Origin of the sequence: Streptomyces sp. NPDC001270 (assembly GCF_042896695.1) — a bacterium.
Lineage (GTDB): Bacteria > Actinomycetota > Actinomycetes > Streptomycetales > Streptomycetaceae > Streptomyces.
In genome coordinates this window covers 164872-221360 of record NZ_JBIAXM010000008.1, presented here as the reverse complement: position 1 = coordinate 221360, position 56489 = coordinate 164872, and the positions used below count along the sequence as shown (strand labels likewise).

The 56489-nt window shown below is 71.4% G+C and carries 52 protein-coding genes; 11 read left to right on the top strand and 41 right to left on the bottom strand.

All coding sequences use genetic code 11. The features are described 5' to 3' along the window. Positions 1–193: 193 nt before the first annotated feature. Entirely contained in the window at positions 194–844 is a 651-nt protein-coding gene (gene infC / locus ACFY2B_RS16070) for a translation initiation factor IF-3 (protein WP_390763739.1), read from the bottom strand. A 359-nt stretch (positions 845–1203) separates the two neighbouring features. Here infC and ACFY2B_RS16065 point away from each other — a divergent pair, with 359 nt between their 5' ends. After that, a complete protein-coding gene (locus tag ACFY2B_RS16065) occupies positions 1204–1572 on the top strand; it encodes a DUF1844 domain-containing protein (protein WP_390763738.1) in 369 nt (122 codons plus the stop codon). An 82-nt stretch (positions 1573–1654) separates the two neighbouring features. Here the strand turns inward: ACFY2B_RS16065 and ACFY2B_RS16060 are convergent, their stop codons facing one another. Further along, positions 1655–2386 (bottom strand): SseB family protein, encoded by a 732-nt coding sequence (locus tag ACFY2B_RS16060; protein WP_390763737.1) that lies wholly within the window; start codon positions 2384–2386, stop codon positions 1655–1657. A 149-nt stretch (positions 2387–2535) separates the two neighbouring features. On the opposite strand from ACFY2B_RS16060, the gene ACFY2B_RS16055 reads away from it, so the two are divergent. Then, entirely contained in the window at positions 2536–3618 is a 1083-nt protein-coding gene (locus ACFY2B_RS16055) for a serine hydrolase (protein WP_390763736.1), read from the top strand. A gap of 169 nt (positions 3619–3787) precedes the next feature. Here ACFY2B_RS16055 and mycP read toward each other — a convergent pair whose 3' ends face one another. Together mycP and ACFY2B_RS16045 are read right to left on the bottom strand one after the other, a co-directional pair. Further along, on the bottom strand, positions 3788–4978 hold the full coding sequence (gene mycP, locus ACFY2B_RS16050; RefSeq protein ID WP_390763735.1) for a type VII secretion-associated serine protease mycosin: 1191 nt from the start codon (positions 4976–4978) through the stop codon (positions 3788–3790). Beyond that, on the bottom strand, positions 4975–5787 hold the full coding sequence (locus ACFY2B_RS16045; RefSeq protein WP_390763734.1) for a hypothetical protein: 813 nt from the start codon (positions 5785–5787) through the stop codon (positions 4975–4977). Before ACFY2B_RS16045 ends, mycP begins: the two co-directional genes overlap by 4 nt. A gap of 1348 nt (positions 5788–7135) precedes the next feature. Between ACFY2B_RS16045 and ACFY2B_RS16040 the strand changes: the two genes are divergently transcribed. Further along, positions 7136–8338, top strand: coding sequence for an amino acid deaminase/aldolase (locus tag ACFY2B_RS16040; RefSeq protein ID WP_390763733.1), 1203 nt, complete (start codon positions 7136–7138; stop codon positions 8336–8338). Positions 8339–8496: 158 nt separating this feature from the next. Here ACFY2B_RS16040 and ACFY2B_RS16035 read toward each other — a convergent pair whose 3' ends face one another. From ACFY2B_RS16035 to ACFY2B_RS16020, 4 genes are all read right to left on the bottom strand, one after another. Continuing rightward, entirely contained in the window at positions 8497–8886 is a 390-nt protein-coding gene (locus tag ACFY2B_RS16035) for a DUF2510 domain-containing protein (RefSeq protein ID WP_390763732.1), read from the bottom strand. A 133-nt stretch (positions 8887–9019) separates the two neighbouring features. Further along, positions 9020–9820: a 3-oxoacyl-ACP reductase gene (locus ACFY2B_RS16030; protein ID WP_390763731.1), complete on the bottom strand. Its 801-nt coding sequence runs from the start codon at positions 9818–9820 to the stop codon at positions 9020–9022. Continuing rightward, entirely contained in the window at positions 9817–11166 is a 1350-nt protein-coding gene (locus ACFY2B_RS16025) for an aldehyde dehydrogenase family protein (protein WP_390763829.1), read from the bottom strand. The genes ACFY2B_RS16030 and ACFY2B_RS16025 overlap by 4 nt, the downstream gene beginning before the upstream one ends. Positions 11167–11246: 80 nt before the next feature. Next, positions 11247–12605: a glutamine synthetase family protein gene (locus ACFY2B_RS16020; RefSeq protein WP_390763730.1), complete on the bottom strand. Its 1359-nt coding sequence runs from the start codon at positions 12603–12605 to the stop codon at positions 11247–11249. Between the two features lie 85 nt (positions 12606–12690). On the opposite strand from ACFY2B_RS16020, the gene ACFY2B_RS16015 reads away from it, so the two are divergent. Then, positions 12691–13428 carry a FadR/GntR family transcriptional regulator gene (locus tag ACFY2B_RS16015; RefSeq protein ID WP_390763729.1) on the top strand — a complete coding sequence of 246 codons (738 nt, stop codon included), beginning with the start codon at positions 12691–12693 and terminating at the stop codon, positions 13426–13428. Between the two features lie 106 nt (positions 13429–13534). Further along, positions 13535–14251: a gamma-glutamyl-gamma-aminobutyrate hydrolase family protein gene (locus tag ACFY2B_RS16010; protein ID WP_390763728.1), complete on the top strand. Its 717-nt coding sequence runs from the start codon at positions 13535–13537 to the stop codon at positions 14249–14251. 55 nt (positions 14252–14306) lie between these two features. Here the strand turns inward: ACFY2B_RS16010 and ACFY2B_RS16005 are convergent, their stop codons facing one another. Beyond that, positions 14307–15227, bottom strand: a complete 921-nt coding sequence (locus ACFY2B_RS16005; protein ID WP_390763727.1) for a LysR family transcriptional regulator — start codon at positions 15225–15227, stop codon at positions 14307–14309. A 70-nt stretch (positions 15228–15297) separates the two neighbouring features. On the opposite strand from ACFY2B_RS16005, the gene ACFY2B_RS16000 reads away from it, so the two are divergent. Further along, positions 15298–16455 (top strand): TDT family transporter, encoded by a 1158-nt coding sequence (locus ACFY2B_RS16000; protein WP_390763726.1) that lies wholly within the window; start codon positions 15298–15300, stop codon positions 16453–16455. On the opposite strand, the gene ACFY2B_RS15995 is transcribed toward ACFY2B_RS16000, so the two are convergent. From ACFY2B_RS15995 to ACFY2B_RS15980, 4 genes are all read right to left on the bottom strand, one after another. After that, the gene (locus ACFY2B_RS15995) at positions 16367–17086 is read right to left on the bottom strand and encodes a helical backbone metal receptor (RefSeq protein WP_390763725.1); all 720 of its coding nucleotides are present in this window, start codon (positions 17084–17086) and stop codon (positions 16367–16369) included. The two genes, ACFY2B_RS16000 and ACFY2B_RS15995, sit on opposite strands and share 89 nt — an antisense overlap. Then, positions 17086–17655: a helix-turn-helix domain-containing protein gene (locus tag ACFY2B_RS15990; protein WP_390763724.1), complete on the bottom strand. Its 570-nt coding sequence runs from the start codon at positions 17653–17655 to the stop codon at positions 17086–17088. The genes ACFY2B_RS15995 and ACFY2B_RS15990 overlap by 1 nt, the downstream gene beginning before the upstream one ends. 675 nt (positions 17656–18330) lie before the next feature. Beyond that, positions 18331–20133 (bottom strand): ABC transporter permease/substrate binding protein, encoded by a 1803-nt coding sequence (locus tag ACFY2B_RS15985; protein ID WP_390763723.1) that lies wholly within the window; start codon positions 20131–20133, stop codon positions 18331–18333. After that, on the bottom strand, positions 20126–21205 hold the full coding sequence (locus ACFY2B_RS15980) for a glycine betaine/L-proline ABC transporter ATP-binding protein (protein WP_390763722.1): 1080 nt from the start codon (positions 21203–21205) through the stop codon (positions 20126–20128). The genes ACFY2B_RS15985 and ACFY2B_RS15980 overlap by 8 nt, the downstream gene beginning before the upstream one ends. Before the next feature lie 167 nt (positions 21206–21372). Between ACFY2B_RS15980 and ACFY2B_RS15975 the strand changes: the two genes are divergently transcribed. Both ACFY2B_RS15975 and ACFY2B_RS15970 read left to right on the top strand, forming a co-directional pair. Next, positions 21373–22302 carry a 5'-3' exonuclease H3TH domain-containing protein gene (locus tag ACFY2B_RS15975; protein WP_390763828.1) on the top strand — a complete coding sequence of 310 codons (930 nt, stop codon included), beginning with the start codon at positions 21373–21375 and terminating at the stop codon, positions 22300–22302. Between the two features lie 350 nt (positions 22303–22652). Further along, the gene (locus ACFY2B_RS15970) at positions 22653–23495 is read left to right on the top strand and encodes a siderophore-interacting protein (RefSeq protein WP_390763721.1); all 843 of its coding nucleotides are present in this window, start codon (positions 22653–22655) and stop codon (positions 23493–23495) included. A 188-nt stretch (positions 23496–23683) separates the two neighbouring features. Here ACFY2B_RS15970 and ACFY2B_RS15965 read toward each other — a convergent pair whose 3' ends face one another. From ACFY2B_RS15965 to ACFY2B_RS15955, 3 genes are all read right to left on the bottom strand, one after another. Then, positions 23684–24460: an ABC transporter permease gene (locus ACFY2B_RS15965; RefSeq protein WP_390763720.1), complete on the bottom strand. Its 777-nt coding sequence runs from the start codon at positions 24458–24460 to the stop codon at positions 23684–23686. After that, positions 24457–25473, bottom strand: a complete 1017-nt coding sequence (locus ACFY2B_RS15960) for an ABC transporter ATP-binding protein (RefSeq protein ID WP_390763719.1) — start codon at positions 25471–25473, stop codon at positions 24457–24459. The genes ACFY2B_RS15965 and ACFY2B_RS15960 overlap by 4 nt, the downstream gene beginning before the upstream one ends. A 179-nt stretch (positions 25474–25652) precedes the next feature. Next, a complete protein-coding gene (locus ACFY2B_RS15955; RefSeq protein ID WP_390763718.1) occupies positions 25653–26309 on the bottom strand; it encodes a PadR family transcriptional regulator in 657 nt (218 codons plus the stop codon). A 169-nt stretch (positions 26310–26478) separates the two neighbouring features. Between ACFY2B_RS15955 and ACFY2B_RS15950 the strand changes: the two genes are divergently transcribed. Next, positions 26479–27447 carry an RluA family pseudouridine synthase gene (locus ACFY2B_RS15950; protein WP_390763717.1) on the top strand — a complete coding sequence of 323 codons (969 nt, stop codon included), beginning with the start codon at positions 26479–26481 and terminating at the stop codon, positions 27445–27447. Between the two features lie 192 nt (positions 27448–27639). Here ACFY2B_RS15950 and ACFY2B_RS15945 read toward each other — a convergent pair whose 3' ends face one another. From ACFY2B_RS15945 to ACFY2B_RS15870, 16 genes are all read right to left on the bottom strand, one after another. Then, on the bottom strand, positions 27640–29124 hold the full coding sequence (locus tag ACFY2B_RS15945) for a cytochrome P450 (RefSeq protein ID WP_390763716.1): 1485 nt from the start codon (positions 29122–29124) through the stop codon (positions 27640–27642). 125 nt (positions 29125–29249) lie between these two features. Next, positions 29250–29870 (bottom strand): ATP/GTP-binding protein, encoded by a 621-nt coding sequence (locus tag ACFY2B_RS15940; RefSeq protein WP_390763715.1) that lies wholly within the window; start codon positions 29868–29870, stop codon positions 29250–29252. Then, positions 29851–30273 (bottom strand): DUF742 domain-containing protein, encoded by a 423-nt coding sequence (locus ACFY2B_RS15935; RefSeq protein ID WP_390763714.1) that lies wholly within the window; start codon positions 30271–30273, stop codon positions 29851–29853. The genes ACFY2B_RS15940 and ACFY2B_RS15935 overlap by 20 nt, the downstream gene beginning before the upstream one ends. Beyond that, positions 30270–30677 (bottom strand): roadblock/LC7 domain-containing protein, encoded by a 408-nt coding sequence (locus ACFY2B_RS15930; protein WP_390763713.1) that lies wholly within the window; start codon positions 30675–30677, stop codon positions 30270–30272. Before ACFY2B_RS15930 ends, ACFY2B_RS15935 begins: the two co-directional genes overlap by 4 nt. Then, positions 30674–32311 carry an ATP-binding protein gene (locus ACFY2B_RS15925; RefSeq protein ID WP_390763712.1) on the bottom strand — a complete coding sequence of 546 codons (1638 nt, stop codon included), beginning with the start codon at positions 32309–32311 and terminating at the stop codon, positions 30674–30676. The genes ACFY2B_RS15930 and ACFY2B_RS15925 overlap by 4 nt, the downstream gene beginning before the upstream one ends. Positions 32312–32718: 407 nt before the next feature. Further along, a complete protein-coding gene (locus ACFY2B_RS15920) occupies positions 32719–35571 on the bottom strand; it encodes a DEAD/DEAH box helicase (RefSeq protein WP_390763711.1) in 2853 nt (950 codons plus the stop codon). Positions 35572–35675: 104 nt separating this feature from the next. Continuing rightward, positions 35676–36626: a twin-arginine translocase subunit TatC gene (gene tatC / locus ACFY2B_RS15915; RefSeq protein WP_390763710.1), complete on the bottom strand. Its 951-nt coding sequence runs from the start codon at positions 36624–36626 to the stop codon at positions 35676–35678. A gap of 47 nt (positions 36627–36673) precedes the next feature. Continuing rightward, positions 36674–36958, bottom strand: a complete 285-nt coding sequence (gene tatA / locus ACFY2B_RS15910; protein ID WP_376525256.1) for a Sec-independent protein translocase subunit TatA — start codon at positions 36956–36958, stop codon at positions 36674–36676. A gap of 258 nt (positions 36959–37216) precedes the next feature. Further along, entirely contained in the window at positions 37217–37411 is a 195-nt protein-coding gene (locus ACFY2B_RS15905) for a hypothetical protein (protein WP_390763709.1), read from the bottom strand. Positions 37412–37421: 10 nt separating this feature from the next. After that, on the bottom strand, positions 37422–37715 hold the full coding sequence (locus tag ACFY2B_RS15900; protein WP_390763708.1) for a hypothetical protein: 294 nt from the start codon (positions 37713–37715) through the stop codon (positions 37422–37424). A gap of 140 nt (positions 37716–37855) precedes the next feature. Then, the gene (locus ACFY2B_RS15895) at positions 37856–38905 is read right to left on the bottom strand and encodes a helix-turn-helix transcriptional regulator (RefSeq protein ID WP_390763707.1); all 1050 of its coding nucleotides are present in this window, start codon (positions 38903–38905) and stop codon (positions 37856–37858) included. A gap of 19 nt (positions 38906–38924) precedes the next feature. Further along, positions 38925–39899, bottom strand: a complete 975-nt coding sequence (locus ACFY2B_RS15890; RefSeq protein ID WP_390763706.1) for a helix-turn-helix transcriptional regulator — start codon at positions 39897–39899, stop codon at positions 38925–38927. A gap of 119 nt (positions 39900–40018) precedes the next feature. After that, positions 40019–40393 (bottom strand): FKBP-type peptidyl-prolyl cis-trans isomerase, encoded by a 375-nt coding sequence (locus ACFY2B_RS15885; protein ID WP_390763705.1) that lies wholly within the window; start codon positions 40391–40393, stop codon positions 40019–40021. 92 nt (positions 40394–40485) lie between these two features. Then, positions 40486–41496: an FKBP-type peptidyl-prolyl cis-trans isomerase gene (locus ACFY2B_RS15880; protein ID WP_390763704.1), complete on the bottom strand. Its 1011-nt coding sequence runs from the start codon at positions 41494–41496 to the stop codon at positions 40486–40488. A gap of 159 nt (positions 41497–41655) precedes the next feature. Further along, positions 41656–43017 (bottom strand): Pup--protein ligase, encoded by a 1362-nt coding sequence (gene pafA / locus ACFY2B_RS15875; RefSeq protein WP_376525264.1) that lies wholly within the window; start codon positions 43015–43017, stop codon positions 41656–41658. Between the two features lie 9 nt (positions 43018–43026). After that, positions 43027–44286 (bottom strand): MFS transporter, encoded by a 1260-nt coding sequence (locus ACFY2B_RS15870; protein WP_390763703.1) that lies wholly within the window; start codon positions 44284–44286, stop codon positions 43027–43029. Positions 44287–44416: 130 nt separating this feature from the next. On the opposite strand from ACFY2B_RS15870, the gene ACFY2B_RS15865 reads away from it, so the two are divergent. After that, a complete protein-coding gene (locus tag ACFY2B_RS15865) occupies positions 44417–45433 on the top strand; it encodes a LacI family DNA-binding transcriptional regulator (protein ID WP_390763702.1) in 1017 nt (338 codons plus the stop codon). Between the two features lie 110 nt (positions 45434–45543). Here the strand turns inward: ACFY2B_RS15865 and prcA are convergent, their stop codons facing one another. From prcA to arc, 6 genes are all read right to left on the bottom strand, one after another. Further along, positions 45544–46299, bottom strand: a complete 756-nt coding sequence (gene prcA / locus ACFY2B_RS15860; protein ID WP_376525269.1) for a proteasome subunit alpha — start codon at positions 46297–46299, stop codon at positions 45544–45546. Between the two features lie 54 nt (positions 46300–46353). Then, the gene (prcB, locus tag ACFY2B_RS15855) at positions 46354–47199 is read right to left on the bottom strand and encodes a proteasome subunit beta (protein ID WP_390763701.1); all 846 of its coding nucleotides are present in this window, start codon (positions 47197–47199) and stop codon (positions 46354–46356) included. Further along, complete coding sequence (locus ACFY2B_RS15850) at positions 47151–47663, bottom strand: endonuclease VII domain-containing protein (protein WP_390763700.1); 513 nt, start codon at positions 47661–47663, stop codon at positions 47151–47153. Before ACFY2B_RS15850 ends, prcB begins: the two co-directional genes overlap by 49 nt. Before the next feature lie 121 nt (positions 47664–47784). After that, a complete protein-coding gene (locus ACFY2B_RS15845) occupies positions 47785–48003 on the bottom strand; it encodes a ubiquitin-like protein Pup (protein ID WP_376525275.1) in 219 nt (72 codons plus the stop codon). Positions 48004–48191: 188 nt separating this feature from the next. After that, positions 48192–49703, bottom strand: coding sequence for a depupylase/deamidase Dop (gene dop, locus ACFY2B_RS15840; protein WP_390763699.1), 1512 nt, complete (start codon positions 49701–49703; stop codon positions 48192–48194). A 229-nt stretch (positions 49704–49932) separates the two neighbouring features. Beyond that, the gene (gene arc / locus ACFY2B_RS15835; RefSeq protein WP_376525278.1) at positions 49933–51699 is read right to left on the bottom strand and encodes a proteasome ATPase; all 1767 of its coding nucleotides are present in this window, start codon (positions 51697–51699) and stop codon (positions 49933–49935) included. Positions 51700–51941: 242 nt separating this feature from the next. Between arc and ACFY2B_RS15830 the strand changes: the two genes are divergently transcribed. Next, positions 51942–52247: a ferredoxin gene (locus ACFY2B_RS15830; RefSeq protein WP_390763698.1), complete on the top strand. Its 306-nt coding sequence runs from the start codon at positions 51942–51944 to the stop codon at positions 52245–52247. A 62-nt stretch (positions 52248–52309) separates the two neighbouring features. Here ACFY2B_RS15830 and ACFY2B_RS15825 read toward each other — a convergent pair whose 3' ends face one another. From ACFY2B_RS15825 to ACFY2B_RS15815, 3 genes are all read right to left on the bottom strand, one after another. Then, complete coding sequence (locus ACFY2B_RS15825; RefSeq protein WP_390763697.1) at positions 52310–52879, bottom strand: hypothetical protein; 570 nt, start codon at positions 52877–52879, stop codon at positions 52310–52312. Between the two features lie 397 nt (positions 52880–53276). Beyond that, the gene (locus ACFY2B_RS15820; protein ID WP_390763696.1) at positions 53277–54179 is read right to left on the bottom strand and encodes a tRNA (adenine-N1)-methyltransferase; all 903 of its coding nucleotides are present in this window, start codon (positions 54177–54179) and stop codon (positions 53277–53279) included. A gap of 133 nt (positions 54180–54312) precedes the next feature. Continuing rightward, positions 54313–55986 carry a site-2 protease family protein gene (locus ACFY2B_RS15815; protein ID WP_390763695.1) on the bottom strand — a complete coding sequence of 558 codons (1674 nt, stop codon included), beginning with the start codon at positions 55984–55986 and terminating at the stop codon, positions 54313–54315. Between the last annotated feature and the right edge of the window lie 503 nt (positions 55987–56489).

The following is a 56489-nucleotide window of genomic DNA, read 5'->3' as shown; positions in this document are numbered from 1 at the left end:
CGTTCTCTCCTCGTCGGTGGCGCTCCGGTGCCCGGTCACGAAAACCGGGCACGGTGGAGCGTCGCTCTTGTTTCGGTTGTGTCCTGGGACTCGCGTCCCGGGTGTGGCTCCGGGGTTCCGGAGTTCCGTACGCCCCCAGGGGGCCGTACCTCCGGACCGCCGGGTGTCGCCCCCGGGCCGGTGGCCCCGGGGATCACGCCTCGGCAGGCTCCTCGGCGGGCGCCTCCTGCGGGGAGGCCGCCGTGCGGCCCTGACGCTCGGCCTTGCGGGCCTCCTGCGCCTGGCGGGCCTCGGCCATCGCCTCGGTCTTCTTCTTGTGCGGACCGAGAACCATGATCATGTTGCGGCCGTCCTGCTTCGGGTTCGACTCCACGAAACCGAGGTCCTGGACGTCCTCCGCGAGACGCTGCAGCAGTCGGTAGCCCAGCTCGGGCCGGGACTGCTCGCGACCACGGAACATGATCGTGATCTTGACCTTGTCGCCCTGCTTGAGGAACCGGACGACGTGACCCTTCTTGGTGTCGTAGTCGTGCGGGTCGATCTTCGGCCGGAGCTTCATTTCCTTGATGACCGTGTGCGCCTGGTTCTTGCGCGCCTCACGGGCCTTCATGGCCGACTCGTACTTGAACTTGCCGTAGTCCATGAGCTTGCAGACCGGCGGACGTGCGCTCGCCGCCACCTCGACCAGGTCGAGGTCGTACTCCTGGGCAAGCTCCAGCGCCTTGGCAAGCGGAACAATCCCGACCTGCTCGCCGCTGGGACCGACAAGTCGCACCTCGGGAACGCGAATCCGGTCGTTGATGCGGGGCTCGGTGCTGATGGATCCTCCTCGGTAGCACCACACGACGGTCTGGCGGACAGCCGCGTAACGTCTGTATTCGTGAGACCTAACCGCACCGAAGCAGAAAAAATGCCCCGGACGATCACATGCGGGGCTCCTTGCACTACCGGAGCACCTTCGCGATGACCGCGGGGCGCTATCGGGCGACTCCGTTCGTACGCAACGACGTCGGTCGCCTGACCGGATGACCCGCCGCCCCGCAGGACGGTCAGGTGGGAGATCGGAGCCTCCACTTGTAGGCCGGGCACAGTCGTGTCCGGCCGGTCGTTGTTTCAGGCTAGCAGCTCGCGACGGGAACGGCGAACCGAGGCCGGGCGGGGCCGGGCACCGTGCGGGGAGCGCCAGCACCTATGGTGTCCCGCATGAGTGAGACCTCCCCCTCCGGCCCGGCCGAGCAGCCCGACTTCGACGAGATGGCGCGTGACATCGCCGAGGTTCCCGCGGTCGAGGTGATCGTGACGGTCGCCGTCAACCTGATGAGCGCAGCGGCCGTGAAGCTCGGACTGACGGAGGAGGGCGACAAGCACAAGGACCTGGACGAGGCGCGCAAGCTGGTGACCGCCCTCGCCGGTCTGCTGGACGCGAGCGCGACCGAGATCAGCTCCTTCCACGCGGCGCCGCTGCGCGACGGCCTGAAGTCCCTGCAACTGGCCTTCCGGGAAGCCTCGATCGTCGCGGACGAGCCCGGCCAGGGCCCCGGCGAGAAGTACACCGGGCCCGTTTACGGCTGAGCGCCGCGCAGGCCGGGCCGGACCGCGTCGCCGTTCGTCCGCGGCACGGCGGCGGACCTCGCCCGGCCTCCTCGGACCCGGTTCATCCGCGTACGTACAAGGGCTCGCCCCCGGGTGCGGTCCCGGCCGGCAGCAGCGCCAGGTCGAGGCCGTGCACCAGGCGGGCCCGCAGTGTCTCGTCGGCGGCGAGACGCCCGGCGACGGCACGGGCGACCGCGGCCGGCTCCGCCACCGCGTCGAGGACGAGGCCGAGGATGCCGTCGGCCTGGCCGGGGCCGAGGTGCGCGCGCAGCACGGCGGGCTCGGCGGCCACCGCGGCCCGTACCGCGTCGACCACGGCCGGGTCGGCGAGCGGGTCGGTCGTCGTCCGGCCCTCGGCGAGGGCGAGCAGCGCCGGGCCGGTCAGTTCGAAGGGCACCGGTCCCGACATGTCCAGGACGACCGTGTCCGCCTTCTCGTGCGCGGCGGCCTGCAACGCCTGGTGCAGGGGCACGGCGACGGGGCGGGCGGCCGGGTCCCAGCGGGCCAGCGACGCGGTGGAGGTGAAGGCGGGCAGGGCGGTGCGTGATCCGGCCCGCAGGGTCGGCACGGCCATGTCGCTGCTCTTCTCGCGGCGCAGCCCCGTCTCGTCCTCCTCCACCTCGCCGAGGACGGCCACGACCGGAACGAGCAGCCGGGCGCCGCGCAGCGCCTGAAGGACGGGCCCGACGGCGGTGCGGTCCTCGGCCCAGGCGGCGAGCGCGGCGCTCAGCCGGGGGTCGGCGGATCCGTCGTCGTCGGAGAAGCCGGAGTCGGGAATGTTCTTGTTCGCCACGGTCGACGACCCTATCGAGGGGGTGCCGCCGGGCCGCCGCGGGCCCCGGAACGCGACGGCGGCGGAATTCACCGGAATCTCAGATTCCACTGACCGGGCTCTCACGTTCGTCAAACGGCGTCCACAGTCCGCGCCCCGAGCATCGCGGCATGGAGTCCCCCTCAGCCCGCCGGCGGCGCCGGTCCCGCCCGTCCGGGCGCCGTCGTCGGCTCGTGCACCTGACGCTCGCGGTGCTCGCCGTCGTGGGCGTGACGGCCGGCGGGACGGTGTACGTGAAGGCGCGGGCGCGCCCCGGCGCGCAGGCCGTATCCTCGGCGTCGTCACCGGCGGCCACCGCCTCGGCCCCGGCGGGCAAGGAGAAGTCGGTGGAGCCCACAGTGAACCGGAACGCGCTGCTGAGCACGGCGATGGCGACGGTCGCCGTGCCGTCGGGCGCGCAGGTGTCGGCTGCCGTGCTGGACCTGGACTCCGGTGCGAGCGCCCGCTACGGCGACGCGGCCTTCGACACGGCGAGCATCGTGAAGGTCGACATCCTGGCGACGCTGCTGTTGCAGGCGCAGGACGCGGGACGGCAACTGACCACGACGGAGCAGGCGTACGCCTCGAAGATGATCGAGAACAGCGACAACGACGCGGCGTCGGCGCTGTGGCAGAGCATCGGCGGCAAGGACGGACTCGACGCCGCGAACAAACGGTTCGGGCTTACGGGCACCACCGGTGGCGACGGCCCGCTGTGGGGGCTGACGCAGACCACGGCGGCCGACCAACTCGCCCTGCTCCAGCAGGTGTTCGGGGACGCGTCGCAGCTGAGCGAGGCGTCGCGGGACTATGTCCGGGAGCTGATGGAGACCGTCGAGACCGACCAGCGGTGGGGTGTGTCGGCGGTGGCCGGCGGTTCCGCCACGACGGCTCTGAAGAACGGCTGGCTGGCGCGCAGCACGACCGGGCTGTGGGACGTGAACAGCATCGGACGGGTGACGGTGGACGGCACCGCCTATCTGGTCGCCGTCCTGTCGAAGGGCACGGTGTCCCAGGCGCGCGGCATCGACCTGGTGGAGGCGGCGGCACGGGCCGCGGTGTCGGCGTTCACCGGCGGCGGGACCCCCTCGGCCACGGCGTCCCCGGACGCCACGGTCTCCGCGGACGCCACGGACTCCGCCGAGTCGGCGGTCATGTCGGTGTCCCCGGTCACGTCGGTGTCCGCGGTTCCACCGGTGTCGGCGGCCGGGTAGTTCCCCCGGCCGCCGTGGGCCTCCCGTGGCCCTCGCACTCGGCGTCGTACGCCTGGAAGTCCTGGAAGTCCTGCGAGTCCCGGAAGTCCTGAGGGTCCCGGGGGTACCACGGTCCTTGCGGTCCCAGAGGTTCTGGAGGTCCCGGAAGCCGGCGTCGTACGCGCGGAGTTCAGCGCTCCGTCTCGCGGCGGCCACGCCACAGGACCACCGCCGCCACCAGCAGTACCCCGCCGGCGCCGCCCGCGAGCGGACCCGCCCAGCCCGCGGTGGAACCGGCCCGCCGGGCGGCGTCCGGGCCGGACCCGAAGTACTTGTCCGTGTAGGCCGCCGAGTGCGGTTTCTCCGGCTCGATCCGGCGGGCCGCGCCGATCGCGGCGGCGGGGTCGACGAAGCCGAAGCCGCGCGAGTCGTCCCGGCCGCCGCTCGGCGCGTCGCGTGCGGTGTCCTCCAGCAGCTTCTTGATCTGGGCCGGGGCCAGGCCCGGGTGGGCCGACTCGACGAGGGCGACTGCGCCCGAGACGAAGGCGGAGGCGGCGCTGGTCCCCCAGCCCTCGTAGTACTTGTGGTCCGGGTCCGCGATGACGATGTCCACGCCGGGTGCGCTGACCGTGGCGTACCAGCGGCGGGTGGAGAAGGCGGCGCGGGTGCCGTAGCGGTCGACGGCGGTGGCGGCGATCACGCCCGGGTAGGCGGCCGGGTAGGAGATGTGGTCGCCCTGGTCGCCGCCGTTCCCGGCCGAGGCGACGACGACCACGCCCTTCTTCAGGGCGTACTGCACGGCCTCGTCCTCGCTGGGCTCGGGGTGCGCGGAGTCGGAGTCGTCGCCGAGCGAGAGGTTGATGACGTCGGCGCCGTGGTCGGCGGCCCAGCGGATGCCCTCGGCCAGGGCGTTGCCGCGGGTGGCGCGGGCCTTGCCGCGGGCCGTGTCGCCGTCCTCCAGGATCACCCGCACGGGCAGGATCTTCGCCTCGGGGGCGATGCCCATGACGCCGTCGGCGTCGCCGGGCCCATGGCCGTGGCCCGCGATGATGCCGGCCATCGCGGTGCCGTGCCGGGCCCAGGTGCGGTCGCCGGGCTCGGCGCCGAAGCCGACGAAGTCCTTGGTGGGCAGGACGTTGCCGACGAGGTCCGGGTGGTCGGTCTCGACTCCGGTGTCCAGCACGGCGACGGTGACGCCCTTGCCCTTGGTGGTGCGCCAGGCGTCCTCGGTGTGCATGGCGGACAGGGCCCACTGCTGGGAGCGTATGCCGTCGGCGTGCGCGGTGGTGGCGGGCAGGAGGGCCAGCGAACCGGCGAGGAGGAGGCTCAGTGCCGTGCCGGTCGGGCCGGGCCTGCGGCGGCCGGCCGTCGTTCGCGTCATGAGGGCTGCTCCGTGGCCGTGCTGACGGTCTGGCGCAGGCGCCGTTCGACGCGGTCGGCGAGACCCTGGGCCTCCTGGCCGAGGCCCGCCTGCGCGGGGGCGGTGGTGGCGCCGGACTGCACGGCCTCCGCGGCGGGCTGGGGCGCATCGACGGTGCGGCCGTCGGACCAGCCGGAGACGGCGTAGGCGACGACGGGCGCGTCGGTGAGGACGGAGACGGTCCAGGAGGCGCGCTGCCGGTCGCCGAAGTCCTCGGCGACGGTGTCCTTGGCGGCGTACGGGCGCGGCAGCAGATCGGTACGGCGGTCCAGACGCTCGTCCTTGAAGCGGGCGGCGAGGGCGGCCATGGCGGCGGAGTCGGCCTTGGTGAACAGCAGCCCGACGGTGGTGACATGGCTTTCGGTGGCGTCGGTGTAGGTGGCCCGCAGCAGCCGTTCACAGCCGACGGGGGCGAGGACCTTGCCGAGGAGCGGGTCGAAGGCGTCGGCGCAGCCGCCGTCCGCAGCGACCGCGATCCGGGTCCAGGTCCGGTCGGCTCCGCCGGGTCCGGCGCCCCGGCCCTCGACGGTGGGCGGGAAGAGCGCGTCGACCGGCTCGCTGTGCCAGAGGTCGCCGGCCGCGGCGAAGCCGGTCTCGGCGTCCGCGCCGCCGGCCTCACCGGTGAGCCAACTCCCGGTCACGGCACCGCCGATGAGTCCGAGGCCGAGAACCAGGCAGACGGCGGCAGCGGCGGTGCGGGTGTGCGGGCGCCCGCCCAGCGGTCTGGGCCGGGCACGGTCGTCGTATCCCTCGGGCTGCCCGAACGACACGACGGGCCGTCCGCCCGGCGGCGGGAACGCGCTCCAGGACAGGGCGGGGTCGGGCGGTACGCCGCGCCCGGCACGCTCCGGTCCGGCACCCGGAAAGTCCCCGGGCCGCCGGGCGCCGCCTTCGGTCCCGTCGCCGACGGCGCCGGGACCGGCCCAGGTCGCGGCGCCGGTGGACCGGGCCGTGGCGCCGGGCCACGCGGCGGTCGACGGTGGTTCGCCGCCGGGCCCGGCCGGTGTGCCGGGCTCGTGCGCGGGTGGTGCCGGCCGCAGGCGCGCGGTGGTCTCCGTGGTGGCCTCGGCAGGAGGACCGGACCGCCGGGGCGGAACCGGGGTACGGCCGTCACGTCCGGGGCTCCCGTCCCGTCCGGAGCGGGTGCCCGCGGTGGGCGGGGCGTCCGGGAAGCGGGCCGAGGCGGGTGGCGGCGGGAGCGACGGGACGCCAGGGCCACCGGGCGCGGTACGGGACCGGCGTGGTCCGGGAAAGCGCGGCTCGGCGTCACCTGAGCCGGACCGCGCGGGAGCGGGGCCGTCCGCGTCGCCGGCGCGCGGTGCCGAAGTGCTGGTGTGCGGTGCCGAAGTACCGGCGCGCGGCGCCGGAGTTCCGGCTTCCGTCGGCCGCTCGGCCTCGGTCGGCGGACGCGGGGACGCGGGAGGGTTTGCGCCCGTGCGGGCGCGGGTCGGCTCCATGTCCGCCCGCGGGCCCGGGGGCACCGGTGTGCCCGCGACACGGCCGTCGGCCGGACCCGTCGGCGTCTCTTCCGTCCTGGCGGGACCGGCGGACGTCGGGGTACGGGGAGAAGAGGCGGCGGCGCCCGCGGTGTCGACCGGGTGCGCGGTGGTCGCCGTGGTCCCGCCCGGCCCGGGGCTCTCCCGACCCGAGGAGCGCCCGGCCTGCCCGCTCTGCCCGGCCTTTCCGACTTGTGCGGCCTTCACGCCGTTCTCGCGACTCTCGCCGGTTTCAGGGTTCTCGCCGGTTTCGGCGTCTTCCGTTTCCGTACTGTCCGCCGGACTGTCGGGGGTGTTCGTGGAGGTGGGACGCGGGGGAATCGGAGCGTGGCGCGCTTCCGTGCTCATGCACCCCCCGTTTCCTAGTGCCCGGCCGACTCCTCGGTGCGCGGGCGGCCGTGCTCCCCGCCCAGGGCCCGGCGTGGCCCGTCCCGGGCACGCATACCCGCGCGGACGCGACGGCATCCCAGCGCGGGATCCGCGGCCCCGCGGCCCGTCCCGTCGTGCGTGCGCGTCACTCTACGGGTTGTTCCACGGCGAACGGGAACCAGTCCGTGACGCCGCGGCATCTGCCCGGAACGTCCCTCTACCCAGCGGTAATCCGGTCTGGCAGGCTTCGTGCATGACTGCGCGCGCCGCCGACCGGGCCCGTTACGACCGGGCCACCGCCCATCTCGACGCCCCTCTCGCGATCGTGGACCTGGACGCCTTCGACGCCAACGCGGACGACCTCGTGCGCCGGGCGGGCGGGAAGCCGATCCGTGTCGCCAGCAAGTCCGTACGCTGCCGCGCCCTGCTCGAACGTGCGCTCGCCAAGGAAGGATTCCAGGGCATCATGGCCTTCACGCTGGCCGAGTCGCTCTGGCTGGCGCGCTCCGGGTTCGACGACGTACTGCTCGCCTACCCGTCCGCCGACCGGTCCGGTTTCGCCGAACTGGCCGCCGATCCCAAGCTCGCCGCGGCCGTCACCGTGATGATCGACAACCCGGCGCAGCTCGATCTCATCGACGCCTCCCGCGGCGGCGGCGCCGAAGTCGTGCGCGTCTGCCTGGAGTTGGACACGTCGCTGCGACTGCTGGGCGGGCGGCTGCGGTTCGGGGCGCTGCGCTCCCCGCTGCGCTCCCCCGACCAGGTCGCCGAACTGGCGCGCGCGGTGCTGCGGCGGCCCGGATTCACGCTTGTGGGGATCATGGCGTACGAGGGTCACATCGCCGGTGTGGGCGACCATGTCGCGGGCCGGCCGGCGCGTTCCCGGGCCGTCCGTCTGATGCAGGCGACCGCCCGGCGTGAGCTGGCCGAGCGGCGGGCCGCCGTGGTGCGGGCCGTCCGGGCGGTGGCGCCGGGTCTGGAGTTCGTCAACGGCGGTGGCACGGGCAGTGTGCAGTACACGGCCGCCGAGGACGTCGTCACCGAGATCGGGGCCGGTTCGGGGCTGTATGTGCCGCACCTGTTCGACACCTACACGTCGTTCACCGGCCGTCCGGCCGCGCTGTTCGCGCAGCCGGTCGTACGGCGGCCGGGCGTCGGGGTGGTGACGGTGCTCGGCGGGGGCTATCCGGCGTCCGGCACGGCCGGCCGGGACCGGCTGCCGGTGCCGTATCTGCCTCAGGGACTGCGCTACGACTCCCAGGAGGGGCCGGGCGAGGTGCAGACGCCGCTGCTCGGTTCGCCCGCCGACGACCTGCTCATCGGCGACAAGGTGTGGTTCCGGCACGCCAAGGCCGGTGAGCTGTGCGAGCGGTTCGACGCGCTGCACCTGGTCGAGGGGGACAGGGTGACGGCGACCGTGCCCACCTACCGGGGCGAGGGCCGCACGTTCCTCTGACCGGCCAAGTCCCCCTCCGGCCACGGGGGTTCCGGGGTGCGGCGGTCGGCGCTGCCCTCCAGGTCGGGGGCCGGTTCGGCCCGCTGGGCCGGGTGACCGGTTCGGCCCGCCGGGTCGAGGTGGGCCGCGTCCCCGCTGGTGGCGGCGGTGGCGTTGTCCTACGAGCGCGCCCGGTCGGCGAGCCGGCCCGGCAGGGTGCCGCCGTCGAACCGGCCGCCCACGACGACGGCATCGTCGGCGGCCGAGGTCCCGGCGGACCGCGCGGCGCTCGTGGCGGACATGGGCGCGGTGCCGGCGTGGAGGGAACCGCCGCGGTCCTCGTGGTCCTCGCGGAGCAGGAGGGCGCCGATGACGATCGCCGCGACCAGAACGGCTCCGGCGGCGATCAGCGCGACCGCCTCGGCCCGCCCGGAGTTCGGTTCCGGCACCGGCGGCGCCACGTCCGCCCCCGGCGCCCGGCGGTGCTCCGTCCAGGCGCCGCCGTCCCACCAGCGCTCCAGCCGGGGAGCGTTCGGATCGGGGTACCAGCCCGGCGGCGTCATGCTCATCACGGCACTGTAGGCCGGACGCCGCGGCCCGGTACACGGCGCCCGGCCCGGAGGGAACGGCCGGGCGCCGTCCGGGGACACCCGGAGCCGGCAACGGCGGGCGGTCCGGCCACGAGGGCGTCCGCACGGGCCTCTAGAGGGGCGTGACGTACGCGCCCGAGATGCCGCCGTCCACCAGGAAGTCGCTGGCGTTGACGAAGGAGGAGTCGTCGCTGGCGAGGAAGGCGACGGCGGCGGCGATCTCCTCGGCCTCGGCGAACCGGCCGGCCGGGATGTGCACCAGGCGGCGGGCGGCCCGTTCAGGGTCCTTGGCGAACAGCTCCCGCAGCAGCGGGGTGTTGACCGGACCCGGGCACAGCGCGTTGACCCGGATGCCCTCCCGGGCGAACTGCACACCCAGTTCGCGGGACATGGCGAGCACCCCGCCCTTGGAGGCGGTGTAGGAGATCTGGGAGGTCGCGGCGCCCATACGGGCCACGAAGGAGGCCGTGTTGATGATGGAGCCCCGGCCCTGGCGGCGCATGTAGGGGATGGCGGCCTTGCAGCACAGGTAGACGGAGGTGAGGTTGACCTCCTGGACGCGCTTCCACGCCTCCAGGCCGGTCTCCAGGATGGAGTCGTCGTCGGGCGGGGAGATGCCCGCGTTGTTGAAGGCGACGTCGACGCTGCCGTAGGTGTCGTAGGCCGTCGCGAACAGCGCCTCGACCTGCTCGGGGCCGGTGACGTCGACCTTCACGAACAGCCCGCCGACCTCGTCGGCGGCGGCCTTGCCGCGGGTCTCGTCGATGTCGGCGCAGACGACGTGGGCGCCCTCGGAGGCGAGGCGGCGGGCGGAGGCGAGGCCGATGCCGCTGCCCGCTCCGGTGACGACGGCGGTCCGGCCGGCCAGCCGGCGGCAGATGATCTCAGGGTTCTCGGACGTTCCAGCGGTCACTGTGCGGGGCCCTCCGTGCTGATGAAGACGTTCTTGGTCTCGGTGAAGGCGGACAGGGCGTCCGGTCCCAGCTCGCGGCCGAGACCGGACTGTTTGAAGCCGCCGAACGGGGTCCAGTAGCGGACACTGGAGTGGGAGTTGACGGACAGGTTCCCGGCCCGCACGGCCCGCGAGACCCGCAGGGCACGGCCGAGGTCCCGGGTCCACAGGGAACCGGCCAGGCCGTACGGGGTGTCGTTGGCGAGCCGGACGGCGTCGGCCTCGTCGGTGAACGGCAGCAGGACGGCGACCGGGCCGAAGATCTCCTCGCGGGCGGCGGGCGAGTCGGGCCGCTCCCCGGTGAGCACCGTCGGCGCGAACCAGTAGCCGGGTCCCTCGGGCGCGGTGCCGCGCAGGGCGGGGGCGCCGTCGGGGACGAAGGACCGCACCCGGTCGCGTTGCCGGGCCGAGATCAGCGGGCCCATCCGGGTCTTCGGGTCGGCCGGGTCGCCCACCACGACGGCCGCGAGCGCGTCCGCCAGCACCTCGCGGACCTGGTCGTACACCGGCTCCTGCACCAGGATCCGGGTGCGGGCGCAGCAGTCCTGGCCGGAGTTGTCGAGGAAGGAGAACGGGTCGACGGCAGCCTCGACGTCGGCGTCGGCGAAGACGATGTTGGGGCTCTTGCCGCCGAGTTCGAGGGTGACCGGTTTGACCAGGCGGGCGCACCGGGTCATGACCTCGCGGCCGGTGCGGGTGGAGCCGGTGAACACGATCTTGGCCACGTCCGGGTGGTCGACGAGCGCGCGGCCGGCGATGCGGCCGTGTCCGGGCAGCACCTGGAAGAGATGCTCGGGCAGGCCCGCCGCCAGGCCGAGTTCGGCGAGGCGGAGCGCGGTGAGCGGGGTGGTCTCGGCGGGTTTGAGGACGACGGCGTTGCCCGCGGCGAGGGCGGGGAAGGAGCCCCAGGCGGCGATGGGCATCGGGAAGTTCCAGGGCGCGATGACCCCGACCACGCCCAGCGGCTCCTGGAAGGTGACGTCCCAGCCGCCGGGTACGGGGATCTGCTTGCCGAGGAGGCGTTCGGCGCCGCCTGCCGCGTACAGCAGCAGGTCGCGGGCGTTGCCCGCCTCCCAGCGGGCGTTGCCGAGCAGGTGCCCGGCCTCGCGGACCTCCAGCTGCGCCAACTCCTCGGTGTGGGCGTCGACTTCGTCGGCGAAGCGGCGCAGCAGCCGGGCCCGGTCGGCGGGCGCGAGGGCGGCCCAGCGGGTCTGCGCCGCCGTGGCGCGTACGACGGCGGCGTCGATGTCGGCGGCGGTGGCGGCCGGGACCGTGGCGACGACCTCTTCGGTGGCCGGGTCGTGCACCTGGAGCTCGGGATCGGCGAACGCCTCGGTGGCCGGCTCGCCGGGCGGCTGCGGGAACTGCTCGTCGGACAAGGCGGGCCTCACATGCGTTCGAAGGAGCGGCGCAGCTCCCAGTCGGTGACGGCGGCGTCGAAGGCGTCCAGTTCGACGCGGGCCAGGTTGTGGTAGTGCTCGACGACCTCGTCGCCGAAGGCGGCCCGGGCGATGGGGCTGGCCGCCCAGCGTGCGGCGGCCTCCCGCAGGGTGGTGGGGACGTGCTCGTACTCGGCGGTGTAGGCGTTGCCCGGGCAGGGCTCGGGCAGCTCCAGTTCCTGTTCGATGCCGTACAGTCCGGCGGCCACCAGTCCGGCGACCGCGAGGTGCGGGTTGACGTCGCCGCCGGGCAGCCGGTTCTCGAAGCGCAGGGAGCGGCCGTGGCCGACGACGCGCAGGGCGCAGGTGCGGTTGTCGTGGCCCCAGGCGACGGCGGTCGGGGCGAACGACCCGGGCTGGAACCGCTTGTAGGAGTTGATGTTGGGGGCGTAGAGGAGGGCGAAGTCGCGCAGCGCCGCCAGCTGTCCGGCCAGGAAGTGCCGCATGACCTCGGTCATGCCCTCGGGCCCGGCCATCGCGTTGGTGCCGTCGGCGTCCGCGAGCGAGAGGTGGATGTGGCAGGAGTTGCCCTCGCGCTCGTTGTACTTGGCCATGAAGGTGATCGAGACGCCCTCCTGGGCGGCGATCTCCTTGGCGCCGGTCTTGTAGACGGCGTGCTGGTCGCAGGTGACCAGGGCCTCGTCGTAGCGGAAGGCGATCTCGTGCTGGCCGGGGTTGCACTCGCCCTTGGCCGACTCGACGGTGAGGCCGGCGCCGGCCATCTCGTTGCGCAGGCGGCGCAGCAGCGGCTCGATGCGGCCGGTGCCGAGGATGGAGTAGTCGACGTTGTACTGGTTGGCCGGGGTCAGGCCGCGGTAGCCCGTGTCCCAGGCCCGCTCGTAGGTGTCCTTGAAGACGATGAACTCCAGCTCGGTGCCGACCTGGGCGGTGTAGCCGAGCCGGGCCAGCTTCTCCAGCTGGCGGCGGAGGATCTGGCGGGGCGCGGCGACCACCGGCGAGCCGTCCGCCCAGGCGAGGTCGGCGACGACCAGCGCGGTGCCCGGGTGCCACGGGACGCGGCGCAGGGTGCTCAGGTCGGGCTGCATGGCGAAGTCGCCGTAGCCGCGGTCCCAGGAGGACATGGCGTAGCCGTCGACGGTGTTCATCTCGGTGTCCACGGCGAGCAGGTAGTTGCAGCCCTCGGTGCCGTGCTGGAGGACCTCGTCGAGGAAGAAGCGGGCGGCGAACCGCTTGCCCTGGAGCCGCCCTTGCATGTCGGGGAAGGCCAGGACGACAGTGTCGATCTCACCGCCCGCGACGAGGGCGTGCAGTTCCTCGACGGCGAGCGGGGCTGTGCGGTCTGCCACGGGAGAGCCTCCTTCGGCTTCTTCGGCGGGCCGGTAGCCATAAGGTATTGGTGAGAACCATTGGTTGGGAAGGGGGCGCGGCCGTATGGCGCGGGACATGCGGCGGGGGACGCCGGACGACCGGCTCGCGCCGGTGCTGCGGCCAGTGCGGGCGGGCAACGGCTTCGAAGAGGCGTTGGAGCAGATCCTCCAGGTCGTACGGCTGGGTCTGGTGCCGGGCGGCGAGCGGCTGCCCGCCGAGCGCGAGCTGGCGGAGCGGCTCGGGATCAGCCGGGTGACGCTGCGCGAGGTGCTGAGGGTGCTCCAGGACCAGGGCCTGGTGGAGTCCCGGCGCGGGCGCTACGGCGGCACGTTCGTGCTGCCGAGGGCCGATGCGAGCGGCGGGGCGGAGCTGCGGCGGCGCCTCGCCGGGGTCGACCTCGACGACGTGCTGCGGTTCCGGGAGGTGCTGGAGGTCGGCGCGGCCGGGCTGTGCGCGGCGCACGAGCTGTCCGACGGGCAGTCCGAGCGGCTGTGTACGGCGCTGGCCCGCACGCACGACGCGCCGCTGGCCGAGTACCGGCGGCTGGACACGCTGCTCCACCTCACCGTGGCCGAGCTGTCGGGTTCGCCGACGCTGGCCGCGCAGTACGCGGCGGTCCGGGCGACGGTCAACGACCTGCTCGACTGCATCCCGCTCCTGGTCCGCAACCTGGAGCATTCGCAGCGGCAGCACACGGCGCTGGTCGAGGCGGTCCTGGCCGGCGACGCGGACGCGGCGCGGGCGACGATGCGGGAGCACTGTGCGGGTACGGCGGCCCTGCTGCGGGGGTTCCTGGCCTGACCGCCCGCCCGGCGGGCCGTGGGACTCGTCCGGTGCGGGACTTGTCCGGCGCACGGTTCGCGACAAAGGTATGTGAGCATGCCATTGGGGCAGCGAAGGAGGGTCCATGGCGGGCAGGCCGCTGATCGGTGTCAGTACGTACCTGGAGTCCCAGGCGCGCTGGGGGGTGTGGGAGCTGGAGGCGGCGCTGCTGCCGGCCGGGTATCCGCGGCTGGTGCAGCGGGCCGGCGGGCTGGCCGCGCTGCTGCCGCCGGACGGGCCCGAGCACGCCGCGGCCGCCGTGGCGCGGCTGGACGGGCTGGTGATCGCGGGCGGCCCGGACGTCGAGCCGGTCCGCTACGGCGCCGTGCCCGGACCGCGGACCGGCCCGCCCGCCCGGGCCCGGGACGCCTGGGAACTCGCCCTGATCGAGGCCGCGTTGGCGGCGGACGTGCCGCTGCTCGGGATCTGCCGCGGCATGCAGCTGCTGAACGTCGCCCTCGGCGGCACACTCGTGCAGCACCTGGACGGGCACGCGGAGGTGCCGGGGATCTTCGGGCGGCACCCCGTCAAGCCGGTGCCCGGCACCCGGTACGCCGGCATTGTCCCGGAGGAATGCTCCGTACCCACCTACCACCACCAGGCCGTGGACCGGCTCGGCGGCGGACTCGTGGCGTCGGCGCACGCGGCCGACGGGACGGTGGAGGCGGTCGAGCCCGCGGGACCCGCCGGGTGGGTCCTGGGAGTGCAGTGGCATCCGGAGATGGGCGAGGACCTGCGGGTGATGCGGGCACTGGTGGAGGCGGCGGCCGGGCCACCGGACCACCCCGGAACGGCCGGCTGACCCTCTGCCGGAACGGCCCACCGGCACGCGTTCCCGGCGACCGGCCGGTCCCCGCTCACCCCCGCGTCAGCGACAGCAGCTCCCGTGCCGGTCCCGTCGGCCGGTGTCCCGTGCGCCACACCGCGCGCAGCTCACGGCCGAAGGACGTCTCCCGCACGGGGATGCGCACCAGGCGGCGCAGCGCCAGTTCCTCCCGTACGGCCAGTTCGCTCAGGACCGCGGGCCCGGCGCCGCCGACCGCCGCGGCCTTGACCGCCGTGGTGGAGGACAGCTCGATGAGCGGGCGGGCCAGGCCGCCCAGGGCGGCGTCCAGGACCTGACGGGTGCCCGAACCGCGTTCTCGCAGGATCAGAGGGGTGGTGGCCAGTTCGTCCGCGGCGAGCGGGCCGCGGCGGCGGGCCCAGGGGTGTGCGGGGGCGGTGACGACGATCAGGTGGTCGTGCGCGATGACAGCGGAGTCCAGGCCCGCGGGGACCGTGAGCCCTTCGACGAAGCCCAGGTCCGCCTGGTCCGCGAGCAGCCGCTCGGCCACCATCGCCGAGTTCCCGGCCAGCAGGGACACCGCCGTGTCCGGGCGCTCCGCGCGCAGGGCCAGCAGCCAGCCCGGCAGCAGGTACTCGGCGATCGTCATGCTGGCCGCCACCCGCAGCCGCGAGTCGCGGCGGTCCCGCAGCGCGTGCGCGCCCGCGTCGAAAGCCTGCGCCGCCTCCACGATCCGCCGGGCCCAGTCCGTCACCAGCACCCCGGCGTCGGTGAGCCGGGAGCCGCGCGGCGAGCGGTCCACCAGGGCCACGCCCAGCTGGCGCTCCATGGAGCGGATCCGGCTGCTGGCCGCCGGCTGGGTGACGCCCACCTCCCGGGCCGCCGCGCCGAGGCTGCCGGTACGGGCCACCGCCAGCAGCAGTTCCAACGCGCCGAGATCCGGCACCCGATGGGCCAGCGATCCCGCCCCGCGCCGCTCCTCCGCCTCGCTCATAAGACCAGCTTATGCCCTCATAGACAAGTACTCCCTGGTCGGCGGTCCTGGCGCGCGGGACGGTGGACCCATGGTCACCGCAGTCCAGCCCCTCGTCCTCCGCCGGGTTCCGGCCGTCCGCCACCTGGGCCCCAACTGGTACGCCGCCGTCATGGGCACGTCGGCGGTCGGCACCGGCGGCGCCGTGCTGCCGGGTCTCACCGACGGCCTGCGCACCGGCTGCACCGCCGTGTGGGCGCTCTCCCTGGTGCTGCTGGTGGTCGTCCTCACCGCCCGCGCCCTGCACTGGACGTACCACCGCGACCAGGCGCGGACCCACCTCCTGGACCCGGCGATCGCGCCGTTCTACGGCTGTCTGTCCATGGCGTTGCTCGCGGTCGGCGGCGGTGCCGTCACCGTCGGGCGGGGGTGGCTCGGGACGCCGGGAGCGGTGGCCCTGGACGCCGTGCTGTTCACCGTCGGCACGGCGGTCGGGCTCGTGACGGCCACGGCGGTGCCGTTCCTGCTGACCGTGCGCCACCGCACCGAGCTGGGGCAGGTGACCCCGGCGTGGCTGCTGCCGCTCGTCGCGCCCATGGTGTCCGCCGCGCTCGGCCCGCTGCTCCTGCCGTACCTGCCGCCGGGCCCGCCCCGGGAGACGCTGCTCATCGGGTGCTTCGCCCTCTTCGGGCTCAGCCTGTTCATGACCCTGCTGATGCTGTCCCTCGTCTTCGCCCGGCTGGTCCTCGCGGGCCCGCTGCCCCTCGCGCTCACCCCGACGCTGTTCCTGGTGCTGGGGCCGCTCGGGCAGTCCACCACCGCGGTGGGGCTGTTCGGGGACCGGGCGCCCGGGGTCGTACCGGCGCCGTACGACCGCGGCCTGGCCGACTTCGCCGTCCTGTACGGGATTCCGGTGATGGGGTTCGCGCTGCTGTGGCTGGCGTTCGCGACGGCGCACGTGGTGCGGGCCCGGCGGCGCGGGATGCGGTTCGCGATGACCTGGTGGGGGTTCACCTTCCCGGTGGGCACCTGCGTCACCGGCAGCGCGGCGCTGGCCCGGCACACCGGACTGGCCGCGTACGACTGGCTCACGTTCGGCCTGTACGGACTGCTGGTCGCCGTCTGGGCGGCGGCCGCCGTGGGCACGGTGCGCGGGCTGGTCAGCGGCGAACTGCTCGCAGCGCCCCGGACAGCACCCGCGGAGCCTCGGCCAGCGACGGCCCGTACCACGTCAGATGCCGTCCGCTGACCAGGGCGCAGGGCAGGCCGGGGAACGCCTCGGGGCCGTCGTCGGCCGTGAAGCGGTAGGGCTCGTCGGGCAGCACGACGAGATCGGGGGCGGCGGCCCGCAACTCGTCCAGCGGGACGCGCGGGTAGCGGTCGGGGTGCCCGGCGTACACGTTGTCCACGCCGAGCCGGGCCAGGACGTCGCCCGCGAAGGTGTCCCGGCCGAGGACCATCCACGGCCGGCGCCACACCGGCACCACCGCCCCCGCCCGCTGCCCGGGCACCGGCGGCGCCGACCAGGCGTCCTGCGCCTCGTCGAGCCACCGCGGCCGTGCCGTCGCCCCGCACGCCGTCAGCACCCGGGCCAGTTCACGGAACGCCTGCGGCACGCTGCGCACCTCGGTGACCAGCACCGTGAGGCCCGCCGCGCGCAGGGCCGCCAGATCGGGGGCGCGGTTCTCCTCCTCGTTGGCGATCACCAGGTCCGGGGCGAGGGCGACGATCCGGTCCACCTGGGGGTTCTTGGTGCCGCCGACACGGGTGACCGACAATTGCGCCGGGTGGGTGCACCAGTCGGTGGCGCCGGCCAGGGCACCGGGTACGGACTCGGCGACCGCCTCACTGAGGGAGGGTACGAGGGAGACGACCCGCATCAGCGGGGCCGGTCGTGGACGGCCTCGATGTGCTCGGCCACCGCGACCACGACGACCCGGGTGTCCGGCACCGTGGCCCGCCAGCGGTGGCGCACCCCGCCGGTGAGGTAGAGGGTGTCGCCGCGGCCCAGCCGGTAGGCGCGGCCCTCCGCCTCTATCTCCACGGCGCCGTCGGCCACGTACAGCAACTCGTCGTTGCGGTGCTGGAATTCGCGGCCCGCGTCGTGGTCGCCGGTGAACTCGGAGGCATGCAACTGGTGGTGACCGCGCACCAGCGAGCGCACCCGGGGGGTGAAGTCCGCTTCGCCGGCCTCGCCGCGCACGACATCGACGCTGCAGGCCGGGTCGGCCGCGGCGAGGAGTTCGACGGCCGTGGTGCGCAGTGCGTCGGCGACCTTTTCCAGGGAACTTGTGCTGGGGCGGGCCCGGTCGTTCTCGATCTGGCTGAGGAAGGGCACCGACAGGCCGCTGCGCTCCGCGACGACGGCGAGGGTCAGCTCCAGCGCGCGGCGCCGCCGCCGGACGGCCGCGCCCACTCGGACGGGCTGTTGTTCTTTGTGGTCGCCCATCGCTCCGGCTCCCTCCTTCGCTCGTCGTGCCGCCGTGCCGGGGACCTGCGTCGGGCCCCTTCGCCCTGATGGGTTCTCTGCACCCTACGCATGTTCGGCAAACCGTTTCATGCGGCCGTCACATCCATGTCCCGTCGGGTAGGCACGACCGTCACGGTTCGCGCCAGTGGCCGTGCGGGCCGCCGGCCGAACCGGCCGGCCGCGGGACGGTGGCGCCATGGCGACCAGCTCCCGGATTCGTGGCGCGACACTGACCCCGTCTCAGCACGGGACCGCGTCCCTCTTTTTCAATGCGCCGGCGGCCGCAAGTGTTCCCCGGCCGCGCTCCGCGTCCCGAAGGTGCGGTGGAACCGCTGGTCAGGGCGGGTGCGCCGGGCGGAATCCGGGCGGGGCCGGGTCCGGGCGGCAATCGGCCGGGCGGCGGGGCGGGCCGGTGGCCGCCGCGGAGGCGGTCGTGGCCCGCGGCCGGCCGTTCGGACTGGCCTGGGCGGGCCCGGACAGGCTCGGAGAGGATCGGGCAGGATCGTAGCGCTCTGCGGTTGGCCGGATCCTTTTCGTGGCTGGACGCACTCCCCCGACGCGGCGGCCGGCGCCGGTGTCCTCGGGGCACCGGCGCCGGCGGATTCTCGGGACACCGGCGCCTGTCGTCCTCGGGACACCGGCGCCGGCTTCTCCTCAGGACACCGGTGCCAGCTTGTCCTCAAGTCCCGGCTGGGCGTCCAGCCACTTCCGTGCGGACGCCTTCTCGTTCCCGGCGCCGCCCTGCTGGATCGCGACCTCCAGGGAGGTGAGCTGGCCCTCGGTCAGCTTGAAGTTCTTCAGCCAGCCGGAGAACTCGGGGAAGTCCTGGCTGAAGGTCTTCTTGCCCACCATGTGGATCCGCTCGCCCTGACCCCAGGCGGTCATGGGGTCCTTGAGCTTCTTCAGGTCGTACTTCCCGTACGCCCAGTGCGGCGACCACAGGGTGACCACCACCGGCTGGTGGTTCTTGATCGACCGGTCCAGCTCCGCCAGCATCGCGGACGTGCTCGACGACACCACCTGGTACTCGCCCTGGAGCCCGTACGCCTTCAGGACCTTGTTGTTCAGTGTCGCCATCTCCCCGGCGCTCGCCTCGATGCCGATGATCTTCCCGCCGAACTTCTTCCCCTGGCCCTTCAGATCGGCCAGCGAATCGATCCCCTTCACGTACGAGGGCACCGACAGCTCCAACGAGGTCGGCCCGTACCACGACCCCAGGTCCGCCAGCTGGGACCCGTACTTGTCCATGTACGCCTTGTGCGTCGTCGGCAGCCAGGAGTCCAGCTGGATGTCCATCTGGCCCTGCGCGAGGGAGCTGTAGAGCGGGCCCGGGTCGAGCTGCTTGAGGTTCGGCTTGTAGCCGCGGTCCTCCAGGATGTTGTCCCAGAGGAAGGTGCTGGCGATGGCCTCGTCCCACGGGAAGTAGCCCATGTCGACGGTCTTGCCGGCGTCCTTGCCGGGACGGGCTCCGGAGCCTGCCTCGGCCTTGCCGGAACCGGCCAGGTTCAGACCGCCGGCGACCAGCGCGAGCACGACGACACCGACGACGGCGACCGCGCCGGCCGGGCGGTAGCGCGCGAACCTGGCGCGTCCCGCCAGGGAGCCGGCCTTGGCCGCCGCGCGGCGGCCCAGCGGGGACACCCGTTCGCTCAGGGCGCCGGTCATGCGGTCGAGGTACATCGCGAGGATGACCACGGCCACCCCGCTCTCCGCCGCAAGACCCACCTTGAGCTGCGTGATCGCCGAGTAGACCTGCTCGCCGAGGCCGCCCGCGCCGGCCATGCCGCCGATGACCACCATCGACAGGCCCAGCATGATCACCTGGTTGACGCCGGCCATGATGGTCGGCAGGGCCAGCGGCAGCTGGACCCGCAGCAGGACATCGCGGGGCATGGTGCCGAACGCCTCGGCCGCCTCGACGAGTTCGCCCTCCACCTGGCGGATGCCGAGTTCGGTCATGCGGACGCCGGGCGGCATCGCGAAGATGATCGTCGCGAGCAGGCCCGGGGTCGTACCGACGCCGAAGAACATGACGCCGGGGATGAGGTAGATGAACGCCGGCATGGTCTGCATGACGTCGAGCAGCGGCCGGAGCTGGGCGCTGACGCGCCGGTTGCGCGCCGCCAGAACACCGAGCGGGACGGCGATCACGACGGTGATGACCGCGGCCACCAGCACGAGGGACAGGGTGTCCATCGCGTCGTCCCACAGCCCGAGTGCGTCGATGAGCGCGAGCCCCACGAAGGCGAGGACGCCGGGCAGCAGGCCGCGCAGCCAGGCGGCGATCACGGCGAGGATGCCGGCCATCAGCAGCGGTTCACCGCCGCCGAGGACCGTGTCGACACCGCTGTACATGCCGTCGAGTACGGCGTTGACGATGTCGAAGACCCAGGTCAGATGGGTCTGCAACCAGTCGACCGCGGTCTCCACCCAGTCGCCGAAGTGGATCCTAGGCACGGGCGGCCCCCTCTCCTCGGCGCGTGCTGCTACAGGGCTCGGGCTCGCCCTGCTGGTCGCCGAGGAAACCGACGAGGCGCTGGCGCGGGACGACTCCGACGAGCGTGCGGTCGCCGTCGACGACGGCGACCGGGTGGGTCAGGCGGGCGCTGATCGCGCACAGCTCCGAGAACGGTGTGTGCGGCGTGGCGGTCTCGCAGTCGCAGTCGGCCTCGTCGCCGCGGAGTTCGGTGTCCATGACGGCGGCGGCGGTCAGGACACGGGAGCGGTCGACGTCCTTGGTGAACGAGGCGACGTAGTCGTCGGCGGGGCGGACCAGGATCTCCTGTGCCGTGCCTATCTGGACGATCCGGCCGTCGCGCATCACGGCGATCCGGTCACCCAGGCGCATGGCCTCGTTGAGGTCGTGGGTGATGAAGACGATCGTCTTCTTCAGGCTCTGCTGGAGTTGCAGCAACTGGTCCTGCATGTCCCGGCGGATCAGCGGGTCGAGCGCGCTGAACGACTCGTCCATCAGCAGCAGGTCGGCGTCCGTGGCCAGGGCGCGGGCCAGCCCCACTCGCTGCTGCATGCCGCCGGACAGCTCGTCGGGCCAGGACTCCTCCCAGCCGGCCAGTCCGCACAGGGTGAGCGCCTCGTCGGCGCGGCGCTCGCGCTCGGCGCGGGGCAGCCCCTGCACGCTCAGGCCGTAGGCGGCGTTGTCGCGGACGCTGCGGTGCGGGAACAGCGCGAAGTGCTGGAAGACCATGCTGATCCGCTGGGAGCGCAGCGCGCGCAGCTCGCGGTCCGGCAGCGAGGTCAGGTCCTGGCCGTCGAACCTGACGCGTCCCGCGGTGGGCGCCGACAGGCCGTTCAGCATGCGCAGCAGGGTGGACTTCCCGGAACCGGACAGTCCCATCACCACGAAGATCTCACCGGGCGCCACCTGGAAGGAGGCGTCGATCACGGCTGCCGTGGTGCCGTCGGCGCGCAACTCCTCCCGCGCGGCACCCTGCCGAAGCCGTTCCACTGCCTGATCGGGTCGTCTTCCGAACACCTTGTACAGATGGTCGGCCTCAAGCCTGAATGTCACGCGCACCTCTCGTCTCAGGGGATGGGACAGACGCCGCGCCTGCCCCGGGTCAAGACGGGCAAACTTTTTTGTGATTCAGATCACACAAAGCGGGTGAGGGCCGTCGCCACCGCTCACGGGTGGGGGCGAGCGGCGCCCGGGGGTGGTTGTCGGTGCCGTACGGCATGATGCGGAGCGTGACCGGACGACTGATGCTCCTCGACACCGCCTCGCTGTACTTCCGCGCCTACTTCGGCGTGCCGGACTCCGTCAGGGCCCCGGACGGCACGCCGGTGAACGCCGTGCGCGGGCTGCTGGACTTCATCGACCGGCTGGTGAAGGACCACCGGCCCGACCGCCTGGTGGCCTGCATGGACGCCGACTGGCGGCCGAAGTGGCGGGTCGAGCTGATCCCCACCTACAAGGCGCACCGGGTCGCCGAGGAGCATGCGGCGGGCCCGGACGCGGAGGAGGTGCCGGACACGCTCTCCCCGCAGGTGCCGGTCATCGAGGACGTCCTGGACGCGCTCGGCATCGCACGGGTGGGCGTCGCCCGGTACGAGGCGGACGACGTGATCGGTACGTTCACGGCGGGGGCCGCGGGACCGGTCGACATCGTCACCGGCGACCGCGACCTGTACCAGCTGGTGGACGACGCCCGCGGGGTGCGGGTGCTGTACCCGATCAAGGGCGTGGGCACGCTCCAGCTCACGGACGAGGCCGTGCTGCGCGAGAAGTACGGCGTCGACGGCCGGGGGTACGTGGATCTGGCGCTGCTGCGGGGCGATCCCAGCGACGGGCTGCCGGGGGTGCCGGGCATCGGCGAGAAGACGGCGGCCAAGCTGCTCGCCGAGTTCGGCGACCTGGCCGGGATCATGGCGGCGGTCGACGACCCGCGGTCCCGGCTGACCCCGGCGCAGCGCAGGCGCCTGGCCGAGGCCCGCCCCTATGTCGCCGTCGCCCCGAAGGTCGTCCGGGTCGCCGCCGACGTGCCGCTCCCGGACGTCGACACGGCGCTGCCGCGCACCCCGCGCGACCCGGCGGGCCTGGACGCGCTGGCGGCGCGCTGGGGGCTGGGCGGATCGCTGCAACGGCTGCTCTCCACGCTCGCCGCGTGACGGGCACTCCGGCCCGTAGGACGATGCGACCTCTGCTCCGGCCCGTCGAACGATGTCCTCTGCTGCCACCCGTCGGGCGGCGTCCCGCGGTCCCGCCCAGTTGTTCCAGCCGTTCCAGCCCGTCGGACGGTGCCCCCGCCCGTCGGACCAGTTCCCGTCGGTCGGACAGTCGGTTCCCACCCGATGGACGGGTCCGCTCCCGCCCGATGGGCCGGTCCGCGCGCCGCCCGGCGGACCGACCGGCTCTCGCCCGGCGGACGGTGTCCCCATCCGGCGATCGATGTTTCTGTCCGCCGCAAAGGCCGTGATGCTAACTTAGGTAAACCTAAGGTCGTGTTTTGGAGGTCGCCATGGCAGAACGTCCGGCCCGTAAGCCGCGCAAGCCCCATACCGCGCAGGTCGTGCGCACCGAACGGCTGACCCCCCATATGCAGCGCGTGGTGCTCGGCGGTGCGGACCTGGCCGGCTTCGAGGCCGACACCTGCACCGACCACTATGTGAAGCTGCTGTTCCCGGCCTCGGGCGTGACCTATCCGGAGCCCTTCGACATGGAGCGGATCCGTGCGGAGTTCCCGCGCGATCAGTGGCCGGTGACCCGGACGTACACGGTGCGGGCCTGGGATCCCGCGCAGCGCGAGCTGACCCTGGACTTCGTGGTGCACGGCGATGAGGGCCTGGCCGGTCCGTGGGCGCTGCGCGTACGGCCCGGCGAGACCGTGCGGTTCATGGGCCCCGGTGGCGCCTACGCGCCCGACGCCGGCGCCGACTGGCATCTGCTGGCCGGTGACGAGAGCGCCCTGCCCGCCATCGCCCGCGCCCTGGAGACGCTGCCGGAGGGGGTCCGGACCCATGCCTTCGTCGAGATCTCCGGCCCGGAGGAGGAGCAGAAGATCGACTCCGGTGTGCCGGTCGTCTGGGTGCACCGCGGGGACCGGCCGGTCGGCGAAGCCCTGGTCGAGGCCGTGCGGGCGCTGGAGTTCCCGGCGGGCCGGGTGCACGCGTTCGTGCACGGTGAGGCGGGCTTCGTGAAGGAGCTGCGCCGGCTGCTGCGGGTCGAGTACGCGATCCCCCGCGAGGATCTCTCGATCTCCGGCTACTGGCGGCTGGGGCACAACGAGGACGGCTGGCAGGCGTCCAAGCGGGAGTGGAACGCGCGCGTCGAGGCGGAGCAGGAGGGAGCCGCCGCCGCGTGAGCCGGGCGGCACCGCGAGATGCCGCCGCGTCCCACCGGCACGGCGGCACCCCTCCGGCGCACGGCGGCCCCGCTCCCCCACCGGTCACGCCGGCTTCTTCCTGACCGGTCGCGCCCGCCGTTCGCCGTCGCCGCGCCCATGAACGGCGCCGTCGCCGCGCTCGTTACGACGCCCCTCGCCGCGCCGGCTCAGACCGACCGCTGATACGCACGGAACGTCCGTATGGACACCCACACCGCCGCCAGCGCCAGTGCCAGCAGCGCCCCGCCGCGGAGGGCGACGGCCGCCCAGTCGGGATCCGCGGACATCGCCGAACGGCCCGCCACCATGGCCCAGTCGAGCGGGTTGAAGTCGGCGACGTGCCGCATCCAGGACGGCATCTGGGACGGAGCCATGAAGGCGGAGGAAAGGAAGGTCAGCGGCAGCAGCAGGAAGGTGTTGATGCCGATGATCGACTCCCGCTCGCGCACCAGCATGCCCAGGGTGTTGGAGAGCGCCCCGAACACCGTGCCGAGCAGCACCGAGGCGAGGACCAGGACCGCGATGCCGCCGATCCCGCCCGGGTAGTCGGCGCCGCCCAGCAGTCCGAGCAGCACGATGACCACCGACTGGAACGCGGTGACCAGGCCGTTGTTGACGACGTTGCCGTTCATCAGGGCGGCCCGGCTGACCGGTGTGGTCAGGAAGCGGTCGAGGGTGCCGCGCTGGATCTCCTCCAGCGTGCCCATGCCCGCCCACATGTTGGAGCTGAGGGCGCTCATCACGACGACGCCCGGCACCAGGTAGTCCAGATACGAGGTGGTGCCGAAGCCGCCCAGTTCGACGACCTTCTTGAAGAGGTTCCCGAACAGGAACAGCCAGATCACCGGTTGGATCAGCGTGATGATCGCGTACGCGGGCTGCCGCGCGAACACCATGAGCTGACGCTGGGTCATGTACCAGGTCTGGGTGAGCGCGTTGCTCATCGCACACCTCCGGCGAGAGCGGGGGCGGCGGACTCGGAGGCGGACTCGGCATCGGCGTACCGGCGGCCCGCGTAGCGCAGGTAGACGTCGTCGAGGGAGGGGCGGGCCACCGTGGCCGAGGCGACGGCCACCCCGGCCCGTTCGAGCGCGGCCAGCAGCGCGGGCATCGCGGCGGCCCCGTCGGCGGCGCGGGCACTGACCCGGCGTCCGTCGACGAATGCCTCGTGCACGCCGGGCAGCCCGGTGAGCGCGCCGGCGAGCAGCGTACGACCGGCGTCGCCGACCGCCTCGCGCAGCTCCAGATGGACGGCGTCACCGCGGAGTTCGCCCTTGAGCCCGTCGGGGGTGCCGGTCACCACGACCCGGCCGCGGTCGACGATGGCGATGCGCTCGGCGAGCCGGTCGGCCTCCTCCAGGTAGTGCGTGGTGAGCAGGATGGTCAGGCCCTCGTCGCCGGCCAGCCGGCCGATCTCCTCCCACATCGCGGTGCGGGCCTCGGGGTCCAGGCCGGTCGTGGGCTCGTCGAGGAACAGCACCTCGGGCCGGTGCACCAGGCCGAGGGCCACGTCGAGACGGCGCCGCATGCCGCCGGAGTAGCCCTTGACCGGGCGGCGGGCCGCGTCGCTGAGCGAGAAGCGCTCCAGCAGTTCGTCGACCCGCCGGTCGAGGCCGGGCCCGCGCAGCCCGTGCAGCCGGCCCTGGAGCCGGAGGTTCTCGCGGCCCGTGGCGACGGGGTCGGCGCCGGAGTTCTGGGCGACCACACCGATCGCACGGCGCACCCGGTCCGGGTGGCGCAGCACGTCGTGCCCGGCGACGGTGGCCGTGCCCGAGTCGGGACGGGCCAGAGTGGTGAGGATCTTGACGGCGGTGGACTTCCCGGCCCCGTTCGGGCCGAGGAGGCCGAAAACGGTGCCCGGCTCGACGGTGACGTCCAGGCCGCGCAGCGCGGTGACGTCACCGGGGTAGGTCTTGATCAGCTGGCGCGCCTGCACCGCGGGCGCACGGGTGTTCATGATGGCTGCTCTCCTCATGAGCGAGTGAATGACAGCTGATCCACGTGCAGGGCGCCGGGCTATCCTGGGTGTGCCGCACCTCGATCGCCTGGAGCCGTCGCGACGGCGGAGTCAGCTCGGGGTTCGAGACCCCGGCGGGGCTGCTGCAACAGCGCTGCCGGGGTTTTCCCGGTTCTGGATCACGTCTCGGTCTCGGGTGCCTCCCAGTTGTCCAGCTCCCGGAATTCGGGCGGGATCTCACCCGTCTCGTGGAACTGCCGCCATGCCTCGACCCCGGGCAGTGAGCCCTTCCTGATCTCGTCGAGGAAGCCGCGCACCCACTCCGCCTGCGCCTCCAGCATGTGCAGTTGGTACTCGGTCTCCACCAGAAAGAGCCGGGGCAGCGTCTCGTACAGCTTGGCCAGCGCTCCGCGTCCGCTCGCCGCCTTGACCTCCAGGGCGCTGAGCCGCTCCTCCAGGAGCCGCACCACCTCGTCGGGCGGCAGGACGCCGATCAGCGACAGTACGGTCTCGAAGATCGGGAACTCCTTGACCGGGACGGCCAGCAGATCGGCCATCCACTCGGTCAGCTCCCCGCGTCCGGCATCGGTGAGGCCGTAGATGGTCCGCTCGGGGCGGTTGCCCTGCCGCTCCACGTCGGTGACCTCGACGAACCCGTGCTTCTGCAGGTTCTGCACGACCGTGTAGAGCGAGCCGTAATTGATCTTCGTGCTGGTGTCCTTGCCCTGTCGGCGCAGGGTCTGGGCGATCTCGTACGGATGCATCGGCTTCTGCCAGAGGGTCGCCAGCACGGCGAGCGCCAGCGGGTTGCTGAGTTTGCGGCGCCGCATGGCCACGACAGATCACCTCGCTTCCGAATATCCGTTGACGAACATATCGTGACTGCATCGCGAAGGTCAATACACACGATGTATCGCGTTCGGATTCTCGGCAAGGGCGCACGGAAGCAGGGCGGCCGCTCCGGCACACGCGTAGCGCCGCTGCCCGCCCGTACGCTGGGCCGTGATGAGACGCAAGACGCGGATCCCGCCCGCTCCCCTCCCCCAGCGCGACGGCGTCGACCCCGTGCGGGTGCGGCTGCCCGCCGAGGGACCCTGGGAGACGGTACGCGCGCACCTCGTGGCGCGGCTGTCCGGGGCGCCGCCCGGCGTGATCGACGGGATGCTGGCGGCGGGCCGGATCGTCGGGGCGGACGGGCGGGCGGTGGCCCCGGACGATCCGTACGTGCCCGGCATGTACGTCTGGTTCCACCGGGAACTGCCCGCCGAGGTGCCCGTGCCCTTCCCGCTGGAGGTCGTGTACCGCGACGCGCACCTCGTCGTGGCCGACAAACCGCACTTCCTCGCCACCACCCCGCGCGGCGGCCACATCACCGAGACGGCGCTGGCGCGGCTGCGCCGGGAGCTGGGCGTCCCCACGCTGTCCCCGGCGCACCGGCTGGACCGGCTGACGGCCGGTCTGGTGCTGTTCACGGTGCGGCCCGAGGAGCGCGGCGCCTACCAGTCGCTGTTCCGCGACCGGCTGGTGCGCAAGGAGTACGAGGCCGTCGCCCCGTACGATCCCTCGCTCGCCCTGCCCCGGACGGTGCGCAGCCGGATCCTGAAGGAGCGCGGGACACCGGCCGCACGGCAGATCGCGGGCGAGCCGAACGCGGTCACCCTGGTCGAACTGGCCGGTCACCGGGGGCCCGGCGGACCGGCCCGCTACCGACTGATCCCGTACACGGGGCAGACCCATCAGCTGCGGGTGCACATGAACGCCCTGGGCGTGCCGATCCTCGGCGATCCGCTGTACCCGGTGGTGCTCGACCCCGAACCGGCCGGTGACTTCCGCCGGCCGCTGCAACTGCTCGCGCGGCGGCTGGAGTTCACCGATCCGGTCACCGGGACCGAGCACCGGTTCCACAGCGGGCGGGTACTCACGGCCTGGTCCGCGTACCAGGAGTGGGCGGACCCGGGACCGGGCCGGCCGTGACCACTGCCGGCTCGGTGACCTCCACCGTTCAGGTGGCTGCCGTCGCTCCGTGAGTGCCGTCGTCAGCGCAGCGGCCTCCGCCGGCTCAGCGACCTCCGTCAGCTCACTGACCCCCGCCGGCTCACTGCCCCCTGTCGACTCGCCGACCCCCGTAGGCTCACCGACCGCCGTGGGATCGGCGGCCGAGGCGGGTCAGTGACCGCGCCACCAGCGGCGCAGCCGCTGCCAGACGCCGTGCGGGCGTCGTGGCTCGGGTGCCGCCGCGGGCCGCGGGGCCGCCGTCGGGGGCTCGACGGCCGGGACGGGCGCGGGCACCTGAGCCGGACGGCCGGTGTCGATCTGCCAGCCGGCCCGCTGCGGCGGGATGGGCGCGTGGCTCGGCTTGGCCTTCACGTCCTGCTGCGTCTTGGGGTCGAAGCGCACCGGAAGGGCCACCAGATGGCGGGAGGCGATCGACTCCTCCCACTCCAGTTCGTCCTCCTCGCAGTCCAGTTGGACGTCCGGCAGCCGCATCAGCAGCGCGTCGACACCGACGTCGGCGATGGCCCGGCCGATGTCCTGGCCCGGGCACTCGTGCGGGCCGCCGCCGAAGGCGAGGTGCGAGCGGTTGCCCTGCATGCCGGCGGTCAGGTCGGGCCGTACACGGGGGTCGATGTTCCCCGGGGCCGGCGCGAACAGCAGTCCGTCGCCCTGCCGGATGCGCTGGCCGCCCAACTCCGTGTCCTGCTTGGCGAAGTAGGCGAAGACGGTACTGAACGGCGGCTCGTCCCACAGGGACTGCTCGACCGCCTCCGGCACCGTCATCTGGCCGCCGTTGAGCTGGGCACGGAAGCCCGGCTCGGTGAGCACCATGCGCAGCGCGTTGCCGAGCAGGTTGGCGGTGGTCTCGTAGGCGGCGAACAGCACCAGGCGCAGGTGTTCCCTGACCTCGTCGTCGGTCAGCCCCGCCGGGTGGGCGATGAGATGGCTGGTGAAGTCCTCCTCCGGGCGGGCCCGGCGGCGGACGGTCAGTGCGCTGAGCGCGTCCATCACGTACTGGTGGCTGGCGATCGCGGTCTCGGAGCCCTTGAGCGCGTCACGGGCGGCCTGCACCATGCGCTCGTTGTACTCCTGGGGCATGCCGAGGATCTCGCACATCACGGCCATCGGCAGCGGCTCGGCGAACTGGGAGACCAGATCGGCCCGGCCCTGCTCGCAGAACTCGTTCACCAGGCGCTGGGTGTAGCGGCCGATGTGGCGGCGGATGCCGCGGTGGTCGATGGTCGACATCGCGCCGGTGACCGCCGCCCGCAGCCGCTGGTGCTCGTCGCCCTCGGCGTGGGAGCAGATCGGCTGCCAGGCGATGTGCGGCATCAGCGGGTGGTCGGGCTTGACCATGCCCTCAAGGAGCGGGTTCCAGATGCGGCTGTCCCGGGTGTACTGCGAGGGGGTGCGCACCATGTGCATGTTCTCGGCGTGGCCGAGGACCACCCACATCGGTACGTCGTCGTGGAGCAGCACGGGTGCCACGGGACCGTGGTTCTCCCGCAGCTTCTCGTACAGCCCGCCCAGGTCCTCCGTCCCGGGGCCGTAGAGCCGGTGCAGCCCTCCGGGACCCGGAGTGTGCGCCGGGCAGCCGGGCGGCGGGGCGGGCGCGGGATCGTCCATGCCGGTCAGGGAGTGGGGTTCAGGCGTCACAGTGGTCGCTCCGAAACTGAAGTGGGTCCGAGGTAACGGGATCGGAGATAAGGGGGGCGGAGATAAGGGGGTCGGAGATAAGGGGGTCGGAGATGACGGGATGTCGGGTGATCGGCCGGTGCGGTTCAGGTGAGCGCACCGGTCATGGCGAGCGAATGCAGGAACCGCATCAGAGTCATCAGTACGTCGCGGCTGGAGGCCCGGCGGCGCACGTCGCACTCCACGAGGGGGATCTCCGGGGGGAGGTCGAGCGCCGTGCGCAGTTCCTCCATCGGGTAACGGGGCGCGTCCGGAAAGGAGTTGACGGCGACGACGAAGGGCACGCCGCGCTCCTCCAGACGCCCTATGACGTCGAAGCTGACCTCCAGGCGCCGGGTGTCGACCAGCACGACCGCGCCAAGGGCCCCCTCGAACAGCCCGTTCCACAGGAACCAGAAGCGTTCCTGGCCGGGGGTGCCGAAGAGGTACAGCACCAGCTTCTCGGTGATGCTGATCCGGCCGAAGTCCATCGCGACGGTCGTGGCCGTCTTGGAATCGGAGCCGTAGTTGTCGTCGACACCGACGCCGGCCTGCGTCATGGTCTCCTCGGTGGTCAGCGGTCTGATCTCGCTGACCGACCCGACCATGGTCGTCTTGCCGACGCCGAAACCGCCCACAATGACGATCTTCACCGCGGCCTGAGCGGTCTGCGGGAGATGGTCCTCGGTGCGCGGGCCGGGGATGGTGTCAGAGCTTTTGAAGTCCATGCATCACCGCTTCGAGGAGTGACCGGTCAGGGCGCGTCTGGCGGACGATCGGGGCGCGCGCCTGCACCAGTCCGTCCGTGATCAGCTCGGTGATCAGTACGGTCATCGCGCTGAACGGAAGGCTGAGATAGGCCGAGAGTTCGGCCACCGACAAGGGGGCGGTGCACAACCGGAGCAGCGTGGCCTGCTCCGGCGGGACGGACGGCGGCGGGTCGGAGCGCGCCACGATCAGGGTCACCAGATCGAGTTCGGCGCGGCCGCCGTCAGCGGCACCGGTGATCACGTACAGCCGCTCGGGGTTCTTCGACCGGCGCTGTTCGTCGCCGTCGGCGCCATCGGCCGGTCCGGGGGCCGGCGGCGGTTCCTGCTGCGGCCGGCGCCGTTTGCGTCGCGGAGGAGTCATACGGTCTGCCCGTTGCGCCGGGGCGGGCTCGTGAGGTGGGCGCCGATCCGGACGACGAGGTCGCGCATCCGGTTGCTCATCCGGCCGGGTTCGCAGACCACGTCGGCGAGGACGGCCAGATAGGCGTTGGCCCCCGCCGCCATGAGGTAGAAGTAGCCGCCGTCGATCTCGATGACGACGAGTTTCATCTCGCCGCTGCTGCCGGGGAGTTCCCGGGCCACGGCTCCCGCCAGGCTCTGCACGCCCGCGCAGGCCGCGGCGAGCCGGTCGGCGGAGTCGGGGTCGCCGCCGTGGCGGGCGATGCGCAGCCCGTCGGCCGAGAGCACCACGATCATCTCGATGCCCGGTACGCCGTCGGCGAGTTCCTTGAGCATCCAGTCGAAGTTGGCTCGCTGCTGGATCACTTGAGGTCCCCCTCGTCGTCGGCCTCGCTGTGGGCCGGTTTGTCGATCAGATGCAGGTATGCGGTCGGGTTGCGCGTGAAGTCGGTGGGGTGGACGCCTTCGTTGTCCTTCTTCAGCCCCTCCCAGAAGGCTTCCACCCAGAGTCCGGGTTCCCGGTTCTTCAACTTCTCGCGCTCGGGGTCCGCCTCGGGCTCGGGCTCGGGCCTGGGCTGGGACCAGACGGTCGGTCTGCCCTCGCGCTCCGCCCGTTCGATGGCGGCCTGCTCGGCGAGCCGCTGGCTGAGCGGGACCTTCACCTTGCTGCGGCGCTGCGGCAGGCCGTTCGCCGTCCACTCGGTGACCTCGGGTACGTCGTCCTCCATCGAGATCCCGGCGGGGATGCGCGGGCTGGTGGGGCGGCGCTTCTTGGGCGGGCGCTTGGGGCCCTCCAGGGCGCCGAGTTCGGCCTTGGGCACCGCGGTGGCGCCGATGCCGTGGGCGAGGCCGGGTGCGGGCTCGGTCGTCATCATGTTGCTCGGCACGATGAGCACGGCCCGGACCCCGCCGTACGCCGAGGCACGCAGTGAGACCTGCATGTTGTACGTCGAGCAGAGCCGTCCGACGACGGCCAGGCCCAGGCGCGGGCTCTCGCCGAGGTCCTCCAGGTCGACGCCCGCCTTGGCGCGCTCCAGCATGCCCTCGACCCGTGCGCGGGCCTCCTCGCTGAGGCTGACGCCGCCGTCCTCGATCTCGATGGCGACGCCGGTCTGCACCTCGACCGCGGTCACGTGGACCTTGGTCTGCGGCGGTGAGTAGCGGGTGGCGTTGTCGAGGAGTTCGGCGGCGGCGTGGATGACCGGCTCGACGCAGGTGCCCTTGATGTTGACCTTCGCGATGGAGGCCAGTTCGATGCGCCGGTACTCCAGGATCCGGGACATGGCACCGCGCAGCACGCTGTAGAGGGCCACGGGGTTGGGCCACTGGCGGCCGGGTCGGCCGCCGCCGAGTACGGAGATCGAGTCGGCGAGCCGGCCGATCAGCGCGGTACCGTGATCGATGCGCAGCAGGTCGTCGAAGACCTCGGGGTTGCGGCCGTGGTCCTCCTCCATCTCCCGGAGTTCCTTGGCCTGCTGGTGGACGATGGCCTGCACGCGCTGCGCGATGTTGACGAAGGAGCGCTGCGCCGCGTCGCGCATGGACTCCTCGTCGTCCACCACTTTGAGCACGAGACGCAGCAGGTCGCGCTGCGATTCGGGAAGGTGCCGGAGGTCGGGGTCGGCGTCGAGGACGGAGTGGATCACCTCGCGGGGGGATTCTCCGTGGCGCAGCCGGTGGAGCGCGGTCGGGACGATGTCCTTGGCGAGCCGGACGATCTCCTCGTCGTGTGCGGCGATACGCCGCTCCAAGTGCGCGGCGTGACGGGCGTGTTCGGCCCGTGCGGCGCGGAGGTGGCGTCCGCGCCGCACCGCTTCTGCCGCCGTCGCAGTCACCAGCACGGTGGCGACGGCTCCGCACCAGCCGACGGCGGTCCGGGCCGGCCCCGTCACCAGGGCGACGGCGGCTCCGGTCGCCGCGGCCATCAGTATGGCCGGCAGCAGCAGTGTCAGCGCTGGGGGAAGTTCACGGCCACCGGGAGGCGATTGCACACTCACCATGTATGCCCTCTGAAAATCGGCTGGGTGTCGGGGGAGCTTTCGGGGGGAAGAATCATGGGACTATCCGGGATCTTCCGTACCATGGGGAACAAGCGCACGAATTACCTCAACTCGGTGCGCCGCGGGCGAGCTTAGTCCGACCGGATCAACGCCGTGTCATCTTCAGCAACCGCCTGAAATCCCCCGCAGGACAGGAGTACCCTCAACCCCATTTGCACGCCACGAACTCACCCGAACACAAAGAGTGAGGACACGCAGGCATACGAAACCCCGCCACCCTCACCCCAAAGGAGCGCGGGGAACTGCGCGACAAGCCCCCGCCGACCCGCACCCCCACAACAACACCCACCCCACCCCCAGGGGCGCGGGGAACTGCGCAAACCACCCCACACCCCCGGAGGGACCCGTCACCCCACGGACGAGTACGCCACAACCCCCCGCAGCAACTGGTCAACCGCCTTACGCGCACTCTTGGCCACGGTCGAGCCCTCCGCAGGAGCAGCCGCCGAGATCTGGCCGAGGACATCGATGACCTGCTTGCACCACCGCACGAAGTCACCCGCCGGCATCTCCGCCTCGCGCAACACCTCGTCGAGGCCCGTACCGGAGGCCCACATATAGGCGGCCCAGGCGAAACCGAGATCGGGCTCGCGCTGGCCCACCCCCTCGCTCTGGGTGATCCGGAACTCCTCCTCCAGGCCGTCGAGCCGGCCCCAGATCCGCACCATCTCACCGAGCGCGGCCTTCGCCCGGCCCGAGGGCACCCGCGGCGACAGCGCGTCGTCGCCGACGCGCGCCTCGTACACCAACGCCGATACGCAGGCCGCGAGTTCGGCCGGGCCCAGCCCCTCCCAGACCCCCTCGCGCAGACACTCGCTGGCCAGCAGGTCCAGCTCGCCGTACAGCCGGGCGAGGCGCTTGCCGTCGTCGGTGACCTCGTCGCCGCGCAGGTAGTCGAGTTCGGTCAGCAGCGCCACGATCCGGTCGAAGGTCCGCGCGATCGTGTTCGTACGCCCCTCGATACGGCGCTCCAGCTGCGAGGTGTCACGCAGCAGCCGGTGGTAGCGCTCGGCCCAACGGGCGTGGTCCTCACGGTCGTTGCAGCCGTGGCAGGGGTGGGCACGGATCGCGGTGCGCAGCCGGGCGATCTCCCGGTCGTCGGCGGCCTGCGACCGCTTCTTGCGGTGCCGCTCCGGCGGGATGTGCCCGGCCCTGCTGCGCAGCGCGGAGGCGAGGTCCCGGCGGGACTGCGGGGAGCGCGGGTTGAACGTCTTCGGGATGCGCATCCGTTCGAGCGGCTCCACCGGCACCGGGAAGTCGATCGACGCCAGCCGTTTGACCTGCCGCTCGGCGGTGAGGACCAGCGGGCGCGGCCCGTCGTGGTACTCGACGCCGCGGTGGCCGCCCGAGCGCCCGGCGGGCAGACCCGGGTCGAGGACCAGGGCCAGGCCCGCGTACTTGCCGGTCGGCACGTGGATGACGTCACCGGGCCTGAGCTTCTCCAGCGCGACGGCCGCCTCCGCGCGCCGCTGGGTGGCGCCCTGCCGGGCCAGTTCGGTCTCCCGGTCCTTCAGTTCACGGCGCAGCCGCGCGTACTCCTCGAAGTCGCCGAGGTGGCAGATCATGGACTCCTGGTAGCCCGCGAGCCCTTCCTCGTTGCGCTGCACCTGCCGGGAGATGCCGACGACCGACCGGTCCGCCTGGAACTGCGCGAAGGACGTCTCCAGCAGTTCGCGTGAGCGGTGCCGGCCGAACTGCTCGACCAGGTTGACCGCCATGTTGTACGACGGCTTGAAGCTGGAGCGCAGCGGATAGGTACGGGTGCCCGCCAGACCCGCGAGGTGCTCGGGGCTCATGCCGCGCTGCCACAGCACGACCGCGTGGCCCTCGACATCGATGCCACGGCGCCCCGCCCGGCCGGTGAGCTGCGTGTACTCGCCGGGGGTGATGTCGGCGTGCTGCTCGCCGTTCCACTTGACGAGTTTCTCCAGCACCACCGACCGCGCGGGCATGTTGATGCCGAGCGCAAGGGTCTCGGTGGCGAAGACGGCCTTCACCAGACCGCGTACGAACAGTTCTTCGACGACTTCCTTGAAGGTCGGGAGCATGCCCGCGTGGTGGGCGGCGATGCCGCGTTCCAGGCCCTCCAGCCATTCGTAGTAGCCGAGGACGTGCAGGTCCTCGCGGGGGATGGAGGCGGTGCGCTCCTCGACGAGGTCGTGCACCCGCTGCCGGGCCTCGTCGTCGTTGAGCCGCAGTCCCGCGTACAGGCACTGCTGGACGGCGGACTCGCAGGCGGCACGGCTGAAGATGAAGGTGATGGCGGGCAGCAGGCCCTCGGAGTCCAGCCGCTCGATGACCTCGGGGCGGCCCGGGGTCCACGCCCGGGAACGCTGCCGCCGCTCGCGCTCACGGTCCGCCTCGCGCATCGCCCGGCCGCGTCTGCGGTCCTGGTAGGACGGCCGGCCGGCCTCCGTACGGGCGAGCCGGACGAGGTCGGGATTGACCGCCCTCTTGTGGCCGTCGCCCTCCTCGAACAGGTCGTACATCCGGCGTCCGGCGAGCACGTGCTGGAACAGCGGCACCGGCCGGTGCTCGGAGACGATGACCTCGGTGTCGCCGCGGACGGTGTCCAGCCAGTCGCCGAACTCCTCCGCGTTGGACACGGTCGCCGACAGTGAGACGAGGGTGACGGACTCGGGCAGGTGGATGATGACCTCCTCCCACACGGCGCCGCGGAAGCGGTCCGAGAGGTAGTGCACCTCGTCCATGACCACATGGCCCAGGCCGAGGAGGGTCCGGGAGCCCGCGTACAGCATGTTCCGCAGCACCTCGGTGGTCATCACGACCACCGGGGCGTCGGAGTTGACGCTGTTGTCGCCGGTGAGGAGGCCGACCTTGTCCGCGCCGTAGCGACGGCACAGGTCGGCGTACTTCTGGTTCGACAGCGCCTTGATGGGTGTCGTGTAGAAGCACTTCCGGCCCTGCTGCAGGGCGAGATGGACGGCGAACTCGCCCACGATCGTCTTGCCCGAGCCGGTGGGGGCGGCCACCAGCACGCCCTTGCCGGCCTCAAGTGCCTGGCATGCCTCGATCTGGAAGGGGTCGAGGCCGAAGTCGTACATCTCGCGGAAGGAGGCGAGCGCGGTGGCCTGCTCGGCAGCACGCCTGCGGGCTGCCGCATACCGCTCGGCCGGTGAGAGGTCCTCTGTCATCGTGCTTTCGAGCGTACCGGGCCGCACTGACAACAGGACGATCATTATCCGGAACGCGGGATGTACGCCGGGCGCGCCGGAGCGCCGCACACGCCGGTGCCCGCGCCGTCCGCGGGCGCGGGCACCTCACCGGTCGCGGTGTGCGACGGTCAGGTCACGTCGTCGTAGCCGTTGACCCGGTCCGTGCCCGCCTGCTCGGGCAGTGCCCGGCTGGCGGAGACCGTCTCGGCAGCGCCGATGTCCTCGGGCGTGAGGTCCAGGTCGGACGCCTCGTCGTCAGCGGGGCCCTCGGCCGCGCGCCGCTGCTTGCGCCTGTCGTTGAGCAGGGAGAACGCGACCGCGGCGAAGTACAGCACCCAGATCGGTCCGGCGAGCGACATCATGGAGAGGGGGTCGGTGCTCGGCGTGGCCACGGCCGCGAAGACCGTGATGCCCATGATCATGGCTCGCCACCAGCCGAGCATGCGCTTGCCGCTGAGCACACCGGTCAGATTGAGCATGATCAGCAGCAGGGGAAGTTCGAAAGAGAGACCGAAGACGACCACCATGCGGGTGACGAGCTGGAGCAGGTCGTCGAGCGGCAGCAGGTTCTCGACGTCGTGCGGGGTGAACTCCAGCAGCACCTTCGCGGTGGTGGGCAGCACCCGGTAGGCGAAGTAGGCGCCACCGAGGAACAGCGGGACACCACTGCCGACGAACGCGTACGCGTACTTCTTCTCGTGCCGGTGCAGACCGGGCGCGACGAACGCCCACAGCTGGTACAGCCAGACCGGCGAGGCGAACACGATGCCCGCCATCAAGGCGACCTGGAGGGCCAGCGTGAACGGGGCGAGGAGGCCGTTGATGGTGATCCGCGCGCACTGCTGGGAGGTGTCGCTGGAGCGGGCCAGTTCCTCGAAGGACTTCACACAGCCGACCGAGTCGAGGATCGGCTTGGTGAGGAAGTTGATGATGTCGTTGTAGAAGAAGGCGGCGACGACCGTGACGACGATGATGGCCAGCATCGCCTTCGCAAGCCGGTTGCGCAGCTCACGAAGGTGATCCCCAAGGGGCATCCGCCCCTCGGGATCCTTCTCCTTGTTGCGGGCAGGATTGGGCAACCCACGTCCTCATCTCGTGCGGCAGGCCAGGACTGTCCGGCCCTGCGTCAGCGCTTGGTGGTGTCCGTCGGCTCGGTGACCGGTCGCGAGCTGGTCACGTCGCCGGGAGCGGCCTGGATGGTGCGCTGCGCCGAAGACTGCTCGTCGGAGCTGGGCGTCTGGGCGGCGGTGCTGTTGCCACCGTCCTCCTTCATCGCCTTCGCCTCGCTCTTGAGGATGCGAGCGGACTTCCCGAGCGAGCGGGCCATGTCCGGAAGCTTCTTCGCGCCGAACAGCAGGACGATGACGACGAGGATGAGAATGATCTCGGGGGCTCCGAGCCTTCCGAACATAAGTCTTTACCTTCTCACCGAGGCGGCTGGGTGGGTGCTGTCCCATCCTTCGGACATCTGTCCGAACGATGGTGCTGGCAGCGATCGTAACGCTCAGGGGTAAACGCGAGGCAATCCCTGTGCGTACTCCCGGTCCGCGGTACGGGCCTCGTTCTGCGCACCGCGACCAGCAGCGTACCTGCCGGAACGGGCAGCATGACAGGGCGAAGTGACGCAAAGCGCTTCCGGTCCGCGAGGGACAGCCGTCTCCCAGAGGTCTCACAGCGAGTCCGCCGCGCGGGACGCGCTGACCGCCGCCCGCTCCAGATCCTCGGCCGCCCGGTTGATCCGGCGCGCCGAATCCTCGACCTGCCGGGCCAGACCCCGCGCCTCCAGGAAGACCCGGACGGCGAGCACACCCAGAACGGCGAGACCCACGAACCCCATGGCCACCGCGAACATCGCCCAGAACATGGCGTCGAGCCTAGACCGTGGAGTGCAGCCGCAGTGTCTTGACCCCACCGCCGGTCAGCAGCTCGACGACGCGTTCACCCGCGGGCTTGCGGACCGAGGCGCCGCACTCCGGACAGGTGAAGGAGTAGAACGTCGTACGGCTGGTCGCGCCGATGGCGAGCCGCAGGGCACCCGCGGAGAGCTCGAAGCGGCCCCGGCAGTCCGGGCAGCCCGCTCTGAACACCACGGGAGTCACGCTTCGCATCCCCGCGAAGGCGGCCGCGACCGTCATTTCCCCCGCACCGGACACCGGAGACTCACTCAAAGCCTCGCTCCTCACTTCGTGGTCGATCGCCTTCGGGGCGTCACCGCCCGATACCGCGGGAACTCCGCTCCCGGCGCGCCGGCCGCCACGCGACGGCCCGGCGGCACCGGGCACGTCCCCGCGGCTCACTCCGCCCTGTCTTACAGCCCGTCCGGCCGCGAATTCGTCACACCACGCGGTACCGCGTGCGAGACGTCCCGCTCCGGATCCACCCCGTCGTACCCCGCGAGCGCCGCTCGGGCGGCCTGCCGGGCACTGTCGGCCAGGTCGGACGGCGAGACGATCCGGCCGTCGCGGCCGAGCCGCAGCGCCAGCCGTCTCAGCGATGCGGGATCAGGGGTGCGCAAGGCGATGCGCAGCCCGCCGTCGGGAAGCTCGTCCGCGCTGTCGTGCGGGTAGTACTCGGCGACCCAGCGGCCGCCCGGACCGACCTCCACGACGACCTCCGGGTCCTCGGCGGCCGGCTGGACCAGCCCCTCCGACAGGTCCCGCAGCTCGACCTCCGGCGGCGCGGACGGCTCATCGAGGATCTTGATCTCGGCGACCCTGTCCAGCCGGAAGGTACGGCGCGCCTCGGAACGGCGGCACCACGCCTCCACATAGGTGTGGCCGACGCTGACCAGGCGGATCGGGTCGATCTCCCGCTCGGTGACCTCGTCACGGGCCGGTGAGTAGTAACGGATCCACAGCCGGCGCCGCTCCGAGATCGCCCGGTCGACGTCGGCGAAGACACCGCCCTCGGACTCGAAGGTGACCGAGAGCCGGGAACTGGCGCCCGCCGCGTCACCGGCCGCACCCTCCACCTTGGCGGTGGCCCGCAGCAGCGCCTGCCGGTCGCTCTCCCGCAGCCCCGGCAGCGTGGCCACCGCACGCGCCGCGACCAGCAGCGCGGTCGCCTCGTCCGCGGCGAGCCGCAGCGGCTCCGCCGCCTCCGCACCGAGGGCGGCAGGGTTGTGCCACCAGATGCGCTCGCCGTCCGTGTCGATGTCCAGCAGATCACCGCCGCGGAAACTGGTCCCGCACATGGGCAGCACATCGAGGTCCGAGACCAACTCGTCCTCGGTGATGCCGAAGGCCCGCGCGACGTCCGCGACCCGCGCGCCGGGCCGCTCCCGCAGATACGTCACCAGGGAGAGCATCCGCCGAGTCTGGTCGATGGCGTTCACAGCCCTGACAGGTTTGCCTGCCACTGTCCTGCTCCTCCCCCGCTCAGCCCTTGGCCACGGCACGCAGCCGGTCCACCACGTCGGCCCGCAGCTCGGCCGGCTCCAGGACCACCACGTCGGGCCCGAACTCCACCAGCCAGGCGTCCAGACCGTGCCCGTACGGAATCTCCAACTCGTCCCAGCCGTCACCGAGTTCCCGGACCTTGGCGGCCTTCGCCCGAAGGGGGTACCCGGCGCCCGAACGCAACCGGATCAGCGCCGAGCGGTCGGCGACCTCACCCGCCCAGGTCGCGACGGTCTCACGCACCGTCACGACGTCCGGGACCGAAGCGGTGAAGCCGCTCCCGCGCGAGCGCACCCGGCCGGTGATCCGGGACAACCGGAACACCCGCTCCGCACCCCGGTCACGGTCCCAGCCCGCCAGGTACCAGTGGCCGCGCCAGCACTCCAGCGCCCACGGCTCCACATGCCGCGCCTCCGGGTGGGCGGCGGTCGCCTTGCGATAGTCGAAGATCACCGGACGGCGGTCGCGGCAGGCCAGCATCAGCGGTTCGAAAGCGGCCTCGTGCACCGGAATGCGAGGCTCCAGCGCACCGTGCGCCTCGTACGGGTCGACGTCCTCGGGCAGCCCCGCCGCACGCAGCTTCTGCAGGGCGCCGCTGGCCGCTCCGGCGAGCCGGGCCTGCTGCCACACCTTGGCGGCAAGACCCAGTGCGGCGGCCTCCTCGGCGTCGAGCGTGATCGGCGGCAGCCGGTTGCTGTCACGGCGGGCGAGATAGCCGACCTCGCCGTCGAGATTCTCGACGGTCTCGATGACCAGGCCCAGCTCGCGCAGATCGTCCTTGTCCCGCTCGAACATCCGGCTGAACGAATCGTCACCGGCGGCGCCCTTCCCCGGCCCGAAAGCCTCGACGTAAGCCTCGATGGACTCCCGCAGCTCACGCTTGCTGAGCGGCCGCCGCGTCCCGAGCAGACACAGCGCCAGATTCATCAGCCGCTCGGCCTTGGCAATGGCCATCGACGCCCTTCGCCTCCCTGTGGTGCCTACGATCGACGACCGTACCGCCCCGCGGGGGCGCGGCAAAAGCCGAGGGTCCGCGCCCAGCCCGGGCACGGACCCCCGATGATCGGATCCGGTCAGACCGCGACCAGGTCACAGACGAAGATCAGCGTCTCGCCGGGGGCGATCCGACCGCCGCCGGCACCACGGTCACCGTAGGCCAGGTGCGCCGGAATGGTCAGCTGACGCCGGCCGCCGACCTTCATGCCCTGCACGCCCTGGTCCCAGCCCGCGATGACCTGGCCGGCACCCAGCTGGAACCGCAGCGGAGTGCCACGGTTCCAGGACGCGTCGAACTCCTCGCCGGTGGAGAAGGCCACGCCCACATAGTGCACGGAGACGGTGTCGCCGGCCTTGGCCTGAGGACCGTCGCCCTCCCAGATGTCCTTGATCTCAAGGTCCGCCGGGGGCTCGCCGCCCGGGAAGTCGACCTCGGGCTTGTCGATGCTCACGTCTCTAGCTCCTGCTTGTGTACGACACGGAACGCGGACAGTCTGTCATCCCCGGCCCCCGCCCGCCCGCCGCGGGCCGGACGGACCAGCCGTCACATCGCCGCCAGGATGTCCACGGAGAACACCAGCGTGGAACCCTTCTTGACGACACCACCGCTCGGCGGCGTGTCGCCGTAGGCCAGCTCCGGGGGCACCACCACGAGCACCCGGCTGCCGACCTTCTTGCCGGTCAGGCCCTGCGACAGCCCCTTGACGACCTGCTCCATCTGCTGCAGCGAGAACTGGCTGAGCCGGCCCGTGCCATAGGTCTGCTCGAATGCCTTGCCGCTGTCCCAGACCTCGCCCTTGAACTGGCACAGGACCGTCTGCTCCGGCTTCAGCTCGGCGCCGTCGCCCTCCAGGACGTAGTTCGACACCAGCTTCCCGGGCGGCGACGACTTCGGGATCTCGATGGAGGGCGCGTTGCCGTCCGTGTTCGTGCCGATCTTCGGCAGGGCCGTATCGGTCTGCGGCACGGCCTTGCCCTGCGCGGAACTCTTGGAATTGAAGGTGTCCAGCAGATCCACGACGAACACCAACGTGTCCGTGCCCTTGATACCCGCCTGCTCATTGCCCGACGAGCCGTAACCCCAGGTCGGCGGCACGGCCATCGCCACCCTGCTGCCGACCTTCCGGCCCGCCAGCCCATACCGCCAGCCGTCGATGACACTGCCCTCGGCCAACTGGAGCACCAGCGGCGTCTTACGGTCGTAGGAATTGTCGAAGACCTTCGCCGTGGACCAGATCTGGCCCAGGTAGTTCGCCTGGACGAAGTCGTTCTCCGCGACCGTCCGGCCGCTGCCCGCGATCACCGTCTTCACCGCGAGGTCCTTCGACGGCTCCCCCGGCCCCTCGGCGACCGTCGGCTTCTCACCGAACTCCGTCCCCGCGGTGATCGCCGGCAGCGGCCCGTCCACGATCTTCGGCGGTGGCACGGACGACCCCGACGCCGACGGCGACGGTGACGCCCCCGCATCGCTGGCATCGGACTTGCCGTCACCGCACCCGGCGAGCGTGACCAGTCCGGCGGGTACGGCAGCGAGGAGAAGTGAGCGTCGGCGCACGGTGGGGGCCTCGTAATCGGTCGATCTTGCAGATGGCGTGCGCGCGCAACTCTACGGCGAACCAAGGGCGCCGTACGGGAAACGTACGGCGCCCGTGTGGCGTTCCACCGAGGCCCCCGTTCGAATGAAGTCGAACGGGGGAACACCCGGACGCATCACTCACATACCGGCGATGAGCTTCTCCACCCGGTCGTCCACCGAACGGAACGGGTCCTTGCACAACACCGTGCGCTGAGCCTGGTCATTGAGCTTCAGGTGCACCCAGTCGACCGTGAAATCACGGCGCTGCTCCTGGGCCCGCCGGATGAAGTCGCCGCGCAGCCGGGCCCGAGTGGTCTGCGGCGGAACCGACTTGCCCTCGAAGATCTTCAGATCGTTGCAGATCCGGGCCGCCTGGCCCTTCTTCTCCAGCAGGTAGTACAGGCCACGACGACGGTGGATGTCGTGGTAAGCGAGGTCTATCTGCGCGACCCGCGGATGGGACATGGTCATGTTGTGCTTGGCCCGGTACCGCTCGATGAGCTTGTACTTCATCACCCAGTCGATCTCGGTGGCGATCCGGTCCAGATCCTCCGCCTCGATCGCGTCGAGCGTACGGCCCCACAGCTCCAGCACCTGCTCCACCGTGCCGGTACGGATACCGCGGCGCTCGCAGAAGTCCAGAGCCTTCTCGTAGTACTCGCGCTGCACCTCCAGCGCCGACGCCTCCCGGCCACTGGCCAGACGCACCTTGCGCCGACCCGTGATGTCGTGACTGACCTCGCGGATCGCCCGGATGGGATTCTCCAGCGTCAGATCACGCATCACCGTGCCCGCCTCGATCATGCGCAGCACCAGATCGGTCGCCCCGACCTTCAGCAACATGGTCGTCTCGGACATGTTCGAATCGCCCACGATGACATGCAGACGGCGGTAACGCTCCGCGTCCGCATGCGGCTCGTCACGCGTGTTGATGATCGGCCGGGAACGGGTCGTCGCCGACGACACACCCTCCCAGATGTGCTCCGCCCGCTGGCTCACGCAGTACACCGCACCGCGCGGCGTCTGCAGCACCTTGCCCGCGCCGCACAACAACTGCCGCGTGACCAGGAACGGGATGAGGATGTCCGCGAGCCGGGAGAACTCCCCGTGCCGCGCCACCAGATAGTTCTCGTGGCAACCATAGGAGTTGCCCGCCGAGTCCGTGTTGTTCTTGAACAGGTAGACGTCGCCCGCGATTCCCTCCTCGTGCAGGCGGCGTTCCGCGTCCACCAGAAGTCCTTCGAGAATGCGCTCCCCGGCCTTGTCATGGGTGACCAGTTCGATCACATTGTCACATTCGGGTGTCGCGTATTCCGGATGTGACCCCACGTCGAGATAGAGCCGGGCGCCGTTGCGCAGAAACACATTGCTGCTACGGCCCCATGACACGACACGGCGGAAGAGGTACCGCGCCACCTCGTCAGGTGACAGGCGGCGCTGTCCCCTGAACGTGCACGTGACGCCGTACTCGTTCTCCAGCCCGAAAATGCGGCGGTCCATGACTGAACATTACGCCCGATCCCCCGAGCTGAAACGAGGTTCGACAGCACGATTTGGATCATTTTCCGAAGCCGACGCAACCACCCCTCCCCCAGCGGGAGCTGCGAGGACCCGTCCACCCGCCAGCAGAACCAGCAAGGACACGGCCCCCGCGCCCCCCGGCACCACGAACCCCCACAGCGCACCACCGGCCTCCACCACCGGACCCGCCACCCCCGTTCCCACCGAAGAACCCACTGTGAACGTCGTCACAAGCCAGGAGAACGCCTCGGTGACCGTACCGCTCGGCGCATGCCGGTCGACGATGACGAACGCACACGCCAGACACGGCGCGAGAAACACCCCCGCCACCACCGTGAGCGACACCATCGCCACCGCACCCGGCATCAGCGTCAACGGCAGATAACACACCGCCAGAAACGCCACCAGCACCCGCAGCCGCCGCTCCGGCACACCGCCCCACTGCCGCGCCCCGTACACCGTGCCCCCGACCAGCGCACCGAGCCCCAGGCCCGCCATCAGCCAGCCGTACACCGCATCCCCGCCGTGACCGTCGGCATAGGACACCGAAGCCACCGTGATCGAGCCGAGCGCCACCCCCACGAACAAGAACGCGCCGAGCAGCACCAGCAGCCCCGGCGACCGCAGCGCACCCAGCCAGTGCGCCGCGCGCGGCGCGGAACGCCACGCACGCGACGGCGGCGACACCACCACCGACAGCGCCCCGAGCACCCCCAGCGCGTTCACCACCAGCACCGCCGCCCGCTCCGACCACGCCGACACGCAGAGCGTGACCAGCAGCGGACCGACCGTGAACATGACCTCCTGGGCGACCGCGTCCATCGCATACGCCGTATGCACCTGCTCCTCGCGACGCAGCACCGAGGGCCACAGGGCACGCAACCCGCCCTCCAGAGGCGGCGTGAACAACCCCGCGGCCGCCACCGCCCCGTACGCCAGGGGCAGCGAATCCAGGCCGCAGAGGGCGAACACCGCCATCGACGCCGCCGACAACACCGCCGCCGGCAACTGGACCCGAGGCTGCCCGCGCAGATCGACCAGCCGCCCCAGAACCGGCTGCCCGACGGCATTGGCCACCCCGTAGACCGCCGCCAGCACACCCGCCAGGCTGTAGGTCCCACCCTCCGCACGCACGAACAGCACCAGCGCGATCGCCGCCGTGGCATTCGGCAGCCGGCCCACCAGCGTGCCGGCCAGCAGCCTGGCCGCGTGTCTCGCCCTCAGGATCTCCAGGTACCCCGCGGCCATCCCCTGCCCTCCAACGGTTCGCCCGAGCTGCGCCCACACAGCCAAGTGTTACGTATAACGTCCGCCGTCATACGTACCATGTGCGCTGTTCACCCGTCCAGACGACCAGCCCAAGAGGAGCGCACCCACGGTGCCCCGCAGCAGCACCCGCCCCACCAGCCGCGACGTCGCCCAGGCCGCCGGCGTCTCCCAGGCAGCCGTCTCCCTCGTCCTCGGCGACAAATGGCACGGCCGGGTCTCTCCCGCCACCGCCCAGCGCGTGCGCGACGCCGCCCACCGACTCGGCTACCGGCCCAACCTCGCCGCCCGCAACCTCCGCCTCGGCCACACCCGCACCGTGCTCCTCGTCGTCCCCGCCCTCACCACCGAATTCTTCGCCGGCGTCTACACAGGAGCAGCCCGCATCGCCGCCCAGCACGGCTTCGGCGTGGTCCTCTACCCCTCCCCCGAAGGCATCGGCCCCGCCCGCAACCCCTTCGCCTCCGCACAAGCCGCCCTCGACGGCGTCATCGCCTCCTCCATGGCCGCCGACGCCCTCACCGCCATCCGCGGCGACCAACTACCCCTCGTCATGCTCGACAGCGACCCCGAAGGCAGCCTCGGCGCCGCGACGGTCAACCTCGACATCGCCGACGGCACCCGCCAGATCGCCGACCACCTGCTCGGCCTCGGACACCGCCGCTTCCTCCACCTCGCCGCCGACGTACCCTCCTGGACCTTCGACGTACGCGCACGCGAACTCGCCGCCCGCACCGCAACCGTCCCCGGAACCGACGTACGGACCATCCGCGCACCCCTCTCCATCGAGGACGCCACAACCGCCACCGAGACCGCCCTCGCCACCCCCGGCCCCCGCCCCACCGCCCTCGTCTGCGACGACGACAAACTCGCCGCGGGCGCCTACAAAGCGCTACGCCGTCACGGCCTGCGCGTCCCCAGCGACGTCTCCGTCACCGGCATCGACGACCTCGCCCTCGCCACCGCCATCGATCCCGAACTGACCACCGTGCGACTCGACGCGGAACTCTTCGGCGAACGCGGCATGCAAGCCCTCCTGGCCGTCCTGGACGACCGCGAACCCGACCGCACCGACATCCCCGTCCACCTGGTGGTACGCGGCTCCACAGCCCCACCCGGACCCACCTGACAGCCACCCCGCCCCCAGAACTCCCCCGGGCCTCCCCCGGGCCGAACACACCGCGCCCCGGCCGGCAGAGCGGGCCAGGGCGCGTGAGCGAGCAACAGGACGGGCGCGAGCTACTTCTTCCCGTCGCCGTCCGCCTCCTCGGCGCTCTCCGCCTCCGTGGCGGCACCGTCCGCCTCCAGCAGACGCGACAACTGCCCGCCACCGATCCGCTTGAACTTGCGCTGCTGCGGCCGCGTACGGTCCAGCACGGCCACCTCCAGACGCTCCGCCGGAATCTCCCGCTCACTGCCGTTCGTGTCACGGGACAGCGCCTGCACGGCCAGCTTCAGCGCCTCCGCCAAGCTCATGCCGTCACGATGCCGCTGATCCAGGAAACTACCGATCTGCTCCGCATTGCCGCCCACCGCGACCGAACCGTGCTCATCCACGATCGAACCGTCATGCGGCAACCGATAGATCTGATCACCCTCCGGAGTCTCCCCGACCTCCGCCACGACCAGCTCCACCTCGTACGGCTTCTCAGCCGCACTGGAGAAGATCGTGCCCAACGTCTGCGCATAGACATTGGCCAGACCACGCGCGGTCACATCATCCCGGTCGTACGTGTACCCACGCAGATCCGCGTAGCGCACACCACCGATACGAAGATTCTCGTACTCGTTGTACTTACCGGCGGCCGCGAAACCGATCCGGTCATAGATCTCGCTGAACTTGTGCAGCGCACGGGACGGGTTCTCCCCGACGAACACGATGCCGTCGGCGTACTGCAGCACAACCAGGCTGCGGCCACGAGCGATGCCCTTGCGGGCGTACTCCGCCCGGTCGGCCATCGCCTGCTGAGGTGAGACATAGAACGGCGTCGACACCGGTTATCCGTCCCTTTCTGTCGAAGTCACTGGATCACCTTGCAAAAACCACGGCTACAGCAGCGCGGCCCGCGGGCCGTCCGGCTGCTCCAGACGCCGCTCCAGCACCGAGCGGGCGACCACGGAGGACTCGTCCTCCGTGAGCCGGCGGAAACCGTCCTCGGTGATCACGGTGACGATCGGGTAGATCCGGCGGGCGACATCGGGACCACCGGTCGCCGAGTCGTCGTCTGCCGCGTCGTACAGGGCCTGCACCACGAGGGTGGTGGCCTGCTCCTCGGTCAGATCGTCACGGAACAGCTTCTTCATCGCACCCCGCGCGAAGACCGAACCGGAACCCGTCGACGCATAGCCGTGCTCCTCGGAACGGCCACCCGTGACGTCGTAGGAGAAGATGCGGCCCTTCTCACGGTCCACGTCATAACCCGCGAACAGCGGGACCACGGCCAGACCCTGCATGGCCATGCCGAGATTGGACCGGATCATGGTCGACAGCCGGTTCGCCTTGCCCTCCAACGACAGCTGAGCGCCCTCGACCTTCTCGAAGTGCTCCAGCTCCAGCTGGAAGAGCTTGACCATCTCGACGGCCAGACCGGCCGTACCGGCGATACCGACGGCCGAGTACTCGTCGGTGGGAAAGACCTTCTCGATGTCACGCTGAGCGATCACATTGCCCATCGTGGCCCGGCGGTCACCGGCCAGCACCACACCACCGGGGAAGGTCACCGCGACGATCGTCGTCCCGTGCGGCGCCTCGATCACCCCCTGCGTCGGCGGCAGCTGCCGCTTGCCGGGCAGCAGCTCCGGCTGGTGATCGCCGAGAAAGTCCATGAACGACGAGGACCCGGGCGTCAGGAAGGCAGCTGGTAGACGCCCGGTGATACGAGTGTTGGCTTCCACGCGTTTCCTTCCACGTATGCAGCAGCCCGCCTCATGACCTCGGGCTGATCCTTGAACTGCCCCAGTGCAGCGTTGCAGCTGAAGCACAGTACGCCACGGACCCTACCCGTCTCGTGACAGTGATCCACGTGTGCGGGCGGAGCCGACAGACATATACAGCAGACGCCTTGCTGTTCAGCCACCAGCGTGTCCAGCTCTGCCGGTGTAAGCCCATACTTGCGCTTGAAGTAGCTGACGCGATTCCGCTCCGCCCGGCATGCACGGCAATAGCTGGCCCAACCGTCCGAGGACGACCTGTTCCGCTCCCAGGCGGAGTGCGGCTTCACCTCTGCGCACTGCGGACATCGCTTGTGCCCCGGGGGCACCGAAGCCTTCTCGCGAACCTGCTTCCCCTTGGCCTCCTGGCGCTGCCGGTAGTACTCGGCAGAGCACTCACGGCAGTACGCCTGGAGGCCGTCGGCCATGGCCTTGTTACTTGCGAACGCAGAGCGCGGCAGATCTTGCCTGCACCGTGAACAGCGCCTGGACCCCAACTCGTCGCCCACTCTTGAATTACCCCGGATCACCTTCGAATCAAAGGTGAAATCACTCTCCGCCCTTCTGAACGAAGGACCTCACGAAATCCTCGGCGTTCTCCTCGAGTACATCGTCAATTTCGTCAAGAACGGAGTCCACGTCGTCGCTCAGCTTCTCGTGGCGTTCCTTGAGGTCGTCGGATGCCTGCGCGTCCTGCGCCTGCTCCTCGACCTCCTCGGTGTTGCGCGTGGCCTTCTGCTGGCCGCCGCCGGTGTCCTTGGTTGCCATAACCCTCACCCCGCTCAATTCGCCCGACATGGTCGACAGGTCGGCATTCCTGCCGATCGGTGATGATCAGACCCTACAAGCCGGGTCCGACATCGGCCCCGCAGTTTCTCCAACGTACGGGGGCCACCTCGATGATTCCCGGACGCCGGGATTTCCACCCCGCCGCCCGGTGTGGGCCGCCGGCCCGGTCAGCCGCCGGAGAGGACCCTGACCAGGTCTTCTGCCGTGCGGCAGCGGTCCAGCAGTTCCTTGACGTGATTTCGCGTTCCGCGAAGCGGTTCGAGGGTTGGAACGCGTTGCAGGGAGTCCCGGCCGGGCAGGTCGAAGATCACTGAGTCCCAGGAGGCGGCGGCGACGTCGTCCGCGTACTGCTCCAGGCACCGGCCGCGGAAGTAGGCCCGCGTGTCCTCCGGCGGCTTCCTGCGGGCCCGGTCGACCTCGGTCTCGGTCAGGAGCCGCTTCATGCGCCCGCGGTCCACCAGGCGGTTGTAGAGGCCCTTCTCGGCGCGTACGTCGGCGTACTGGAGGTCGACCAGGTGCAGCCGGGCGGCGTCCCAGTCCAGGCCGTCGCGGCGGCGGTAGCCCTCCATGAGTTCGCGTTTGGCGACCCAGTCGAGTTCGCCGGCGAGGCTCATGGGGTCGTTCTCCAGCCGGTTGAGGGTGTCCTCCCAGCGGGTGAGGACGTCCCTGGTCTGGTCGTCGGCGTCGGCTCCGTGGCGTTCCTCCACGTATTTGCGTGCGAGTTCGTAGTACTCCATCTGGAGCTGGACGGCGGTGAGTGTCCGGCCGCTGCGGAGGGTGACGAGTCGCTTGAGTGTGGGGTCGTGGGAGACCTGGTGGAGGGTGCGTACGGGCTGGTCGACGGCCAGGTCGACGGCGATGAAGCCGTCTTCGATCATGGAGAGGACCAGGGCGGTGGTGCCGAGTTTGAGGTAGGTGGAGATTTCGGAGAGGTTGGCGTCGCCGATGATCACGTGCAGGCGCCGGTATTTTTCGGCGTCGGCGTGGGGTTCGTCGCGGGTGTTGATGATGGGGCGTTTGAGGGTGGTTTCGAGGCCGACCTCGACTTCGAAGTAGTCGGCGCGCTGGCTGAGCTGGAAGCCGTGTTCGTGGCCGTCCTGGCCGATGCCGACGCGGCCGGCTCCGGCGATGACCGGGCGGGAGACGAAGAAGGGCGTGAGGTGGCGCACGATGTCGGAGAACGGGGTTTCCCGTTTCATCAGGTAGTTCTCGTGCGTGCCGTAGGAGGCGCCTTTGTTGTCGGTGTTGTTCTTGTAGAGGTGGATGGGCTGGGCGCCGGGGAGCTGGGCGGCGCGTTCCGCGGCTTCTGCCATGATCCGTTCGCCGGCTTTGTCCCAGAGGACGGCGTCGCGTGGGTTGGTCACCTCGGGTGCGCTGTATTCGGGGTGTGCGTGGTCGACGTAGAGGCGTGCTCCGTTGGTGAGGATCACGTTGGCGAGGCCGATGTCCTCGTCGGTGAGCTGGCTGGCGTCGGCAGCTTCGCGGGCGAGGTCGAATCCTCGTGCGTCCCGCAGCGGGTTTTCTTCCTCGAAGTCCCAGCGGGCCCGGCGGGCCCGGTGCATCGCGGCCGCGTAGGCGTTGACGATCTGGGACGAGGTGAGCATGGCATTGGCGTTGGGGTGGCCGGGGACGGAGATGCCGTACTCCGTCTCGATGCCCATTACTCGCCGTACGGTCATGCGGCCCTCCTTGCCCGGCGGCACCCTCGGTCGTGGGCACCGCTATACCCGCTGGCGCTCCGGTGCGTGTGCGGTGCCCGTCCCCGCACTGCGCGACTCGGCGGTAAAAAGAGCCTAGAACGCCTTTGCGCTGGTGGGGAGATCATTTGTATCTTTGCCTGTTCCGGCGTGGCCGGGAAAACGGACGGCTGCGGGTACCCGGTGGGGGCACCCGCAGCCGCCTGTCTTTTTACAGGTACTGTCCGGTGTTTGCCACCGTATCGATGGAACGCCCGGTGTCTGCGCCTTGCTTTCCGGTGATGAGGGTGCGGATGTAGACGATCCTTTCACCCTTCTTGCCGGAGATTCGGGCCCAGTCGTCCGGGTTGGTGGTGTTGGGTAGGTCCTCATTCTCCTTGAACTCGTCCACGCACGCCTGGAGGAGGTGGGAGACCCTGAGGCCCTTCTGCTTCTGGTCGAGGAATTCCTTGATCGCCATTTTCTTGGCGCGGCCGACGATGTTCTCGATCATGGCGCCGGAGTTGAAGTCCTTGAAGTAGAGGACTTCCTTGTCACCGTTGGCGTAGGTGACCTCCAGGAAGCGGTTCTCCTCGGATTCGGCGTACATGTGCTCGACCGCGGTCTGGATCATGCTCTGGACCGTGGTGGCCTTGTCGCCGCCGTGTTCGCCGAGGTCGTCCGCGTGCAGCGGCAGGCGTTCGGTGAGGTACTTCTGGAAGATGTCCTTGGCTGCTTCGGCGTCCGGACGCTCGATCTTGATCTTCACGTCGAGGCGGCCGGGCCGCAGGATGGCGGGGTCGATCATGTCCTCGCGGTTGGAGGCGCCGATCACCACGACGTTCTGCAGGCCCTCTACGCCGTCGATCTCGGCGAGCAGCTGGGGGACGATGGTGTTCTCCACGTCCGAGCTGACGCCGGAGCCACGGGTACGGAAGAGCGATTCCATCTCGTCGAAGAAGACGATCACGGGGGTGCCTTCGCTGGCCTTCTCCCGTGCGCGCTGGAAGACGAGGCGGATCTGCCGCTCGGTTTCGCCGACGTACTTGTTGAGCAGTTCGGGGCCCTTGATGTTCAGGAAGAAGCTCTTGCCTGCGGCCTGGCCGGTGACTTCGGCGACCTTCTTGGCCAGCGAATTCGCGACGGCTTTGGCGATGAGTGTCTTTCCGCATCCGGGGGGTCCGTAGAGCAGGACGCCCTTGGGCGGGCGCAGCTCGTGCTCTTTGAAGAGGTCGGGGTAGAGGTAGGGCAGCTCGACCGCGTCCCGGATGGCTTCGATCTGGTTGCCGAGGCCGCCGATCTGCTCGTAGCCGATGTCGGGTACCTCTTCGAGGACGAGTTCTTCGACCTCGCTCTTGGGAACGACCTCGTACACATAGCCGGAGCGGGGTTCGAGCAGGAGGGCGTCGCCGGGGCGGAGGGTGACGTCCAGCAGCGGCTCGGCGAGCCGTACCACCCGTTCCTCGTCGGTGTGCCCGAGCACCAGGGCGCGTTCGCCGTCCTCAAGGACTTCCTTGAGGGTGACGATGTCCCCGACGCGCTCGAATTCCATGGCCTCGACCACGTTGAGCGCTTCGTTGAGCATTACTTCCTGGCCGCGCCGCAGGACGTCGAGGTCGACGCTGGGGCTGACGTTCACGCGGAGTTTGCGGCCTCCGGTGAAGATGTCGGCGGTGCTGTCCTCGTTGGCCTGCAGGAAGACGCCGAAGCCGGCCGGCGGCTGGGCGAGCCGGTCGACCTCTTCCTTGAGGGCCACGATTTGGTCGCGGGCCTCGCGGAGTGTGTTGGCGAGTCGCTCGTTCTGTGCGGACACGCCGGCCAGGTTGGTCTGCAGCTCGACGATCCGCTCTTCGAGAATCCTCGTGTGTCGCGGAGAGTCGGCGAGCTTGCGTCGCAGGACGGCGATCTCCTGCTCAAGGTAGGCGATCTGTCCGGCAGGGTCGTCGGACCCTCGTCCCGGGCGGATGCCGCGGTTCATGTCGTCGTCGTGGGCTGCCACGGTCCTCACCTCCTCCAAGGGGAGCTGGACGCTTCCAGACCCTACCTGGGTGGGTGTCGATTGAAACCCCTAGATCACAAAGACTGTCAAGGAGTGTCCGATCTTCACCCTTGCGCTCTCCCTCACGCCAGGGGAATACCCAGCGAACATGATGGGGAAGCGGCCGGCGGTAGGGTCGAGGGGTTCAACACCCGCCAGAGCTGGCCGGATTCCCGTCGGCTCTTTCGTCAAGGGTAGGTGAGGTGACCGTGTTGCAGGAGACCCAAGGCGACGGTGAGGCGCTGGAGGTCTGGATCGATCAGGATCTGTGTACGGGGGACGGGATCTGCGTCCAGTACGCGCCTGAGGTGTTCGAGCTGGACATCGACGGTCTGGCCTACGTGAGAGGCGCCGGGGGCGAGCTGTTGTCGGCCAAGGGGGCTGTGGCCGGGGTGCCGTTGCCGCTCGTCGTGGATGTGGCGGACTCGGCGCGGGAGTGTCCGGGCGAGTGCATCCATGTGCGTCGGATTTCGGACGGGGTCGAGGTGTACGGACCCGACGCGGAGTGACTGGACTGCCACCCCGCGTGACGATTGTCTGATTTCTCACATTCCCACCGTAGCGGTGGTTTTCATACGCTGTGGGAACCCGCCGGGGTGGAGCGTATGAACGCGCTGCCGTTCCACTGCCACTTGGCGGGCGTCTTCACATCCGGGCAGCAACTCGGCACGTCGGACGTGGAGTAGCCGAGCAGGGTCGCGGTGACCGCGCCGAACCGCACGGCGAAGTCGGTGACGGTGATCCGGTCCTTGGGGTCGACGAGCGTGGCGACGACACGGGGGTGCTTGTCCTTCTCGCCCTGGGTGAGGACGTACACCCCGTCGGGCGGGGTGCCCATGGGGGCGTCGCAGTGCACCACGGCGACCGTCTCGGGGCGGCCGTCGCCGTCGAGGTCTCCGCCGGCTTTCTGTTTCACGAGGGCTTTCACGGGACCGCACTGGACGGGGAAGGCGACGCCCGCGGTACTGGGCGCGGTGGCCGCGGGGTCCGGCCGGCGGCCGTCGGTGGCCTGGGCCGCCTTGGCCGAGCCGGGCTGGAGCAGCGAGGAGAGGGCCACGACACCGGCGACGGCGGCAGCGGTGGCCACCCAGTGGATGGGACGGGTGTGGGTGTGTGCGAGTTCCGGGACGGCGGATTGCACTAGGAGTGTCTCCTGTGAGGGCTGTGCCGGTGGGGGTGGCCAGCATGGTGCCACACGTCACAGGACGGGGGAACGGCGGGGTCGGGATTCCCGTGGGGTGCTCGTCCCGCGGGTGGCCGGGCACGGATGCCGACGTGCTCGGGGTCGCTTTCTTCTCAACGTGCGGGCGCCGGGGGGGGGGGGGGGGGGGGGGGGGGGGGGGGGGGCCGCCCCCCCCCCCGGGGGGGGGGGGGGGGGGGGGGGCGGGGGGGGGGGGGGGGGGGGGGGGGGGGGGGGGGGGCGGGGTGGGGGGGGGGGGGGGGGTGGGGCGCGGGGGGGGGGGGGGGGGGGGGGGGGGGGGGGGGGGGCGGGCCCCCCCCCCCCCCCGGCGCCGTCGTGTTGTCGGTCGGGTGGGGTGTCAGCGGCCGGGGCCGCCGTCGGCGTTGGGTCCCGCGTAGTCCTCGCCGTAGGCGCCCTTGGCGGGGCGGCGGCGACGCATGGGCGGCTCGACGCCGTCGGCGAGGCGGCGGGCGGTGAGCAGGAAGCCGGTGTGGCCGATCATCCGGTGGTCGGGGCGGACGGCGAGGCCCTCGATGTGCCAGTTGCGGATCATCGTCTCCCAGGCGGTCGGCTCGTTGAAGCTGCCGATCTCGCGGATGGACTCGACGGTCCGGGCGAGCTGGGTCGTGGTGGCGACGTAGCAGCACAGGATGCCGCCGGGCACGAGTGCCTTGGAGACGGCCTCCAGGCATTCCCAGGGGGCGAGCATGTCGAGGATGACGCGGTCGACCTCGGTGTCGGACAGGTTGTCCTGGAGGTCGCCGACGGTGAGCTGCCAGGCCGGGTGCGGGCCGCCGAAGTAGCGTTCCACGTTCTGCCGGGCGATGTCGGCGAAGTCCTCGCGTCGCTCGTAGGAGTGCAGCATGCCCTGGTCGCCGATGGCCCGCAGCAGGAAGCTGCTGAGCGAGCCGGAGCCGACGCCGGCCTCCACGACGCGGGCGCCGGGGAAGATGTCGGCGAAGGCGAGGATCTGTCCCGCGTCCTTCGGGTAGACGACGGCCGCCCCGCGGGGCATGGACAGGACATAGTCGGGGAGCAGGGGGCGCAGCGCGAGGTAGGCGACGTTGCCGGTGGTGCGGACAACGCTGCCCTCGGGGGCACCGATCAGTTCGTCGTGCGGGAAGGAACCCTTGTGGGTGTGGAAGTTCTTCCCGGCTTCGAGCGTGAACGTGTAGTGGCGACCCTTGGGGTCGGTCAGCTGTACCTGGTCCCCGACCTTGAAGGGCCCGCGTCTGCGGGCGGCACCGGTCGGTTCGGACATGTGACCAGCCTACCGGGCCCGGGGGCGGGCTCGGGCCCGCGGACGGCGGCGGGGACGGCCGCCCGCGGTGCGAGCGCGGGTGCGGGCGGTGCGGTGGCCGAGGTGCGGTTCCGCGGGCCCTGGGGGGCGATTTTCAGGCGGGTCGTGCCATGGCCCTGACGAAGGCCCGTTCCACGTCCGCTGCGGACAGCACGCCGTAGATCTCGCCCGTCTCCTCCACCACCAGGTATTCGGTCGCCGGGGTGGCCCGCAGGACGTCCAGCAGGTCCTCGCCCGCCAGTTCCGCGGAGACGCGCATGCCGTCGGTGAGTTCCTGGGCGAGGCCGCTGACGGCGACCCAGGGGCGGCGGTGTTCGGGTACGCCGACGATGGCGGCTTCGCGGACCAGGGAGAGGGGGGCGCCGTTGGCGTCGACGACGACGAGGGCGCGGGCGCCGGCGGAGTTGGCGCGGCGCAGTGCCTCGGACAGCGGGGTGTCGGTCTCCACCGGGACCGCACGCCGGGTGAGGGCACGGGCCCGCAGCTCCGGCAGGTGCTCGCGCAGCCGGGCCATGCGCAGGCTGTTGCCGGCGCCGGTCCAGATGATCGCCGCGAGGATGGCGGCGAGCAGGGCGTCGGTGACGGTGTCCATGCCGCTGATGTCCTGGGAGCCGGAGCCGAGGGCGCCGGACTGGTTGAGCAGCGGCAGGCCGATCAGGACGGAGATGGCGAGGGCGCGGCCGACCCAGGCGGCGGCCACGGTGCCGCTCATGGGCCTGCCGGTGATCTTCCAGACGACGGCGCGGAGCATCCGGCCGCCGTCGAGGGGGAGGCCGGGCAGGAGGTTGAAGGCGGCGACGATGAGGTTGGAGACCATCAGGCCGGCCAGCAGGACGCCGGGCACGGTGCCGGGTTCGACGGGCTGCATGGCCAGGTAGAACACTCCCGCGAGAACGAGGGAGAGCAGCGGTCCGACGAAGGCGAGGACGAACTCCCGTCCGGGGGTCTCGGCTTCCTTCTCGATCTCGGAGACGCCGCCGAAGAACTGGAGCTGGATGCGGCGGACCGGGAGCTTGAAGCGGACGGCGGCGACGGTGTGGGCGAGTTCGTGGACGAGGACGGAGGCGTAGAAGGCGACCGCGAAGAAGAGGGACACCAGGTAGCGGGCGGCGCCCAGGTCCGGCAGGACACGGTCGAGCTGGCCGCCGAACACCCAGGTGATCAGTGCGGCGACGAGGAACCAGCTGGGCGCCACGTACACGGGTACCCCGAAGGGGCGGCCCATGAGCAGTCCGCCGCCGGGGTCCTTGCGCCGCTGCGGGGCCGGTCCCTTGCCGATGCCGGAACCGGCGTGAGCGCGGGAGGGGTCACCGGCGGGTCCGTGACGGTCCGCGGTGGGCCCGGGGGCGGGGGGCGGGGTGTCCTTGCCGTCGGGCCGCTGCCCGGCCCTGTGCGCGGGTTCGGGGGTGCGGGTGGGCTCGGGTGCCTGCGTCCGTCCGGGCGTGCCGGTGGGGTCTGCGTTCTCCGTCGGCGTCTTTTCCGCCGGCGTCTTCTCGGTCGGGCCCGGCCGCTCGCCGGAACGGGTGGTCCCGGCGGAACCGGGAGCAGGAGTTCCGGGGGGCTGCGTCGGGGGTGGTGGCGTCTGCGTCGGCCCCGGTTCCGCGGGCTTGTCGGGGTTCCGGGCGGATCCGGTGGTTCCGGCGGGCCCGGTGGTCCCGGTGGTCCCGGCGCCGTCGTCGCCGCTACTCGGGGCCGTAGGACCTGCGGGGCGCTCGGTCGGCCCTTCGGTGCCGGACCGCGGCTGCCCGCTCCCGCCGCTCACGTCCACGGTGTCCCCTCGTTCGAAGCGTTTCCGCGCCTGCCGGGGCGGAAGGGTCTCTGGTCGATGGTATGCGGCCGTCGTCACACGTTCCGCCCCGGCACCCCTCGTGTTCGCCCCGAGGTTGTGCGGGCGGGCGGCGCGGCGGGTCACTGTCAGTGGCGGCACGTATGGTCTGTGGTCATGGACAGCAGCATCGAGGGTGCCACGGAGTCCCGTTGCGAGGACGTGGCATCGGGGGATCCACTGGTCCCGTCGGCAGCGGCGGAGGTGACCGGCCGGGCCGACGCGGCGGACGCCCTCGCGGCGGGTGGGACGGGCACGGCCGGTACGGGCGATACGGACAGTGCGGCAGGTACGCCTGAAACAGCTGGTACGGCCGGTACGGGTGATGTAACTGAGGCTGCCGGTGCCAGTGATGCCGCCGCTGCGGCTGAGGCAGCCGGTGCCGGTGATGCAGCCGGTGCGGGTGACAGAGCCGGGACGGTGGCCGGAGCCGGGGCGGCGGGTGG

Bases quoted from the DNA above. Each gene is read 5' to 3' on its own strand.
- ACFY2B_RS16065 (WP_390763738.1), top strand. From the start codon at position 1,204: ATGAGTGAGACCTCCCCCTCCGGCCCGGCCGAGCAGCCCGACTTCGAC.
- ACFY2B_RS16055 (WP_390763736.1), top strand. From the start codon at position 2,536: ATGGAGTCCCCCTCAGCCCGCCGGCGGCGCCGGTCCCGCCCGTCCGGG.
- mycP (WP_390763735.1), bottom strand. From the start codon at position 4,978: ATGACGCGAACGACGGCCGGCCGCCGCAGGCCCGGCCCGACCGGCACG.
- ACFY2B_RS16040 (WP_390763733.1), top strand. From the start codon at position 7,136: ATGACTGCGCGCGCCGCCGACCGGGCCCGTTACGACCGGGCCACCGCC.
- ACFY2B_RS16035 (WP_390763732.1), bottom strand. From the start codon at position 8,886: ATGAGCATGACGCCGCCGGGCTGGTACCCCGATCCGAACGCTCCCCGG.
- ACFY2B_RS16015 (WP_390763729.1), top strand. From the start codon at position 12,691: ATGGCGCGGGACATGCGGCGGGGGACGCCGGACGACCGGCTCGCGCCG.
- ACFY2B_RS16010 (WP_390763728.1), top strand. From the start codon at position 13,535: ATGGCGGGCAGGCCGCTGATCGGTGTCAGTACGTACCTGGAGTCCCAG.
- ACFY2B_RS16005 (WP_390763727.1), bottom strand. From the start codon at position 15,227: ATGAGCGAGGCGGAGGAGCGGCGCGGGGCGGGATCGCTGGCCCATCGG.
- ACFY2B_RS16000 (WP_390763726.1), top strand. From the start codon at position 15,298: ATGGTCACCGCAGTCCAGCCCCTCGTCCTCCGCCGGGTTCCGGCCGTC.
- ACFY2B_RS15995 (WP_390763725.1), bottom strand. From the start codon at position 17,086: ATGCGGGTCGTCTCCCTCGTACCCTCCCTCAGTGAGGCGGTCGCCGAG.
- ACFY2B_RS15990 (WP_390763724.1), bottom strand. From the start codon at position 17,655: ATGGGCGACCACAAAGAACAACAGCCCGTCCGAGTGGGCGCGGCCGTC.
- ACFY2B_RS15975 (WP_390763828.1), top strand. From the start codon at position 21,373: ATGCGGAGCGTGACCGGACGACTGATGCTCCTCGACACCGCCTCGCTG.
- ACFY2B_RS15970 (WP_390763721.1), top strand. From the start codon at position 22,653: ATGGCAGAACGTCCGGCCCGTAAGCCGCGCAAGCCCCATACCGCGCAG.
- ACFY2B_RS15965 (WP_390763720.1), bottom strand. From the start codon at position 24,460: ATGAGCAACGCGCTCACCCAGACCTGGTACATGACCCAGCGTCAGCTC.
- ACFY2B_RS15960 (WP_390763719.1), bottom strand. From the start codon at position 25,473: ATGAACACCCGTGCGCCCGCGGTGCAGGCGCGCCAGCTGATCAAGACC.
- ACFY2B_RS15950 (WP_390763717.1), top strand. From the start codon at position 26,479: ATGAGACGCAAGACGCGGATCCCGCCCGCTCCCCTCCCCCAGCGCGAC.
- ACFY2B_RS15940 (WP_390763715.1), bottom strand. From the start codon at position 29,870: ATGGACTTCAAAAGCTCTGACACCATCCCCGGCCCGCGCACCGAGGAC.
- ACFY2B_RS15935 (WP_390763714.1), bottom strand. From the start codon at position 30,273: ATGACTCCTCCGCGACGCAAACGGCGCCGGCCGCAGCAGGAACCGCCG.
- ACFY2B_RS15925 (WP_390763712.1), bottom strand. From the start codon at position 32,311: ATGGTGAGTGTGCAATCGCCTCCCGGTGGCCGTGAACTTCCCCCAGCG.
- ACFY2B_RS15920 (WP_390763711.1), bottom strand. From the start codon at position 35,571: ATGATCGTCCTGTTGTCAGTGCGGCCCGGTACGCTCGAAAGCACGATG.
- tatA (WP_376525256.1), bottom strand. From the start codon at position 36,958: ATGTTCGGAAGGCTCGGAGCCCCCGAGATCATTCTCATCCTCGTCGTC.
- ACFY2B_RS15905 (WP_390763709.1), bottom strand. From the start codon at position 37,411: ATGTTCTGGGCGATGTTCGCGGTGGCCATGGGGTTCGTGGGTCTCGCC.
- ACFY2B_RS15890 (WP_390763706.1), bottom strand. From the start codon at position 39,899: ATGGCCATTGCCAAGGCCGAGCGGCTGATGAATCTGGCGCTGTGTCTG.
- pafA (WP_376525264.1), bottom strand. From the start codon at position 43,017: ATGGACCGCCGCATTTTCGGGCTGGAGAACGAGTACGGCGTCACGTGC.
- ACFY2B_RS15870 (WP_390763703.1), bottom strand. From the start codon at position 44,286: ATGGCCGCGGGGTACCTGGAGATCCTGAGGGCGAGACACGCGGCCAGG.
- ACFY2B_RS15850 (WP_390763700.1), bottom strand. From the start codon at position 47,663: ATGGCCGACGGCCTCCAGGCGTACTGCCGTGAGTGCTCTGCCGAGTAC.
- ACFY2B_RS15845 (WP_376525275.1), bottom strand. From the start codon at position 48,003: ATGGCAACCAAGGACACCGGCGGCGGCCAGCAGAAGGCCACGCGCAAC.
- dop (WP_390763699.1), bottom strand. From the start codon at position 49,703: ATGACCGTACGGCGAGTAATGGGCATCGAGACGGAGTACGGCATCTCC.
- ACFY2B_RS15820 (WP_390763696.1), bottom strand. From the start codon at position 54,179: ATGTCCGAACCGACCGGTGCCGCCCGCAGACGCGGGCCCTTCAAGGTC.